Below are 57,671 nucleotides of genomic sequence, written 5' to 3'. Positions count from 1 at the left end.
CTAAAAGATTTAATGTTGCATAGAAGCGGGTTATATAAATTCAAGGCTTCTCCTAAAACTAAAAGCCTAAATGGGGCAGTCCACGATATTCAATACAAAGGTATTAATGAACAATACTATCATAAACACTTTTATAATGATGCTAATTATCTTGTACTTGCTCAAGTTATTGAAGTAGTGACACATAAGTCTTATACGCAAAACTATTATGAACGAATTGGACAGCCTTATAAATTAGAACATAGTGCCTTCTTTAATGAAAAAGCTTATAAACATAATATGGCTACAGGATATAAAGTAATCAAAAACAAAATTAAGCAAACAAAACCTAATGTTTTAGATCAATATTATGGGGCTGGAAATTTATACATGACTACACATGATATGGCGAAATTAATAAATCATTTGCAACATAACAATATTTTTAATAAAACTATTACCACACCATTGCTTCAAGTGTTTGGAAATACCACTTATCCAGAAGCTTATCGTTATGGATTTTACGTTACACCACAATATGATCGTATTAACGGAGTATTTTTTGGCCAATCTTTTACTGTATATTTTAATCAACAATACATCGTAGTAGTGGCATCAAACAAAGTCGATAAGGCTAAAAGTTCAAATGAAAAAGTCATTTCGTATATTTATCATCACTTGCTTGGTCAACACGCATATATCAATTATTAAATTAAAAGTCGAGATTGGGACATATTTATTAGCTTTTACAGAGCGTATACTTACATGTTCAAATCTCGACTTTATTTAATAGATTAATTTAGTTAACGTTCACTTAATGATTCTAAAAATATATTGTTATAGTTATCGTTTAAACTAGCCATCACTACATTACAGTTTGGTGAGGTAGACTTGAAATCAACTACCGAAGCACCACGTGTTAAGCTATCTTGTAATTCAATTTGAACTTCAGCTTCTTTGGTTTCATAACTATTAGGCTCTAAAAGATATAGCATTGTAAACACATCATATAATTTTAGCCCCTTGTCAAAATCTTCTTCCCGATAATGTTGGAAAATTTTAAATAACATTGCGCTTGTGGTATTCAGATTTTCAAAAGTTGCTAGAAAATCATGGGTTAATAATGATTAACGCGCTAAATCTAAGCCAATCATCGTAATAGATAGCCCAGAGGTAAATATAATATGAGCTGCTTCGGGATCGCAATAAAAGTTAAATTCTGCAAGTGGAGTAACATTTCCACGACCTGTACTGCCACCCATTAAAATAATTTCTTTAATATACTGCTTCGTTTCAGGATAGGTGTTTAATAGTAGAGCGATATTAGTTAACGGACCTAAAGCAATTAAAGTTATAGGTTTTTTAGCATTTATCAAGGTATTACGCATGGCTTCTATAGCATGGATGGAAGATAAATTGTCAGTAGAAATAGAGGGGAAGTCATAACCATCCATACCACTTTCTCCATGCACATGGCTAGCTTCTCTTATAGGAGAAAGTAATGGCTTAGAGGCGCCTTTATGCACAGGGACTTCGCTATTAAAGAAAGCCTTTAATTTCAATGCATTTGCTGTGGTTTTATCAATATCAACATTACCATTAACAGTTGATATCATATGCACATCAAAGTAGGGGTGGTTGAGAGCCACACTAATCGCGGCTGCATCATCAATGCCAGGATCAGTATCAATTATGATAGGTAAAGTCATGTAATGTCCTCCTTTAAGAGTAAAAGCTTTATTAAATTATAGTTTATATCATTATAATAGCAAAATGAATAAAATAAAAAACCTGCATGAAACTGAAATTAGTTTCAATGCAGGTTTTTTAATTAAGGTCTTTATTGAATTATAAGTGGTGAGAGTGTCCACCTTGCATAACCCAATAAGTACCGATAACAGTTATTAAAGTGATGATAATCGCGAAAATAACTTTGAATGATTGTAAGCGACCATCTTTACCTTCAGTTAAGTGCATGAACATTAATAATTGAACTGCAGCTTGAATGAATGCAAAACCAAAAATAATTGTTGTTTTAGCTTGGAATGTCATGTTTGTATATAGAGTTACGAAAACTGCTAATAGCGTCAAGACGATTGAGGCAATAAAGCCAACTGTATGTTTTACGATTGTATTCATCCGCTATACACCATCCCTATCATATATACGGCAGTAAAGATGAAGATCCAAACAACATCTAAGAAGTGCCAGTATAAGCTAACAATGAATAATTTTGGAGCATTAAATTTATTTAATCCACGTGTAGCAACTTGGATTAATAAACAAATAATCCATACAATACCTAATGATACGTGGGCACCGTGAGTACCTAATAGGATGAAGAAACTAGACCAATATGATCCAATTTTAGGTGTTACACCTTCAGAAGCATAGTGTGCGAATTCATAAATTTCGAATCCTACGAACACTAAACCTAAAAGAACTGTAAGAATCATCCAAATCATCATTAAATTTTGCTTTTCTTTACGCATGTAATAAATTGCAATACCACATGTGTAAGAACTAATTAATAAGGCAAATGTCATAATTAAAACAAGTGGTAACTCGAATAATTCTGTAGTCATTTTGCCTGAGTAATCGCCACCATGTTGCAACGTTAATAACGTTGCGAACAGGGTACCAAATAATGCAAATTCGGCTGTAAGGAAAATCCAAAAGCCAAGTTTGTTTAATTGACCTTCATGCGTACGTGAATCAATAGTATTTGTATCATGACTCATGACTTACAGCCTCCCTTTCTTTAATACGAGCTTCTCTTAAACGAGCTTCATTTTCTGCAACTTCAGAAGCAGGGATATGATAACCATGATCTTGAACGAAACTTTGATAGATTAATGATCCAAAGATGCCGGCTAGGCAAACTAAGAATGGAATAATTGATTCAAAGATTAAGAAGAAACCACCAAGTAACATGAATATACCCATGAAGACACCAGTATGTGTATTGTTAGGCATATGAATGTCTTTGTAATTGTGGTTATCTAAGAAGTGACGACCATGTTCTTTCATATCAACAAATGTGTCGTAGTCATTCCAATCTGGTGAAATAGCGAAGTTGTATTTAGGTGGAATTGCTGAAGCAGTTGACCACTCTAAAGTACGTCCTAAGCCATCCCAGTTATCTCCAGTAGCTTCACGTGGAGCTTTGATATGACTGTAAACAATGCTTGCTACTAAGAATAGGAAGCCAAGTCCCATTAATAATGCACCAATAGTTGAAATAACGTTTAGTAACCACCAACCGTCTGATGGCATGTAAGTGTATAAACGACGAGGCATACCGTCTAATCCAAGAACGAATTGTGGTAAGAAACATACGTTAAATCCAATCATGAATAACCAGAAAGCCCAAGCGTTTAATTTTTCATTTAATTTATAACCCATCATCTTAGGATACCAGAAGATTAAACCTGCTAGACAGGCAAATACTACACCAGTAACCAATGTATAGTGGAAGTGAGCTACTAAGAAATAAGTGTTGTGATATTGGTAGTCAGCTGATGCCATCGCTAACATTACACCTGTAACCCCACCTAATAGGAAGTTAGGGATAAAGGCTAATGAGAATAGCATAGGTGACTCGAAAGTAATACGTCCTTTGTACAATGTTAATAACCAGTTAAATAATTTAACTCCGGTAGGTACACCGATTAACATTGTTGAGATAGAGAAGAATGAGTTAATTAATGCACCATTACCCATTGTGAAGAAATGGTGAACCCAAACTAAGAAACTTAAGAATGCGATACCAGCAGTTGCCCATACCATACTTTGGTGTCCGAATAGACGTTTACGAGCAAATGTTGGAATAATTTCTGAATAAATACCAAATGCAGGCAAGATAACGATATATACTTCAGGGTGCCCCCATACCCAGAAGAAGTTTGCCCATAGCATTGGCATACCACCGTCTGCTACTGTAAAGAAATGAGTACCGAATACTCTATCAGCTGTCATTAATGCAAGAACAACTGTGAATACTGGGAATGCAAGAATTACAATTAAAGTAGTAATAAATGTTGTTACAGTAAACATTGGCATTTGCATAAATTTCATTGTCGGCGTTTTACATCTAAGTATTGTTACAAAGAAGTTGATACCAGTCATTAAGGTACCAATACCGGAAATCTGAATTGCGACTAAGTAATAGTTAACTCCTGGTCCAGGACTGAATTCACCAGCTAATGGTGCATAGTTTGTCCAACCAGCTGCTGGTGATCCACCAACGATGAATGATAGGTTGAATAAAACCATACCAACAAAGAATAACCAGAAGCTAATGTTATTCATTACTGGGAATGCCACATCTCGAGCCCCAATTTGTAATGGAACAACTACGTTCCACAAACCAAAAACGAAAGGCATAGCCATAAAGATAATCATGATAACGCCATGTGTACTAAATACTTCGTTGTAGTGGTTTGCTTCTAAGAATGTATTATCTGGAATAGATAATTGAGTACGAAGCATTAATGCATCGATACCACCACGAACAAACATTAGTACCGCACAAATTAAGTACATTAAACCGATTTTTTTATGGTCTACGGATGTGAACCATTCTTTATAAAGATATTTCCATAATTTGAAATAAGAAATTACTGCGATAAGTCCGATAACTAAGAATGGAGCAGCAATTTGAGATGCTGTTATCATCCAGTTACCCTTAACGAGCAATTGATCCCATGGAAAATTCATTAATGTCCACCTCCATGATCATTATTTGCTTTGCTTTGAAGCTTAGACGCATTTTCGTCTTTTGCTTCTTTACTGATTTTTTGCATTTCCTCAGAATTGTGTTTTTCTTCTTTCTTGAATTCACTGTTATAAGGGTCGTTGTTGCCTAAAATCATTGGCTTCATACCGTGACGCTCGTAGTTAGCGTTAGTAATGTGAACCTTACGAGCTGGTTTCTGAGGTTTATCAGTAACATCTTTGTATAAATCTTTTTCAGCTACAAAGTTAGGATCTTTTTGAACATAATTATAACGTTTGTAAGCGTAGAAGATATACTCTGGATCAGCTGCAGGGTCAACGAATGCCATGTGTGTACCACTAAATGTTAATTCTTTATTTGGTGTACTTGGTAAGAGTTGTTTATCAAACTCGTCTTGGCTAATAGTTTTTTTACTTTCAGCATCTTTAACCCAAGATTTGAAATCACTGTCACTTACAGAGTTAACTTTAAATGTTTGGCGAGCAAAACCTTCACCGTTAAAGTTAGAGTTACGTCCTCTGAAAGTACCTGTTTCATTGGCTTGTAATGTCCAATTCATTGTCATGCCAGTCATGGCATATTTTTGACCACCTAATTGTGGAATCCAGAAACTTGTCATCGTATCCATAGATTGTAATTTAAATACAACTGGACGATTTTTTGGAATAGTTAAAGTATTAACTGTTTCAATTTTTTCATCTGGATAAGCAAAGAACCATTTGTATCCAGCACTTACTGCATAGACAACTAGTGGATCTTCTTTACTTTCAGGTGGTTTCTCATAATCGTATAACGTTTTAACTGTTGGAATAGCTAAAGCGATTACGATGATGATAGGTACCACAAACCAAATAGTTTCTATTAAAGAATTGTGGTGCATCTTACCAGATTCGCTATTTTTATTATAGCTATATTTAAAAATAAAAACTGCGAACATAGTAAGTACAACAGCAACAATAACAAGCATGAAGATGATTGAATAGATAATCAAGAACTTCTGACTGCTTGCTACTGGCCCTTTTGCATTGAATACTTCTACGTTTGAACAGCCACTAAGTAAAATTAGCGTACCGAACATTAGAAGCAAAGACTTGAATTTTGACACTTTTTTGACCTCCTAATACTACAAATGTAGGGCTTACCACTAATTTTAGTTTATTACGCAATATTTACAAGTACTTATCGAAAAAAAATTATATTAATAAATAGGAAAAAACTAATAACAATAGGAATGACGGGGAGTGTAAGATTTGTTAAGATTATGTGTCTATTTTGTGAAAAATGACAAAATTAAAGGTAATAAGCATATAGTTGAGAAGCGTTATCATTTTCACTGTTTTCAAGGGTTTTAAATGCAAAAAAGACAAGATAATTATTATCTCGTCTTTTAAACATTTTATTTATTTGACTTCTATATATCGAGTAGAAGTTTCTTTAGCACCATCTGAATCAATGACATTATATTTAACTTTATATTTACCAACTTTAGATGTGTCGACATGACCGTCTATAGTAATTTTATGAGTTAAATCGCCATCTTCTTTATCATATGCACTAATTCCATTTAATAAATTGTATTTTTGACCTTTTTCTATCACAATATCATTTACACCTTTAAGTTCAGGAGTGTGGTTAGATGTAGCTTCTGCACTTAGATTAGGGGTAACAAGAGTTGCGGAGACTCCGAGCGCTGAAAGAGACTGTATTAGTTTATTCATTACGTTAACCTCCGAAAATTTAAATCATTGAATCATTTAATTAAACTATACGTTAATCTTTGAATTAATACATCATACTATAGTCCTAATATATCGCATAATTTCAGAAATTTAAATAATATAAAGTAAAATATATATTAAGATTATGTAAATTGAACTTTCTGTGAATTTTTTTACAAAATATATCTAGTTTTTTTAAGAGAGATTATAATGAAATAATAGTTAATTTGAAATTTATAACTAACGGGAGTGGTTCAAGTGTTAAATGAACAAGAAAAAGGCATTATTAAAGAAACGGTGCCAGTATTACAAGAAAAAGGGACTGAAATAACGTCTTATTTTTATAAAAGAATGTTTCAACAACATCCTGAGTTGAAAAATATGTTTAACCAAACAAACCAACAAAAAGGATTTCAATCAACTGCTTTAGCTCAAAGTGTTTTAGCGGCAGCAGTGAACATTGACAATCTTGGTAATATACTACCAGTAGTTAAAGAAATTGCTTATAAACACTGTGCATTACAAGTACCACCTGCAGGTTATGACATAGTGGGGGAAAATTTAATTGAAGCAATTAAAGCTGTAGTAGGTTTAGAAGACGATCATCCAATAATCCAAACTTGGAAAAAAGCATATCAAGAAATTGCTGATGTATTTATCCAAGTAGAAAAAGACATTTATAGCAATATGCTTTGGGATGGTTTCCAACCTTTTAAAATTGAAAAAATTGAAAAATTATCTTCAAATATTAAAGCATTTACCGTTATTTCAGATAAATATGATTTAAGTCAATTTACACCTGGGGAATATATTACTGTAGACGTTAGTAGTGAGAAAATGCCATATCGTGCTAAAAGACACTATTCAATCGTAAGTGGGGACACTACACACCTAACATTTGCAGTTAAAAGAGATGTAACAACGGATCATGAAGGAGAAGTATCTACTATCCTACATGATGAGTTAAATGAGGGTGATGATATTAACTTATCAGCTCCAGTTGGTCCATTCGCTGTGGCTAATCTTGAGCATCCACAATTATTCATCGGTGCCGGAATTGGCGTTACTCCGCTTATATCTATGTTTAATCAAGCAACAGAAAAAGGAAGCGCTGCACAATTTATTCAAGTAACTGGAGATGTGAATGACACGCCGTTTACTTCTTATTTGAAAGATATTAACCAAAAATCTAACAAAGTTGATTATAAATTATATGATAGAGCGGCTAATGGCTATTTAACTAAAGAATATCTTGCTGACTTTATTAAAAATGATACAGAAATATATGTATGTGGCGGAGCAAAATTCTTACAATCAGTTATCGAAGTACTTAAAGATATGGATATCGATCAAAGTCATATTCATTATGAAACATTTGTACCTAAATTAAGTGTAACAGTGTAAAATAATAGATTATAAATAATCTTTGCAGATAGGACGTTTAATGAGCCTATTACACGATAAAATAATTTTTAATTTATATGTTATAGAAAAAGCTTCAATGATTTCACATTTGTAATCATTGAAGCTTTATAAATTTAAATTCTAAAATTCTAATTATTATTGATAATTAATCAATTATTCGATTCCACGACGCATTTTTTCAGCTAATAACGTATTGTTTAAAACCATTGTAATAGTTAATGGACCAACGCCGCCTGGAACTGGTGTAATAGCACCCGCAACTTCTTTTACCTCTTCGTATTCAACATCGCCTTTTAATTTACCATTTTCATCTGGAGTATTACCAACGTCTACAATAACCGCGCCTTCTTTAACATCGTCTTTAGTTACAAGACCAGGTTGTCCTACTGCGCTTACGATAACGTCAGCATCTTTTAAATGACTGTGCATATCTTTAGTACGTGAGTGTAAAATTGTAACTGTAGCATTTGCTTGTAATAACAATTTAGATACTGGTTGACCGACAATATGACTACGTCCGATAACTACAGCATTTTTCCCTTCTAAATCGATATCAGCATGTTTTAAGATTTCCATGATGCCTAATGGTGTACATGGAACAAAAGTTTGTTCATCGATATATAATTTACCAATATTTGAAGGATGGAAACCATCGACATCTTTTTCAGGATTGATAGCTTCTAAGATTTTTTGTTCACTTACTTGTTTAGGAAGTGGTACTTGAACTAAAATACCGCTTACTGAATCGTCATTGTTTAAACGTTCTAATTCTTTAAGTACATCTTCTTCTGAAGTATCTTCGTCTAAATGAACAATTTCAGAAATCATACCGATTTTTTCAGCAGCTTTCTTTTTAGAATTAACGTAACTTTGGCTAGCGCCGTCGTTACCAACTAAAATAACTGATAATTTAGGTTTATACCCTTTTTCTTTTAAAGACTCAACTTGATCTTGCAATCCTTGTCTATAGTCCTTAGAAATTTGTTTCCCATCTAAAATTTTTGCAACCACAAAAAATTCCTCCTTGTTTGTTTAATCATAACTATAGCTTAACTTTAAACCTTTCAATGCGTCAATTATTTATCAAAAGACGTAAATTAGAACAAAAAATATAGATAAAGTTCGATTTTTAATTGAAAAAGCGTTTAAGGATTGTTATGCTATATCTGTAATATACAACTAATCGTATCTAAATTTCAAACTTTTGAAAGGGTGTACAAAGTGAAAGTAGCAGTCATTATGGGCAGTTCCTCAGACTGGAAGATAATGCAAGAGAGTTGCAAGATGTTAGAACAATTCGAAATTCCGTATGATAAGAAAGTTGTGTCAGCACATCGTACGCCAAAATTAATGTTCGACTTTGCAAGCGAAGCTCATGCAAATGGGTATGATCTAATTATTGCTGGAGCTGGTGGCGCAGCACATTTGCCTGGCATGGTAGCTTCATTGACAACTTTACCTGTGATTGGTGTTCCAATCGAATCTAAAAGTTTAAAAGGACTAGATTCATTATTATCAATTGTTCAAATGCCTGGCGGAATCCCGGTTGCAACAACTGCGATTGGTACTGCAGGAGCTAAAAATGCAGGCATTCTAGCAGCTAGAATTTTAAGCATAAGTAATGAATCAGTTCGTAAGAATTTAGAATATTATGAACAGTCACTTTCAGATAAAGTAGGTGAAATGCAAAATGAACTTCAATAAGCTAAAGTTCGGTGACACAGTAGGCATAATTGGTGGAGGTCAATTGGGTAAAATGATGGCACAATCCGCTCAGAAAATGGGATTTAAAGTAATATGTTTAGATCCAAACCCGGACAGCCCATGTAGACCGCTAGCAAATACCTTTATTGTTGCTAACTATGACGATGAACATGCGCTTCAAGAACTTGGCGAAAAATCAGATGTGATTACGTACGAATTTGAAAATATTTCGGCAACTCAATTGGAACATTTAACTCAACAATATAATATCCCTCAAGGTTATCAAGCAATTCAATTATTGCAAGACCGTCTTACTGAAAAACAAACTTTAGAACAAGCGGGTTCTAAAATCGTTCCTTTTTTGTCAGTACAACATGAAGACGATTTAAATCAAGCTATTCATCAGCTTGGCTATCCTTTTATTATTAAAACACGTTTTGGTGGTTATGATGGTAAAGGACAAATCTTAGTTAAAGATGAAACTTTTATTGAGGAAGCTAAAGAGCTTATCACACATCAAGAATGCGTTGCTGAACGCTATCTTGATATTGATAAAGAGGTTTCTTTAACAGTGACCATTGGTAACCATAATCAAATTACTTATTTCCCTCTACAAGAAAATGAACATCGTAACCAAATCTTATTTAAAACGATTGTTCCTGCTAGAAGTGACAAGGAAAGAGAAGCAAGAGAAGAAGTTAATAAAATTATTGAGAAGGTACACTTCGTAGGTACTTTCACAGTAGAATTCTTCATTGATAAAGCTAATCATTTATTTGTGAATGAAATTGCGCCGAGACCTCATAATTCAGGGCACTATTCAATAGAAGCTTGTGATTATTCTCAATTCGATACACATATTCTTGCGGTAACTGGTCAAGCATTGCCGCATTCAATTGAAATTTTAAAGCCTGCCGTTATGATGAATCTACTTGGACGAGATTTAGATTTATTAGAAGAAGAGTTTGGTAATCATCCCGAATGGCATGTTCATATTTATGGTAAACCTGAACGTAAGCCAGATCGCAAAATGGGGCATATGACGATTTTAACTAATGATGTTAACGCAACTGAAGACGAAATGCTAAAGCAATTTGAAGGGAGAGAATAATAAATGTCTCTATTATACGAAGGTAAAGCTAAAAGAATCTTTTCGACTGATACACCACATCAATTAAGAGTTGAATATAAAGATGAAGTTACTGCGGGAAACGGTGCTAAGAAAGATAAAATGGAAGGTAAGGGTCGATTAAATAATCAAATCACCTCCATTATATTTGATTACTTAGCTAAAAATGACATAGATAGTCATTTTGTTAAACAACTTTCTGATACAGAACAATTAGTTGAAAGAGTAAAGATAATTCCATTAGAGGTTGTAGTTAGAAATATTGCTACAGGTTCAATTACAAAACGCTTAGGTCTTGAAAAGGGCAAACAATTTGAAGCGCCACTAGTAGAATTCTTCTATAAAAATGATGATTTAAATGATCCATTAATTACTGACGATCATATAAAACTTTTGAATATCGCTAATGATAAAGAGATAGAAACATTAAAATCAATGGCTAAAGATATTAATCGAGTATTGATTCAATTAATGGATGAAATGGAATTACGATTAGTTGATTTCAAAGTTGAATTTGGTAAAACGCAAGATGGCAAAATCTTATTGGCAGATGAAATTTCACCTGATACATGTCGTATTTGGGATAAATATTCAGATACTAACTTTGATAAAGATGTCTACAGAAATGATACTGGTTCACTTATTGACACATATCAAACATTTTTAAATAAATTGGAGGATCTTAAATAATGAAAACGATTGAATTACACATCACTTTACAACCACAGGTGTTAGATACTCAAGGACAAGCATTAAACCGTGCTGTACATGACTTAGGCTATAAACAAGTGAATGACATTAGAGTTGGAAAGGTGCTATATATGACAGTAGACGAACCAACAGATGAAGCGGTTAATAACATTGTAACTACACTAAGTGAAAAATTATTCGCTAACACAGTGATTGAGGAATATAGTTATAAAATCGTTGATGAAAAGGAGAATGCATAAAATGAAATTTGCAGTTCTCGTATTTCCAGGTTCCAATTGCGATAGGGATATGTATAATGCAGCAATTAAATCAGGCGCTGATGCAGAATATGTAGATTATCGAGAAACATCTTTAGAAGGTTTCGATGGCGTGTTAATTCCAGGTGGTTTCTCGTTTGGAGATTACTTGCGTTCAGGTGCAATGGCAAGCGTCGCTCCAATTATTAACGAGGTAAAACGTCTTGCTAAGGAAGGTAAACCAGTACTAGGTGTATGTAATGGATTCCAAATTTTAACAGAAATAGGTTTGTTACCAGGGGCTTTACTTCATAATGATACGCATTTATTCATTAGCAGAAATGAAAGTCTAAAAATTGCCAATAATCAAACTCCTTTTACCAATTTATATGGGGAAAATGAAATTGTTATCTATCCAGTAGCACATGGCGAAGGGCATTACTATTGTACAGACGAAATTTATAATGAATTAGTTGAAAATAATCAAATTATTTTAACGTATGAAGATAACCCAAATGGCTCACATGAGCATATTGCCGGAATTGTAAACAAAGAAGGGAATGTGTGTGGCATGATGCCTCATCCAGAAAGAGCACTTGAAACAATTCTTGGCACAGATAGTGGCGTGAAATTATTCGAAGCAATGGTTAATAGTTGGAGGGAACAAAATGTCTAAGTTTATCGAACCTAGTATTGAAGAAATTAAACTTGAAAAATTATATCAAGATATGGGTTTAAGCGATGCAGAATATGAGAAAGTATGTACGATTTTAGGAAGAGAACCTAACTTTACAGAAGTAGGTATCTTCTCAGTAATGTGGAGTGAGCATTGTTCTTACAAACATTCTAAACCTTTCTTAAAACAATTCCCTACAACCGGCGAACACGTCTTAATGGGTCCAGGTGAAGGGGCTGGTGTAGTTGATATTGGCGATGAACAAGCCGTAGTATTCAAAGTAGAATCGCACAATCATCCTTCTGCAATCGAACCCTACCAAGGTGCTGCAACGGGTGTAGGTGGCATTATTAGAGATATCGTTTCAATCGGGGCAAGACCTATTAACTTATTAAATAGTCTTCGCTTTGGTGAATTATCGAAAAAACAAAATCAACGTTTACTTAGAGGTGTCGTACGTGGTATCGGTGGCTATGGTAATTGTATCGGTATTCCAACCACTGCGGGTGAAATTGAATTTGATGATCGTTATGACGGTAACCCATTAGTTAATGCGATGTGTGTAGGCGTTATTGATCACGATATGATTCAAAAAGGTACGGCGAAAGGTGAAGGCAACTCAGTTATTTACGTAGGATTAAAAACAGGCCGTGACGGTATCCATGGCGCAACCTTTGCTTCGGAAGAATTAACTGAAGAAAGTGAAAGTAAACGTCCATCAGTTCAAATTGGTGACCCGTTCGTTGGTAAGAAATTAATGGAAGCTACTTTAGAAGCAATTACGTTTGAAGAATTAGTTGGTATTCAAGATATGGGTGCTGCAGGTTTAACATCATCTTCATCAGAAATGGCAGCTAAAGGTGGTAGTGGACTTGTCTTACATTTAGATCAAGTTCCAACACGTGAACCAGGTATTTCTCCATATGAGATGATGCTATCAGAAACACAAGAAAGAATGTTGCTTGTCGTTGAAAAAGGTACTGAACAAAAATTCTTAGACTTATTTGAAAAACACGAATTAGATAGTGCCGTTATTGGTGAAGTTACGAATACTGACCGCTTCGTGCTTAAATATGAAGACGAAACCTTTGCGGATATACCAGTTCAATCTTTAGCAGATGAAGCACCTGTATATGTACTTGAAGGTGAAGATAAAGAATATAATACTTCTAAAAATGATTACTCATCCATTGATGTTCAAGATGTGTTTGAAAAATTATTAATACACCCAACAATAGCTTCTAAACACTATCTATATGAACAATATGATCAACAAGTAGGAGCTAATACAATCATTAAACCAGGTTTACAATCATCAGTCGTACGTGTCGAAGGTACAAACAAAGCGATTGCCTCTACGATTGATGGCGAAGCACGTTATGTTTATAACCAACCATACGAAGGTGGAAAAACGGTCGTTGCTGAAGCCTATCGCAATCTCATAGCAGTAGGTGCCACACCACTTGCGATGACTGACTGTTTAAATTATGGTTCTCCAGAGAAAAAAGAAATTTATCAACAGTTAATAGATTCGACTAAAGGAATGTCAGAAGCATGTGAAGTGCTTAAAACACCAGTAGTTTCAGGTAACGTTTCTTTGTATAACGAAACACGCGGCACATCAATATTTCCAACCCCAGTTGTCGGTATGGTAGGACTAATTGAAGATATTAATTATTTAAATGATTTCCATCCTAAAGCAGGGCATAAGTTATATTTAGTTGGCGAAACTAGAGATGACTTTGGAGGAAGTCAAATAGAGAAATTATTATATAACAATGTGAATCATGAGTTTGAAGCGATTGATTTAAGTGATGAAGTAGCCAAAGGTGAAGCGGTTAAAGCAGCTATTAGAAATGGCGTAGCCTCACATGTGCAAACAGTAGGTAAAGGCGGTTTATTAATTACATTAGCACGTATTAGTGCGCACTATAGCCTTGGCATAGAAGCACAATTAAACCTTTCAAATGCCCAACTATTCAGTGAGACTCAAGGACGTTATATTATTGCGGTAAAAGAAGGACAAACCTTAGATATCGATAACGCGATTGAAATTGGTCAGTTAACAGACGTAGATGAGTTTAAAGTTACCAATGCCCAAACTACTATTACGGAAAAAGTCTCAGACATTAAAGAACATTGGGAAGGAGCAATTGCGCAATGTTTGACTACAGTGGATTAAACGAAGAATGTGGCGTTTTTGGAATCTGGAATCACGCTGAAGCAGCCCAACTTACTTACATGGGACTTCATAGCTTACAACATCGTGGCCAAGAAGGCGCAGGTATTGTCGTGTCAGACGGGGAAAGATTAAAGGGAGAGCGCGGTCTTGGATTACTAACTGAAGCAATTAAAGAAGTCCAAATGGAACGACTTAAAATTGGTCATAACGCTATTGGACATGTTCGTTACGCAACTTCAGGTAATAAAGGTATCGAGAATATTCAACCTTTCCTATATCACTTTTACGATATGAGCGTTGCCATTTGTCATAACGGAAACTTAATTAATGCTAAATCATTACGCCAATATTTGGAAAAACATGGAGCCATTTTCCACTCATCTTCAGATACTGAAGTTATTATGCACTTAATTCGTCGTAGCAAAGCGCCAACATTTGAAGAAGCCTTAAAAGAAAGTTTGAGACAAATTAAAGGTGGCTTTACATTTGCTATATTAACTAAAGATGCTTTATATGGCGCGGTAGATCCTAATGCTATTCGTCCTTTAGTAGTCGGTAAAATGCAAGATGGCACTTACATCTTAGCAAGTGAAACATGTGCTATAGATGTATTAGGTGCTGAATATGTCCAAGATATTCATGCGGGCGAATACGTCGTTATTAATAACAATGGAATAGAAGTTAAATCATATACAAGTCAAACAAATACAGCTATATCAGCTATGGAATATATATACTTTGCACGACCTGACTCTACTATTGCTGGGAAAAATGTGCACGCCGTGCGTAAAGCTTCAGGTAAAAAGTTAGCGCAAGAAAGCCCAGCCAAAGCTGATATGGTTATTGGCGTACCTAATTCTTCTTTATCTGCCGCTAGTGGCTATGCAGAAGAAATTAAACTGCCTTATGAGATGGGATTAGTAAAAAACCAATATGTGGCGCGAACATTTATACAACCAACACAAGAATTACGTGAACAAGGAGTACGCGTGAAATTATCTGCTGTTAAAGATATCGTGGACGGAAAAAATATTATCTTAGTGGATGATTCAATTGTACGTGGAACTACAAGCAAGCGTATCGTTAGAATGTTAAAAGATTCTGGCGCCAAAGAAGTTCACGTACGTATCGCTTCCCCAGAATTCATGTTCCCAAGTTTTTATGGTATAGACGTTTCCACGACTGCAGAACTTATTTCTGCAAGTAAATCGCCAGAAGAAATTTGCGATTATATTGGGGCAGATTCATTAGCCTATTTAAGTGTGGAAGGATTAATCGAATCAATTGGTTTAGATTATGATTCGCCTTATAGCGGGTTATGTGTAGAAAGCTTTACTGGTGACTATCCAGCAGGCCTATTTGATTATGAAGAAAATTATTATAAAAATTTAAGTCAACGTCAAAAAGATTATATCGAGAATCACAAACACTACTTTGATAGAGAGGGTAATATCCATGTCTAAAGCTTATGAACAATCAGGTGTTGATATTCACGCAGGTTACGAAGCAGTTGAAAGAATGTCTAGTCACGTACAACGCACAATGCGCAAAGAAGTATTAGGTGGGTTAGGTGGCTTTGGTGCGACATTTGATTTGTCACAACTTAATATGACTGCGCCAGTCCTTGTTTCAGGCACAGATGGCGTAGGTACTAAATTAAAACTCGCTATCGATCATGATAAACACGATACAATTGGCATTGATGCCGTTGCAATGTGCGTTAACGATATACTTACTACTGGCGCTGAACCATTATATTTCTTAGATTACATTGCTACTAATAAAGTGGTTCCAGAAGTTATTGAACAGATTGTTAAAGGTATTAGTGATGGTTGTGAAGAAACTAACACAGCTCTTATTGGTGGAGAAACGGCTGAAATGGGCGAAATGTATCATGAAGGCGAATACGACTTAGCTGGATTTGCGGTAGGAGCCGTTGAGAAAGCAGATTATATTGATGGTTCAGCTATTGAAGAAGGTCAAGCTATCATTGGACTCGCTTCAAACGGTATTCATTCCAACGGTTACAGCCTAGTCCGTAAATTGATTAAAGAATCTGGTATTAATTTAAATGAAACTTTCGATGGTAGTACTTATTTAGAGACATTTTTAGCTCCAACCCAATTATATGTTAAGCCTATTCTTGCTTTGAAAAAGGCTGTCCAAATTAAAGGCATGAACCATATTACTGGAGGGGGATTCTACGAGAATATTCCACGTGGCTTACCTGAAGGTTTAACAGCGAAGATTAACATACAATCATTCCCAACACCAAAAGTCTTCGATTGGTTACAACAACAAGCTCGAATACAAATAGATGAAATGTATAACGTCTTTAATATGGGGATTGGCTATACAGTTATTGTAGAACAAAAAGATGTGGAACAAGCAATCGAAATCTTGAAGCAACAAGGCATCTCAGCTTATAAAATTGGTGACGTTATAGCTAACCAAGACAAACCTATTATCTTAGAGGGGGTAGAATAGTGGCTAAAGTAGCTATCTTCGCTTCTGGTTCGGGCAGTAATTTTGAAAATATTGTACAACGTGCCGATAAAGGTGAACTTAATAATATTGAGATTACTGCATTATATACAGACCATCATGATGCATATTGTATTGAGCGTGCTAAAAAATTAAAGGTTGCGGTTCATATAAATGAGCCAAAAGACTTCGCCTCTAAAGCTGAATACGAACGTCGCTTAATTCAATTGTTAGAGCTTGATGAGGTTGAGTGGATTATATTAGCTGGTTATATGAGATTAATTGGACCTGACTTACTTGATGCTTACGAAGGTAAAATTTTAAATATCCACCCATCATTATTGCCAAAATATAAGGGGAAAGATGCGATTGGACAAGCATTTAATAGTGGCGATAATATAACTGGGTCAACTGTTCATTATGTTGATAGTGGGATGGATACGGGAGAAATAATTGAACAACGACAATGTGAAATTAAAGAGGACGATACTAAAGAAGATTTGGAAGACCGTGTAAAACATTTAGAATACGAACTTTATCCTAGTGTGGTAGCTAAGATTATTAAATAAGGAGTTAAGTTAATCATGAAAAAAGCAATTTTAAGTGTCTCAAACAAAAGTGGAATAGTAGAATTTGCTAAGTCATTAAGCAACTTAAACTATGAATTATATTCAACTGGCGGAACGAAACGTGCTTTAGAAGAAGCGGCTGTACCTGTCAAATCTGTTTCTGATTTAACTCAATTTCCTGAAATCATGGACGGACGCGTAAAAACGTTACATCCTGCTGTACATGGTGGTATCTTGGCTGATCGTAGTAAACCTGAACATCTTGAGCAGTTATCAGAACATCATATTGATTTAATCGATATGGTCGTCGTAAACTTATATCCTTTTCAAAAAACAGTGGCTAATCCAGATGTTACAGAAGAAGATGCTATTGAAAATATTGATATCGGTGGGCCTACTATGTTACGTGCAGCAGCTAAAAACTTCAAACACGTCACTACAGTAGTACATCCGGCTGATTATAATGAAGTAATTGAACGTATTAAAGAAGACAGTTTAGATGAAGACTATCGCAAGGAATTAATGATTAAAGTCTTTGAGCATACAAAAGAATATGATCATGCGATTGTTAGCTTCTTTAAAGGAGATAGTGAACAATTAAGATATGGGGAGAATCCTCAACAATCAGCTCGTTTTGTGCGTACATCTAAAAGTAAGCATACGATTGCTGGAGCAAAACAATTACATGGTAAAGCACTAAGTTATAACAATATTAAGGATGCCGACTCGGCGCTTACTTTAGTGAAGAAGTTTGATGAAGCGGCTGCTGTAGCAGTTAAGCACATGAATCCATGTGGTGTTGGTATAGGTAAAAATATTGAAATTGCCTTTAAAAATGCTTATGACGCTGATAATCAGTCTATTTTTGGAGGCATCATTGCTGTAAACAGAACTGTCACTCGTGAATTAGCTGAAACGTTACATTCAATCTTTTTAGAAGTAGTTATTGCCCCAAGATTTACTGATGAAGCATTAGACATTTTAACGAAAAAGAAAAATATCCGTTTATTAGAAATTGATATGACTGTTGATAAACGTGAAGAAGAATTTGTATCTGTCTCAGGTGGTTATTTAGTCCAAGATAAAGATAATTATGAAGTTGCTAAAGAAGAGATGCAGGTAGTGACTGAAGTTGAACCAACTGATGACCAATGGGAAGCTATGCTGTTAGGGTGGAAAGTAATTCCCTCTGTGAAAAGTAATGCGGTCATCTTGAGTAATCATAAACAAACGGTGGGAATTGGTGCAGGACAAATGAACCGTGTAGGCGCTGCAAAAATTGCATTAGAAAGAGCAATTGAAATCAATGATAATGTCGCATTAATCTCAGATGGATTTTTCCCAATGGGGGATACTGTCGAATTAGCTGCAGAACATGGTATTAAAGCCATTATTCAACCTGGTGGTTCTATTAAAGATCAAGAATCTATAGATATGGCAAATAAGTATGGCATCGCTATGGTAACGACAGGTATGCGTCACTTTAAACACTAACTATTAAAGCTATTGATAATGAAAGGGGTATTTTGAATGAAAGTATTAGTTATTGGCGCTGGTGGTCGAGAGCATGCATTAGTTTCTAAATTGAGTCAATCGCCTTTAGTTAAGCAATTATATGCTATTCCTGGCAATGACGCGATGGTAACCTTGGCGGAAGTGCATTCAGACATCGCTGAAAATGATCATGAAAAGATATTGGACTTTGTAGCTCAACAGCATATTGATTGGGTTATCGTAGGACCAGAGCAACCATTAATCGATGGCCTACCTGATAAATTACGTCAAGCTGGTGTAAAAGTCTTTGGTCCGAATAAAGATGCTGCTCAAATTGAAGGGTCTAAACTATTCGCTAAACAGCTTATGGCTAAATATCATATCCCAACTGCGGATTATAAAGAAACTAAAAATAAAACAGAGGCGTTAGATTTCGTTAATATATGTGAGTTACCTATTGTCGTGAAGAAAGACGGACTCGCAGCTGGTAAGGGAGTCATCATCGCCCATACTCGTGAAGAAGCGATTGAAGCGGTCGAAGAAGTGTATCCTGAAGAACAGGGGAAAGTCGTTTTCGAACAGTTCTTAGAAGGTGAAGAATTCTCTTTAATGACGTTTGTTAATGAAGAATACGCAGTGCCGTTCGATTGTATTGCACAAGATCATAAGCGTGCTTACGACAATGATGAAGGGCCTAATACCGGTGGGATGGGTGCATATTGTCCAGTGCCACATATTAATAAAGACGTGTTGACTCGCACAAATCAAGAGATTGCGCAACCTATTGCTAAAGCGCTAAAAGCTGAAGGTTATAATTATTTTGGCTTATTGTATATTGGCGCGATTTTAACGTCAGAAGGACCAAAAGTTATTGAATTTAATGCCCGTTTTGGTGATCCAGAAGCGCAAGTGTTATTAAGTCGTCTTGAAAGTGATTTAATGGCTCAAATCGTTGCTTTAGATCGTAAAGAGCCTATACGCTTCCAATGGCATAATGATTTCGTTGTGGGCGTAATGTTAGCTTCTAAAGGCTATCCTGGTTCATATAGTAAAGGCGCTAAAGTCTCTGGCTTTAAGTTGAACGAGGAGTATTTTGTGAGCGGGTTACGTAAAGAGAATGATGACTTCGTAACTTCAGGAGGAAGAGTACTTCTTGCTATTGGAAAAGGTCGAACTATTGAAGCTGCACAAAAAGCCGCATACCAAAATGTTGAACGTGTAAAAAGCGATAATTTATTCTATCGTAAGGACATAGGTAATAAAGCATTGAAAAAATAAAAGTGAAAGATAATGCATGTGATAGATTAGGTTACTTCTCTCTATATATAAAATTAGCTCTGAAAAAGTCTGCTAACAGATTTTTCAGAGCTAGTTTTTCTATATTCACTTTTAACTTAGCCTACTTTTCCAGAAACACGGGCATCGGTAATGCCAGTAATTGGGAAAGTTTGTGAGAGATAGAAAGCTAAAGCTAAAATGCCAATTAAACAGATTACGAATAGTATATCTTTATATGAGAATGGTGCTTTATAATAATACGTTCTTGGTCCATCTTTGAATCCTTTAGATTCCATGGCTACTGATAATTGATGGGCACGACGTATATTCTGACTTAAAATCGGAATGATTAAGTGTTTAAAGCGTTTTAATCCTCGGTAATTTGAGGAATCAATCATCTGATAGCGCATCTTTAAAGAACGTCTAAGTTGAATCAGTGACGTGAAGATTAAAGGTACCATTCTGATTGCTGCCATAAAGGCATAAGCAATTTTAGGTTTAATTTTTAAATGTTGCATTAAACTATAAAATATCATGACGATTTGTGAAGTTAATGCAATTAAGATACCAAACATTGAAACTGTAATTGTACGTAAGGATAAATGTATACCACGAACGATACTTTCTATACTAATTTGGATAATTCCCCAAGTGAATAGCATGTGTGTACCATCACCATACAGAATCATAAATAATGATGATAGTAGGGCAAAGAATACGGTAACTAGGAGGAAAGAGCCAGTTATCTTAAGTTCAGTGCCATTAAATAACAATAAGAATATAAACATTAATAGTGTAATGTAAATCATGTAATCAAAGTTATGGACGAAAATGATGAAAAAGAATAAAGCGACGCCAAGCAATAACTTAGTTATGATATTTACATCATCAACGAATGTGAATCGTTTTTTCCAACGTTCAAACATGTGCGTCACCCTCCATTTCCACAAGTTGTCCATTCTCTACGTTTAAGCGACGTGTAGGGTAACGGTATATGATTTCTGGATCGTGCGTAACCATGACAATCGTTTGCCCTTTAGCAACACGTTCTTGGAAAAGTTCAATTAATTGAAATGTATTATGACTATCTAGACCAAAAGTTGGTTCATCTAATAAAATAATTTCAGCCTTTGAACTTAATGCGGTAGCTACACTCAAGCGCCGTTTTTGACCCATTGATAATTCAAATGGGTGTTGGTTTTTTACTGTTTCCAAATGCAATAAATTCAAAAGGCGTTGCGTTTGTGCTTCGGCTTTTTCTGGTTCTTGATGGTTGTAATGAATATGTATTTCTTCATATACAGAGTTTGTGATAAATTGTAACTCTGGATTTTGATAAACGAGATACATATGTTGCGCCGCATCTTTGATTTTTTTCAATAAAGTATCTTCATAGTACATTTGACCTTTATGTTTTATTAACTGCATTATAGATTCGAGAAGTGTGGTCTTCCCAGTACCATTCTTCCCAGTAATTGTAATCCATTCACCAGGATGAATAGATAGTTCTGGTACGTGGAATAAGTCTTTTTTACCACGAGTAACACGGCCATCTTTATATGAAAATAGTGTTTTAGTGTAATCGGGAGAAAGAGCAAAGCGTTCTGGCGCATGATTCCATGCGTGAGGATGCCAAACACCGAATTCAGTTAGTAAGTCTTCACAATTTTTCAAGATGTACTCTGGGGTGTTATCAGCAATAATCTCTCCTTCATAGTTCATTAAGATAACGCGATCAACGTGTTGCCAAATATGTTCAACCTTATGTTCAACAATAAGCACTGTTTGATCTGCCCATAAATGAATTAATTGTTGCCACAAATCCGCTGTAGCCTCTACATCTAACATTGCAGTAGGTTCGTCTAAAAAGAGTGTATCAGCTTCTTGTAAAATAGTTTCCACAATAGCTAATTTCTGTTTCATCCCTCCACTCAAGTGATTAACATAAGTAGTATCAGTTACATTTAAGTTAACAGAAGTAAGGGCTTGTTTAATTTGTTCGTCCATTTCGTTACGTGGAACTTTCTTATTTTCTAATACGAAAGCTAATTCTTCATAAACTTTTGGCATACAAAATTGCGTATCTGGATTTTGAAAGATAACACCTGATTGCGGATTAATTTCTAATTCATCATATTTCATTGGCAGTTCTATTAAATTAGGAACAATACCACTTAACACATTAAGCAATGTGCTTTTACCAGATCCAGAAGGACCTAGTAAAAGCACTTTTTCTTTATCTTTAATTTCAATATTTAAATTATCGAAAATTTTTCTTTCGCCATTTGGATATTTAAGACGTAAATTTTTTACTTTTAACACAATAATTTCCCCTTATAGGTTGTCGTAGTCTTTTTGAGAAGCTGGACGGAATAATTTAGTTACGCCAGTTTGATCCAACGCTTTGACAATATAATAAGATAGTAATCCAGCAACTACAATACCACTAATCGCACGGAAAACAATGAATAATAGTAAGTTCCAGCCTGCTACTTCATTTAAATAACCGTAGAAGTAATCCACTGGAAATGAAATAAGCGCTGTAGCTAATCCAGCTAATGCTGCTACCATCAAAGATCTTGATTTATATTTAAAAATAGCGAAAATAATTTCACATGCTAAACCTTGTAAAATAGCATAAATGATTGTTGGAATATCAAATTTTCCCATTACGATTGTTTCACCAGCGCCAGCAGCAAATTCTGCAATTAATGCGATACCTGGTTTAGGAATAATTAGATATGCGACGATAGCTGCCATAAACCAAACACCATAAGTGACTTGCTCAATATGAAGACCTGCAACTTGCGCTACATTGTAGGCAAACCACCATAAGTTATAAATAATTGCAAATACTACAGCAATCAGTACAGTTACTAATATTTCTGAAAGCTTTAAACCTTTTGACATAAAGTTTCCTCCTAAAAAAACGCACAACCCTCCGTAGAAAGTTGTGCGACTCAAATAAAATACTTTATAAAAAGTTGGAATTATTTATGTTAGCAACACTTTCCTACGCTAGTCTTAGCTAGTTCAGGTTCGAAGGGTTTGAGGCAACACCTCATCTCAGTATACACACCCCTAGTGCGTTGTTATTTAATTTAGTTTAAATGTATGACTTTTCCTAATTAATGTCAAGGTTATTCAAGGATTTTGATTAAAACTGATAGGAATTCATAGATTTTATGTATATTTATTTTAGGACCTAAAAATAGAGACTAAGCCATTAATATAGAAATGGCTTAGTCTCTATTATATTTGGCAGTAGCTAACTGAAATTAAGAGGCGCTCGAACTTCACTTTCTTAATTTCTAGTCAACTTTGCTGGGTTGGGACTACTAAATCTTTGAAATTAGGCAGTAGTTGTCTGAGATGAAAATGCGTCCGACTTGGACTTTCTTCATCTCTAGTCAACCTTGCCGGGGTGAAACAATAAAATCTTTGAAATTTCATTAGATTTCTGTTTCTCTCCCTATATTTCTGTCCTGCTCCCTATCTAAATTAGTCTAAAGTATCTTGAACATCTTTTTTAGTTTGTTCAGTGTCATTAGTTTTTTCTTCGTTTTGGTCTTTTAGTTTTTCTTCTACTTCTTTAGCTTTTTCAGCTGATAATTTTTTATTATCTTCGTTTGTCATAATGCAACACTCCTTACACGAATAATTATTACATTTATGTTCTACCCATTAGAATTAAAGATAAACTTTTATAGGTCTCAAGTTGTATTTTACTCTTTAATAAAGACAAGAGTAAAAACTTCATATATAATGAATTTTGAGGTGAACAGTATGTCTTTTCTTAAGAAACACACCGAGATAATTTATAGTTATCTTATCGGTCTCGTTTCACTCTTCACGGGTCTCATTATTTTAGTTAATTTACCTTTAATTAATGAATTAAAGGATAAAAATAAAGCTGAATTAAAAATTCATAATTTATGGGACTTCCTTAATGCATTCTTCAGTGAAATTATTAGAGTGATGAGTAGATTCATAGGCAACTTTCCTATTGTAAGTGCAGTCATAATTATTTTATTTGGTATTATTGTAATGTTTATTGGATATACATTATATCGTACTACTAAATACGATTACGACATCTCAGTATTCTTTTTAATTATTGGTGTTTTATACTTCCTTATTACAATTACCTTAATGACCCAAGTATATGGCTTTTGGGCAGTGATTTTTATTATTCCATTTATCATTCATACTGGATACATCGTTTATAAAGATGAACTTTATGAAGAAAATAGAAAGAGTCATTATCTATGGATAATTATTTCATACGGAATAAGTTATTTAATCACCCAAATTTCGTTATATGGTAAAATCGATGCAAATGAAATTGAGCCAATCGATATTTTAAGCGTAAATACATTCTTTTTAGTTATGTGGTTATTAGCACAAGCTTCTATTTGGAATTTCTTATTCTTAAGACGCGCACTACCATTAACTAAAGAAGAACTTGGTGAAGAAGAACCTGAATTATCAAGAGCAAGTAAAGGAAATGTTTCGAATCAATCTAAAGTTCATTTTAAACAACTACAAGATAAAACATCCGAATATGCACATAAGACGAGAAGAAGTGTAGATTTAGATAAAATCAGATCTAAACGTGATAAGTTTAAAAACAAATTTAAAAATATCTTTAATCTTGAAAAAGATGATATTCCAAGTTGGATGAGACGTCCTAAATGGATTAAACCTGCTTATGTAGAAATCTTCTGTGGTTTCATTTTATTCTTATTTACTTTTATAGAGTTTAATAATAGAAATGCTTTATTTGTGTCTGGTGAATGGGAGTTATCGCAAACTCAATATGTCATCGAATGGATAACGTTATTATTGCTAATGTTCATCATTATCATTTATGTTGCTACCACATTGACACATTTCTTGAGAGGTAAGTTTTATTATTTACAACTCTTTATGATAAGCATTTTATTCTTTAAATTGCTAACAGAGTTTATTAATATTATGATTCATGGTTTGCTTTTATCTGTATTTATTACGCCAACTTTAATTTTAATGTTAATTGCAGTCATCGTCGCATTTGCATTGCAATTAAGAGAACGACCATAATTGAATACGTTTCGCTAGGAGGCTAGGGCATTTAGTTAAAAATGTCTTAGCCTTTAGTTTTGACGTTTTCGGCGTTTATGTGTGTAATCAAAATTTTAAATTTGTTAAAATGATAACGAGCCTAAATAAGAAAAATTTTCAAAAAGTAAAAGTAAGTATAAATATGATTTAAATAGGAGAATTCGATAATGAAAATAGCAACGTTAAATAAAGGAAAAGAAACAAAATATTTAAATCAATATCCGTTGGTAAATGAAGATGATATTTATCAACATGATCATTTAAAAGAAGGCGATTTATTTCATTTAGTCACGGAGGATAACCGATATATTGCGACAGCTTATGTAGGTCGTCAACATAAAGGATTAGGGTGGGTATTAAGTTATGATCAAAATGAAGACATTAATACGCCGTTTTTCGTAAAATTATTTAAGCAAGCGTTAGAAGAACGAGAATATTATCGTAACATTGAAGGTACTAACGCTTATAGATTATTTAATGCTGAAGGTGACGGTGTCGGTGGCTTAACCATTGATAATTATAACGGCCATTTACTGATTCAATGGTACTCAAGAGGCATGTATAAATTCCGCTACAATGTTATTGAAGCGATTCAACAAGTATTTGATTTTAGCTCTATTTATGAGAAAATGCGCTTTAAAGATTCCGAGTACACTGGCGGTCATGTGCTAGGTGATACACCTGAATTCCCAATTGTAATTGAAGAGAATTTCACATTTTATAATGTATATTTAGATGATGGGTTAATGACTGGCATATTCTTAGATCAAAAAGAGGTACGTAAAAAATTACGAGACCAATTTTCAGAAGGAAGAAAAATACTGAACTTGTTCAGTTATACAGGTGCTTTCTCAGTAGTAGCTGCTAAACATGCTAAGCATACTACAAGTGTCGACTTAGCAAATCGATCACGTGCTTTAACAGAAGAGAATTTCGGTTTGAACGCCATCGATCCTAAAAGTCAATATATCTATGTAATGGATACATTTGATTTTTATAATTACGCAGCACGACACGGTAAAGAGTACGACACAATCGTAATCGATCCACCTAGTTTTGCGCGTAACAAGAAAAAAACATTTTCGGTTCAAAAGAATTATGATGATTTAATTAACGGTGCGTTAGAAGTTTTAGCACCTAATGGTTCCTTATTATTATGTACCAATTCTAGTGTATTCCCATTGAAATCATTTAAAAATGTTATAAAAAGTACATTAGAAAATGCTGGCGTGGAATATGAAATTAAAGAAGTAATGGGACTGCCGAAAGATTTTAAAACACATCCTCACTATAAACCGTCTAAGTATTTGAAAGCTGTTTTCATAAATATTAAGCATTAAAACAATAAAATTGGGTATAACTGTTTAATAAATGATTAAAGGAAGGTGTGTCTAAGCATGAGTATAATGAATAGACTAACAAGCGGCGTTACGAATAAAGTAGGTAACAGAGTTTTAAATATTGAAGAAATTAAAGAAAAAAGTGTATTACCAACTACTAAGGAAGAAATAGCAGAACGTAGAGCGAAAGCTGAATCAATTGTTAAGAAGAAATCCTTACTATCTTCAAGTATGACTGTAGTTCCTATCCCTGGGTTAGATTTTGGTGTAGATATCAAATTAATTAGAGACATAATAGAAGATATTAATAAAATTTATGGACTTGACCATAAGCAAGTTAACACGTTAGGCGATGATGCTAAAGAGCGAATTTTAGCTGCTGCAGCAATTCAAGGTAGTTCATTTATAGGTAGAAAAGTGACAAGTGCGATGCTAAAAGTGATTATTAGAGATATGGCAAAACGTACGGCTGCAAAACAAACTAGATGGTTCCCAGTAGTAGGTCAAGCCGTTTCAGCTTCAATTAGCTATTATTTTATGAATAAATTAGGACGAGATCATATCGAAAAATGCGAAAAAGTTCTTAATGATATTATTTAAAAGCAAAATGTTGTAGTATAATTGAAGTGAGCTTAATGTTAAAGCTATATTAAGATGGTTTTAAAGTTTGTCATTCTAAATATATTTTAAACTTAAATTACTTAAACAGTTTCAATAGAAATAAAGGTAAGTATAAATATTGAAGAATAGAAATATAGCATAGTAATTCAGAACACTTTTCCATTAATATAATTAATGATTATGATAGTATTTCAATAGTATTAGAATTGAATTAGTTATTATAATTTGGTAGTGTTATGGTATAAAATTATGTTAGATTATGACAAATTTGAATATTCTAACTTTGCGAAGGAGAAATCGATTATGGAACAAAAATCTTATGTAATTATCGACGAAACAGGTATTCATGCACGTCCTGCAACTATGTTAGTTCAAACTGCATCAAAATTTGATTCAGATATTCAATTAGAATATAACGGTAAAAAAGTTAATTTAAAATCAATCATGGGTGTTATGAGTTTAGGTGTAGGTAAAGATGCTGAAATCACTATCTATGCTGACGGAAGCGATGAAGCAGACGCAATTCAAGCAATCAGTGATGTCTTATCTAAAGAAGGTTTAACTGAATAATTATGTCTAAATTAATTAATGGTATTGCTGCATCAGACGGTGTAGCAATTGCTAAAGCTTATTTATTAGTAGAACCAGATTTATCATTTACTAATGAAAAAGTGACAGATACTGATGCTGAAATTCAAAAATTTAGAAATGCGTTAGAAGCTTCTAAAATTGAATTAACTAAAATTAGAAATAATGCGGAAAAACAATTAGGTCCTGATAAAGCTGCTATCTTTGATGCACATCTATTAGTACTTGACGATCCTGAGTTAATTCAACCTATCGAAGAGAAGATTAAAAATGAACAAGTAAGTGCTCCAGAAGCTTTAAATGAAGTTACTACTCAATTCATTACTATCTTTGAATCTATGGATAATGAATACATGAGAGAGCGTGCAGCAGACATTAGAGACGTTTCTAAACGTGTGTTAGCACATCTTATCGGTGTGGATTTACCAAACCCAAGTATGATTGATGAAAGTGTAGTTGTAGTAGGCAATGATTTAACGCCTTCTGATACTGCACAATTAAATAAAGAATTCGTTCAAGGTTTTGTAACTAATATTGGTGGTCGTACGAGTCACTCAGCAATAATGAGCCGTTCATTAGAAATTGCTGCAGTAGTAGGTACTAAATCAATTACAAAAGAAGTTAAACAAGGTGATATGATTATTGTTGATGGTACGACTGGAGACGTAATTATTGATCCTACTGAAGACGAATTAATTGCTTACCAAAATAAACGTGAAAGATTCTTTGAAGATAAAAAAGAATTACAAAAATTACGTGATGCCGAAACAGTTACAATTGATGGAGAACATGCTGAATTAGCAGCAAATATTGGTACTCCAGACGATTTATATGGTGTTATGGAAAATGGCGCTGAAGGTATTGGTTTATATAGAACTGAATTCCTTTATATGGGAAGAGACCAAATGCCAACTGAAGAAGAGCAATTTGAGGCGTATAAAAAAGTACTTGAAACGATGAAAGATAAACGCGTTGTAGTACGTACACTTGATATTGGTGGCGATAAAGAGTTACCATATCTAAATCTACCTAAAGAAATGAATCCATTCTTAGGATATAGAGCAATTCGTTTATGTTTAGATCAACAAGACATTTTTAGAACGCAATTGCGTGCTTTATTACGTGCTTCAGCATATGGTAAATTGAATATCATGTTCCCTATGGTAGCTACAATCAATGAATTCCGTGATGCGAAAGCAATTCTTCTAGAAGAAAAAGAAAAGCTTGTGAATGATGGTCATGATGTAGCAGATGATATCGAGTTAGGTATCATGGTTGAAATTCCATCAACTGCAGCTTTAGCTGATATCTTTGCTAAAGAAGTTGATTTCTTCAGTATTGGTACAAATGATCTAATTCAATATACTATGGCGGCTGATCGTATGTCAGAACGCGTGTCATACTTATACCAACCATATAATCCTGCTATTTTACGCTTAGTAAAACAAGTGATTGAAGCTTCTCATAAAGAAGGTAAATGGACTGGTATGTGTGGTGAAATGGCTGGAGACGAAACAGCTATTCCATTATTATTAGGTTTAGGATTAGATGAATTCTCAATGAGTGCTACATCTATCTTAAAAGCTAGAAGACAGATTAATGGTTTAAGTAAAAATGAAATGGCAGAATTAGCTCATCGTGCAGTTAACTGTGCTACTCAAGACGAAGTTAAAGATTTAGTTAATAATATTGCTAAATAAAACTTTGAATGCTTAAAATATTTAAGTTAAATAATAGCCCTAAGATGATTTCAGATGAAATTATCTTAGGGCTATTTTGAATTTTGTTCATTAAGATTTAATGTTAAATGCGTTATTAATTTTATCCATATCTACTTGGTACATTGGCTCATTATTTAGAAGAATGAATGGTGTGGCAAACGCATCGTATTCTAACATTTCATTACGATATGTATCATTCACGATGTTTTTCTCTTCGTATTCAACGTTATGCTCGCTTAAATAATTTTTTACAAATGTACACGGAGGACAGTCATTCTGTGTATATATAATAATGTGAGACATCTTATTTCGCTCCTTATTTTAATTATCCTGAAAACACTATAAATAAATTTTGACAGAATTGCAAACTGTGATAAATATGTGAATTTTATTTAATTTTTTTCGAAAAAAATAAGCAAAAGAATTTAGTTAGTATGTAGAAAGTAATATAATTTAAGTCAATTGATTTTTAATCTAAAGATAAAGAAAAGGAGATTAAGATATGGATTCTGTTGAAATTAGCCGGTTCCTAACCGGTATGACATTAGCAGTGCACATCATTTTTGCGACTATCGGTGTCGGGATGCCTTTAATGTTTGCCATCGCAGAATTTTTAGGGATTAAAAATAAGGATCCTAAATATATAGCTTTAGCAAAACGTTGGTCGAAAGGTTATACAATTACTGTAGCAGTCGGTGTAGTAACTGGTACAATCATCGGGTTACAACTATCATTAATATGGCCAACATTTATGAAAATGGGTGGCCACGTTATTGCTTTACCATTATTTATGGAAACATTTGCGTTCTTCTTTGAAGCAATCTTCTTAAGTATTTATTTATATACTTGGGAACGTTTTAAGAATAAATGGATTCACTTTATAATCAGCATACCTGTGATTATTGGTGGCTCCTTCTCAGCATTCTTTATTACATCGGTTAATTCATTTATGAATACGCCAGCTGGTTTTGAAATGAAAAATGGGAAAATGGTGAATGTACAACCATTTGAAGCAATGTTCAATCCTTCATTTTTAGTCAGAGCATTTCATGTTATTGCGACAGCAGGTATGACTATGGCATTTATTTTAGCGTCAATTGCAGCTTTTAAACTATTAAAAAATAAATTTAGCAAAGATAAAGAGTACCATAAAAAAGCATTGAAAATGACAATGGTTGTTGGCTTTCTATCGACATTATTATCTATGTTGGCAGGGGATCTATCAGCGAAGTTTCTTCATCAAGTTCAACCTGAAAAATTAGCAGCTTATGAATGGCACTTTAACTCAGGTTCAAAAGCTGATTTAGTGTTCTTCGGTGTGTTAAATGAAAAAACACAAGAAATTACTGGTGCAATTAAAATACCAGGCATGCTTAGTTTCCTAGCTGATAACAATGTAAATACAAAAGTTGAAGGTCTAAATGATTTTCCTAAAGACACACTTCCACCAATGATCGTTCACTACTTCTTTGATCTAATGGTTTCTATGGGAGTATTGTGTTTCATTATTTCAGGTGCATTTGTATTAACAATGCTAATTAAGAAATTACGTAAATTCATAACTCACAAAGGTTTACTTTATGCGATTCTACTCACTGGACCAGCCTCAATGTTAGCAATTGAATTTGGATGGTTCTTAACTGAAATGGGTCGTCAACCATGGATTATCAGAGGATATATGCGTGTAAGCCAAGCTGCTACACAGGCTGGAGGTATCACGCTCGTTACAATCTTATTTGGATTATTATACTTTGTATTATTAGTTACTTCAGCTTATGTACTATTACGTATGTTTAAAAACAAACCTGCACAAGAAGATGTAGATAAAGTCATCAGTAAGGGAGGTCATGAATAATGGATTATACTAGTATTGGTATTACAGTATTATGGACATTCCTATTTCTCTATATCATTGTTGCTTCGATTGATTTTGGGGCTGGTTTCTTTACATTACATTCTAAGCTCACAGGTGAAGAGAAGAAAATTAATCACTTAGTTGAACGATATCTTAATCCAGTCTGGGAAGTAACAAATGTCTTTTTTGTATTTTTCTTCGTAGGATTTGTAGGTTTCTTCCCAGATTCAGCACTTTATTTAGGTACAGTATTATTAGTGCCTGGATCGATTGCGCTAATATTGATTTCGGTTAGAGGTAGTTTTTATGCCTTTGAACATTACGGACAAGATACAAAATTACCATGGATATTTTTATATGGCTTGACTGGGTTATTGATTCCAGCATCTTTAGCTACAGTATTAACTATTTCTGAAGGGGGCTATATCACTGAACGTGGCTCTCATCTAGATTTAGATTGGCTTCAACTCTTATTAAGTCCTTATGCATGGGCAGTGGTTTTCTTAGCCATCATTAGTGTCCTCTACATTTCATCTGGCTTTTTAACTTACTACGCTTCAAAAGCTAAAGATAAAGTTGCTTATCAATTTATGCGTCATTGGTTCATGTTTTGGGGACCACCGATGATTATTATTTCATTATTTGTTTTCTTATCATTAAGAATTCAAAACTCAGATCATTTCTATAATGCAGTAACTAATTATTGGTGGATGTTCGTCATTAGTTTTATCTTTTTCTTAATGGCAGGCATATTGAATTTAATAAAAAAATATCATGGATTAGCTTTTATAATGGTTATTTTACAAATGGGCTTTGCCTTTTACGGTTATGGCTTAAGTAAATTACCTTATCTGTTGTATCCTTATATTAAATTATCTGATTCGAGTGTTAATGCCTCTATGGGCTTAGCTTTAGTTATCGTATTTGTTTTAGGTTTACTTTTATTAATTCCATCGTTAATATTATTATTAAGATTGTTTGTCTTCGATAAAGATTACGTTAAAGGAAAGAAATGATTAACATATAAAAAGGGTCGAAATAGTCATCATCGCATTGTTAGAATTGGTAAACAGTTTTACAATATAAAGGTGAACATTTCGACTTTTAATTTGTTAATGACTTGAGACAGGGGTATCTGATAAATGGAGAAAGAATACGTTGTAATAGGATTAGGACGCTTTGGTGGTAGCATTGTAAGAGAGCTCAATGCCTTAGACATGGATGTTATGGCTATTGATAGAGATGAAGCTAGAGTGAATGAGTATAATGATATAGCAACTCATGCAGTCGTTGCTGATACTACTGATGAAGCGGTTATGAAGAGTTTAGGTATACGTAACTTTGATCACGTTATAGTGGCGATTGGGGAAAATATCCAATCGAGTACGTTAACTACTTTAATTTTAAAAGAATTAGGGGTTAAAAAGGTTACGGCTAAAGCTCAAAATGATTATCATGCTAAGATTTTAAACAAAATCGGTGCCGATACAGTAGTGCATCCTGAAAGAGATATGGGGCGAAGAATTGCACATAATGTTGCTAGTGCGAGTGTGTTGGATTATCTCGAATTAGCAGATGAACATTCATTAGTTGAGTTAAAAGCAAGTGAAAAAATGACTGGACAGTCTATTATCGATTTAGACATTCGTGCACAGTTTGGCATCAATATTATTGCAATTAAGCGTGGCAAGGAGATTATTGTGTCGCCAGATCCAAGTATTAATATTGAGTTTGGGGATATCTTAATTATGATTGGTCACGACAACGATTTAAACCGTTTCGAAAAGAAAATAGTACGCTAAACGTTTAAAGTATAAATGAAAGAAGCGCTATGTATGACTCAATGAGAGAAATCATACATAGCGCTTTTAATTTAATTAATTATCTTCATTAACCTTCATAATCACTGGTAAAATCATTGGACGACGGGCAGTTTTATCGAAAAGATAAGGCTGTAATGTCTCAATAATTGAAGATTTAATTTGATGCCATTGAATATCTTTATTGGAATTCAATTTTGAAATAACATCCGTTTTAATTCTTCGTTGGGCATCATAGATAAGTTGACCTGATTCACGCATATAGACGAAACCACGTGAGATAATATCTGGACCAGAAAGTAGTTTATTTGTACTAAAGTCGATACTAACAACGACTATAACTAAACCTTCTTCAGATAATAGCTTACGGTCACGGATAACTACATTACCTATATCACCAATACCACTACCATCAACTAGAACATTACCTGATGGTATACGTCCAGCTTTTCGAGCGGAATCATGAGTTAAAGCCAATACATCTCCGATATCAAAGATAAAGACGTTATCTTCATCAACACCGCAATCAACACCAGTTTGTCCATGTGCTTTTAACATGCGATATTCACCATGGATTGGTAAGAAGTATTTCGGTTGAATTAAACGTAACATTAATTGTTGATCACCTTGTGACCCGTGACCAGATGTATGAATATTTGAAATCTTACTATGAATAACGTCTGCACCAGCTTTATATAAAGCATTAATAGTGCGGTTAATACTCTTAGTATTACCTGGAATAGGGGATGAACTGAAGACTACAGTGTCATCTGGAATGATTTTGATTTGTTTATGAGTACCATTGGCGATACGTGATAGAGCTGCCATTGGTTCACCTTGAGAGCCGGTACATAAAATTAATAATTCATGTTTAGGGATATTATTAATTTTGTTAGGTTCTACAAATGTTTCAGGTGGTGCTTTAATATAGCCTAACTCCATTCCGATTTTAATATTATTTTCCATTGAGCGACCGAATGTTACAATTTTACGGTTATATTTGATAGCCGCTTCAACTGCTTGTTGTACACGATAAATATTTGACGCAAATGTTGCGAATATAATACGGCCTTTACAGTTTCGGAAAATTTTATCAACATTCTGGCCTACTTCACGTTCACTTAACGTAAAATCAGGTACTAATGCATTTGTAGAGTCAGAAAGTAAACATAATACGCCTTCTTTTCCTAGTTCAGCCATTTTAGCGATGTTCGCAGGCTCACCGACAGGCGTGAAGTCGAATTTAAAATCGCCTGTATGGACTATTTTACCTTCAGGCGTATCAACTACTACACCATATGCTTCTGGAATACTGTGAGTTGTTAAATAGAACGAAATTTCAAAGTGTTTAGATTTAATAACACTATCTTCTGTTATTTCATTTAAAGTTGCATTACGTAGTAAATTATGTTCATCTAGTTTGTTACGAATTAAACCTAAAGCTAATGGACCACCATAAATAGGTACATTAATTTGCTTTAATAGGTAGGGCACACCACCTATATGGTCTTCGTGTCCATGAGTTATAAACAGACCGACAATTTTATCTTGATTCTGTTCGAGATAAGTGTAATCAGGAATGACATAGTCAATTCCAAGTAAATTATCATCAGGGAATTTAATACCTGCATCAATAATTACTATTTCATTTTTATACTCTATAGCGTATGTGTTTTTACCTACTTCGCCTAAACCGCCTAGAGCATATACACCTACTTCGTTTGAATGTAGTTGTTTCATTATTGTGCATTCTCCACATTAAAGTGATTAGAATGTTCTTTTTCATATTCTAAATGTGCGCCCTCTAATTTAGTAATAAATTCGATATTATAATTGCGATCTTTTAAATAACGTCTTACTTGTTCCTCGGTTTCACCTTCAACATAAATTGAATTTGTATTTTCACGTACGATAACTTCATTTTTATTATGTTGGAAAAATACTTTAAATACTGCCATAGTGGATAGTTCCTCCTAATATTAAACATTTAATTTGAATATATTAATCTCAGTCCCTAATAAAAAACTTGCTATAACGTAGCTTTAATCTAACTGTAGAGCTCATAGTTAAAGAGCTTAACCTCGTTTATAGGTTGTTGCTAGAACACGAAATATTAACGGTCCATCTTGTTGTTCTTAAGTTAATTTTAGGGCAGTCATTAATGTCGTTCATTATTTGAAATTAGTATAGTACTAAGATTTCAGTTATTATTCATTTTACATTATGTATTTGAATAAATAAAGCAGTTTATATCTGTAGTAACTTTCATTAAATAGAAGTTGAAAAAATTGAATAAAAGTGGAAGCAAATATTAAAGCGTAATAAATAATTATTTGATGAATTAAGAAGAAGAAAATTTGTATATAAATAGAGTAGAACAGAAAATTACATGTTCATTTTCCGTTCTACTCTTCTAAAATCTTTTTTAAACCTCAACTGAATCGGGCAATGGCATTAATGGATTGTCTTTATCAATGTAATCATAAAACATTATTCCATTTAAATGATCGATTTCATGTTGAAAGACGATAGCTGGATAACCTTTTAAACGTAACTTGAGTTCTTTTCCATCAATATCATAGGCTTTGATAGTCACTCTATAATGCCGATGAACTAAGCCAGGAATATTTTCATCTACACTTAAACAACCTTCACCAGTAGGTAAATAAGCATGTTGTACGCTGTGGCTCATTACTTTAGGGTTAACTAGCATATAGTCATATGATTTACCTTCGCCATCATCTGGTAGGTATACAGCAATCATTCTTTTTGAAACATTAATTTGTGGCGCAGCTAAACCTACACCTGATCTTAAACCATATTTTTTAGCCGTTTCTTCGTCTTGGCTATTAATTAGAAATTCACGCATTTCACGTAAAGTGTTTTTATCTTCATCAGATAGAGGGACATTTACATCTTCGGCCTTCGCACGTAATGTAGGATGACCGTCTCTGATGATGTCTTTCATTGTTAACATGTCATACACCTTCCTTATAATAAAATATAACAGATAATCTATCGTTAAGTACATTATCTAATTTCATTTGATTTATAATACACCTTTCTATAATATTACAAACAAAAGACTACGAGGAGGATAATTTTAAATGAAAATACGTAAATCAATTGTTATCGTAGCTGCTTCAAGTATCTTATTAGCTGGATGTACGACAGATAAAAAAGAAGTAAGTGCATATAATGACAACGTGCAAAAAGCTTTCGATAAAGAGCAACCTATAAATAGCATTGCTAAAAAATTAAATTCACTTGAAGAAAAGAAACAAGGCTTATATAAAAAAGCAAACAGTGACAATGAAGATACACGTAAAAAAGCTGCTAACGATATTTTAGATAATATTAAACAACGTGAACAAACATTTGATAAAGAAGTGTCTACGTTAAACGATTCTGAAAAGCAATTTAAAAAAGGCGACTCACATATAGAAGACATTAAAAGCGATGATAAGCAAAAAGAAGTAAAACAACTAAATGATGCGATTAAAGATAAATATAAAACACATGATGCGTATGCTAAAGCTTATAGAAACGTATTAAGTAAAGAAAAAGATTTGTTTGAGTTAATCAAACAAGATGGTATAACACAATCACAAGTTGATGAAAAAAATGATGCATTAAATAAAGCACAAAAGAATTTTCAAAGTAAATTCAAAGATTATTCTAAGGCGATGAATGCAGTTAATAAAGAAAAGCAAGACGTGGATAATCTCACTTAAGCAAACTATTGATACAGTAGGGTGCTATAGACTGGTACAGTTATTAAAACTGTATCTTTTTTTAGTAATACAGAACTTTATCAAAATGTTTAACAGTACAAAAAAATTGTGGTACACTATGGGAGGATAAAATGAATTTCTATTATATGGGAAAGGTATGGTGAATTGAATGGCTCCTAAGTTACAAGCCCAATTCGATGCAGTAAAAGTTTTAAACGAGACGCAGTCGAAATTTGAAATGGTTCAAATTTTGGACGAAGATGGTAATGTCGTAAATGAAGACTTAGTACCTGATTTAACTGATGAACAACTAGTAGAATTAATGGAAAGAATGGTATGGACACGTATTCTTGACCAACGTTCAATCTCATTAAACAGACAAGGACGTTTAGGTTTCTACGCTCCTACGGCAGGACAAGAAGCTTCACAATTAGCTTCACAATACGCTTTAGAAAAAGAAGACTTTATCTTACCTGGTTACCGTGATGTACCACAAATTATTTGGCACGGTTTACCTTTAACTGACGCTTTCTTATTCTCAAGAGGTCACTTCAAAGGTAACCAATTCCCTGAAGGCGTTAACGCATTCAGTCCACAAATCATTATCGGTGCACAATACATCCAAACTGCTGGTGTAGCATTCGGTATTAAAAAACGTGGTAAAAAAGCGGTTGCTATTACTTATACTGGTGACGGCGGTTCTTCACAAGGTGACTTCTATGAAGGTATTAACTTTGCTTCAGCTTATAAAGCGCCAGCAATCTTTGTAATTCAAAATAATAACTATGCTATTTCAACTCCACGTAGTAAACAAACAGCTGCAACTACTTTAGCTCAAAAAGCTATTGCAGTAGGTATCCCTGGTATCCAAGTTGATGGTATGGATGCATTAGCTGTATATCAAGCTACAAAAGAAGCTCGTGATCGTGCTGTTAATGGTGAAGGTCCAACATTAATCGAAACTATGACATATCGTTATGGTCCACATACAATGGCTGGAGATGACCCAACTCGTTACAGAACTTCTGATGAAGATGCTGATTGGGAGAAAAAAGACCCATTAGTTCGTTTCAGAAAATTCTTAGAAAACAAAGGATTATGGAGCGAAGATAAAGAAAACGAAGTTATCGAACGTGCAAAAGACGACATCAAGAAAGCTATTAAAGAGGCTGACAGTACTCCTAAACAAACAGTTACTGACTTAATGGAAATCATGTATGAAGAAATGCCTCAAAACTTAGCTGAACAATATGAAATTTACAAAGAGAAGGAGTCGAAATAAGCCATGGCACAAATGACAATGGTTCAAGCGATTAACAATGCGCTTAAAACTGAATTGCAAAATGACGAAAACGTATTAGTTTTCGGTGAAGACGTTGGTGTTAACGGCGGTGTATTCCGTGTTACTGAAGGTTTACAAAAAGAATTCGGTGAAGACCGTGTATTCGATACTCCATTAGCTGAATCAGGAATCGGCGGTTTAGCTCTTGGTTTAACAGTTGAAGGATTCCGTCCAGTAATGGAAATCCAATTCCTTGGTTTCGTATTCGAAGTATTTGACGAAGTTGCTGGTCAAATCGCTCGTACACGTTTCCGTTCAGGTGGTTCTAAAGTAGCACCTGTAACTATTCGTACACCATTTGGTGGTGGGGTTCATACTCCTGAATTACACGCAGATAACTTAGAAGGTATCTTAGCTCAATCACCAGGTATCAAAGTAGTTATCCCTTCTGGCCCTTATGATGCTAAAGGTTTATTACTTTCTTCAATTAGATCAAATGATCCAGTTGTATTCTTAGAACATATGAAATTATATCGTTCATTCCGTGAAGAAGTTCCGGAAGAAGAATACACAATTGAAATTGGTAAAGCTAAAGTGACTAAAGAAGGTAATGACATTACTTTAATCGCTTATGGTGCAATGGTTCAAGAATCTGAAAAAGCTGCAGAAGAATTAGAAAAAGAAGGTTATTCAGTAGAAGTTATCGACTTACGTACTGTTCAACCAATCGATATCGATACTTTAGTAGCTTCAGTTGAAAAAACTGGCCGTGCTGTAGTAGTTCAAGAAGCACAACGTCAAGCTGGCGTTGGCGCTAACGTAGCTTCTGAATTAGCTGAACGTGCTATTCTTTCATTAGAAGCTCCAATTGCACGTGTAGCTGCTTCTGATACTGTGTATCCATTCACTCAAGCTGAAAACGTTTGGTTACCAAATAAAAATGACATCATTGAACAAGCTAAAGCTACTTTAGAATTCTAATAGTAGAAATAGAAAGAACTCAGCTTGATAAAAGCTGACATATGTAGGGTTAAAAGATATCATACTAGATGTTTACTTTTTACTCTACGTGTGAATAAGTAAGTGTAAACAAAGGGCATAGGACTTAATAATTGAATGTTTTATCGACATTGCACATTATTTTGTCCTTGCTCTATGTTATAAATTTTTATTTTAAATAGATTAATATGAAAATCTTAGGAGGACAAGAACGTGGCATTTGAATTTAGATTACCCGACATTGGTGAAGGTATCCACGAAGGTGAAATTGTAAAGTGGTTTGTTAAAGCCGGAGATACAATTGAAGAAGACGATGTATTAGCAGAGGTTCAAAATGATAAATCTGTAGTAGAAATCCCATCTCCTGTTAGTGGTACAGTAGAAGAAGTTGTAGTTGACGAAGGTACTGTAGCAGTTGTAGGTGACGTAATCGTTAAAATCGATGCACCTGATGCAGAAGAAATGGAATTTAAAGGTAGTCACGGTGATGATTCTTCTTCTAAAGAAGAACCAGCTCAAGAAGAAGCTAAAGCTGAAGAAACTCCTGCAGCATCAACTTCTCAAGACGAAGAAGTAGATGAAAATAGACAAATTAAAGCTATGCCATCTGTTCGTAAATATGCTCGTGAAAAAGGCATCAACATTAAAGCAGTTGCTGGTTCAGGTAAAAATGGACGTATTACTAAAGAAGATATTGACAACCATATCAATGGTGGCGGTGCTCAAGTAGCATCAACTTCAGAAGAAAGTGCGTCAACTTCAACAACTGAAGAAGCAGCACCACAAACTCAATCAGTTCCAGAAGGCGACTACCCTGAAACAACTGAAAAAATCCCAGCAATGCGTAGAGCAATTGCGAAAGCAATGGTTAACTCTAAACACACTGCTCCACACGTAACATTAATGGATGAAATTGATGTTCAACAATTATGGGATCACCGTAAGAAATTCAAAGAAGTTGCAGCTGAACAAGGTACTAAATTAACATTCTTACCATATGTTGTTAAAGCACTTGTTTCTGCACTTAAAAAATACCCAGCACTTAATACTTCATTTAATGAAGAAGCTGGCGAAATCGTACACAAACACTATTGGAACATTGGTATCGCTGCTGATACTGATAGAGGTTTATTAGTACCTGTAGTTAAAAATGCAGATCGTAAATCTATCTTCCAAATTTCAGATGAAATTAACGAATTAGCTGTTAAAGCTCGTGACGGTAAATTAACATCTGATGAAATGAAAGGTGCTACATGCACAATCAGTAATATCGGTTCAGCTGGTGGACAATGGTTCACTCCAGTTATCAACCACCCAGAAGTAGCTATCTTAGGTATTGGCCGTATTGCTCAAAAACCTATCGTTAAAGACGGTGAAATTGTAGCAGCTCCAGTATTAGCATTATCATTAAGCTTTGACCACAGACAAATCGATGGAGCTACTGGTCAAAACGCTATGAATCACATTAAACGCTTATTAAATAATCCAGAATTATTATTAATGGAGGGGTAAAACATGGTAGTTGGAGATTTCCCAATTGAAACAGATACTATTGTTATCGGAGCAGGTCCTGGCGGATACGTTGCAGCAATTCGTGCAGCACAATTAGGACAAAAAGTTACAATCGTAGAGAAAGGTAACTTAGGTGGTGTATGCTTAAACGTTGGTTGTATTCCATCAAAAGCATTATTACACGCTTCACATCGTTTCGTAGAAGCTCAACACTCTGAAAATTTAGGTGTTATCGCTGAAAGCGTATCTCTTAAATTTGACAAAGTTCAAGAATTCAAACAATCAGTTGTTAACAAATTAACTGGTGGTGTTGAAGGCTTATTAAAAGGTAATAAAGTTGAAATCGTTAAAGGTGAAGCATACTTCGTAGATAATAACAGCTTACGCGTTATGGACGAAAAAAGTGCTCAAACTTATAACTTCAAAAACGCTATTATCGCAACTGGTTCTAGACCAATTGAAATTCCTAACTTCGAATTTGGTAAACGTGTTATCGATTCAACTGGCGCGTTAAACTTACAAGAAGTTCCAGGTAAATTAGTCGTTGTAGGTGGCGGTTATATTGGTTCTGAACTTGGTACTGCTTTTGCTAACTTCGGTTCAGAAGTTACAATTTTAGAAGGCGCTAAAGAAATTCTTGGCGGTTTCGAAAAACAAATGGTTCAACCAGTTAAAAAAGGCATGAAAGATAAAGGCGTTAACATTATTACTGAAGCTATGGCTAAAAATGCTGAAGAAACTGAAAATGGTGTTAAAGTTACTTACGAAGCAAAAGGTGAAGAACAAACTATCGATGCTGATTACGTATTAGTAACTGTTGGTCGTCGTCCAAATACAGACGAATTAGGTTTAGAAGAATTAGGCCTTAAATTCGCTGATCGTGGATTATTAGAAGTAGACAAACAAAGCCGTACTTCTGTTAACAACATCTATGCAATTGGTGATATCGTTCCTGGCTTACCACTTGCTCACAAAGCAAGCTATGAAGCTAAAGTTGCTGCTGAAGCAATTGCAGGACAAGCTTCTGAAGTTGATTATATTGGTATGCCTGCTGTATGTTTCACTGAACCAGAATTAGCTCAAGTTGGTTACACTGAAGCACAAGCGAAAGAAGAAGGTTTAGAATATAAAGCTTCTAAATTCCCTTATGCAGCTAATGGTCGTGCGTTATCATTAGACGATACTACTGGTTTCGTTAAACTTATCACATTAAAAGAAGACAACACACTTATCGGTGCTCAAGTAGCTGGTAATGGTGCATCTGATATTATTTCTGAATTAGGTTTAGCTATTGAATCAGGTATGAATGCTGAAGATATCGCATTAACTGTACATGCTCACCCAACTTTAGGTGAAATGTCTATGGAAGCTGCTGAAAAAGCAATCGGCTTACCAATTCACACTATGTAATAAATAGTCATTTAGACTACTAATTATATTGTTAGCTGTACTTAAAGTTATTAAGCTATAAGTACAACTAAATATCCATCAAGGGTGGGACTATACGTTCATTTTGAACTTAGTTCCACTCTTTTTTTAGTTTTATTTTGTGAAATAGGGCAATTATAAGAGAGATAAATTTCAACTTAATGGAGGTCAAAAAATGGAATATCAATATCCACTTGATTTAGATTGGACAAATGAAGAAATGGTCGATGTGATAGCTTTTTTTAATACAATCGAAAATTATTATGAAAAGTCTGTAAAGGGTTCTCAAGTCATGACTAAATACAAACGATTTAAAGAGATTGTCCCAGGAAAAGCGGAAGAAAAACAATTGTTTAAAGAATTCGAAAATACAAGTGGTTACAATAGCTATAAAGTTGTTCAGGAAGTTAAGAAAAATCCTGAAAGAGAAACTTTTAGTATGAATTAAGTAAGATTTCAAACACTAAAAATATATTTATTTTAAATAATTTGTTAATACCTATTGAAGTTATAGCTGTATTTTGTTATTTTTATTAAGCATTAAACAAAATGTTTAATATTACTAAACAATATACAGCTTTTTTAGGTGGTTAATTATGCAAATAGGTAATAAATTACGTAACTTAAGACGTCAGAAGAATTTAACGCAAGAAGAGTTAGCCGAACGCACAGATTTATCAAAAGGGTATATTTCGCAAATTGAAAGCCAACATGCCTCACCTAGTATGGAAACATTTTTAAATATTTTAAAAGTGCTAGGAACTTCACCAAGTGACTTTTTCAAGGAGAAATCTAAAGAGAAAGTGTTATATACAAAGGAAGATAGAACTATATATGATGAGTATGACAGAGGATACATATTAAATTGGTTAGTGATTAATTCAAATGAATTTGAAATGGAACCACTTATTCTTTCATTAAAACCAGGGGCATCATACAAACATTTTGAACCCTCGGAATCAGATACTTTCATATATTGTTTAGAAGGTTGTGTAACGTTAACACTTGGTAAAGATCAGTATCAAGCAAAAGAAGAAGATGTTTTATACTTTAGAGCTAATGAAATTCATCAATTACATAATGAAACATCTAATGAAGTCAAAATATTAATTGTTGCTACAGCATCTTATTTATAAAGGAGTAAATGTAATGGAACCATTGTTATCATTTAAAAGTGTGACTAAAGGTTATGATGATGTAACTATTTTAGATCATATGGACTTAGAAATAGAATCAGGCCACTTTTATACATTACTTGGACCTTCAGGTTGCGGTAAAACAACTATTTTAAAGTTAATTGCTGGATTTGAACAACCCGATGATGGGGAAATCATTTACTTGAATAAAGCAATTGGTGATTTACCACCCAACAAACGCAAAGTAAACACGGTCTTTCAAGATTATGCGCTTTTCCCTCATTTAAATGTGTATGATAATATTGCTTTTGGTTTGAAATTGAAAAAGCAATCTAAAGCTGAAGTAGAGCGAAAGGTAAAAGAGGCGTTAAGATTAGTAAAGCTTTCAGGATATGAACAACGACATATTAGTGAAATGAGTGGAGGTCAAAAACAACGTGTGGCTATCGCTCGAGCTATCGTCAACGAACCTGAAATTCTTCTTCTAGATGAATCATTATCAGCATTAGATTTGAAACTCCGTACCGAAATGCAGTATGAATTACGTGAATTACAAAAAAGATTGGGTATTACGTTTATATTTGTTACCCACGATCAAGAAGAAGCTTTAGCCTTGAGCGACTATATCTTTGTAATGAAAGACGGTAAAATTCAACAATTTGGTACACCAACAGATATTTATGACGAACCAGTTAACCGTTTTGTAGCAGACTTTATAGGAGAATCAAATATTGTTGAAGGTAAAATGGTTGAAGATTTTATAGTAAATATTTATGGACAAAATTTTGAATGTGTAGATGCTGGCATTCCTTCAGGTAAAAGTGTCGAGGTTGTTATTAGACCAGAAGATATTTCATTAGTTGAAGCTAAAAAAGGACTATTCAAAGCTACTGTTGATTCAATGTTATTTAGAGGCGTACATTATGAAATCTGTTGTATAGATAGAAAAGGTTATGAGTGGGTCATTCAAAGTACTAAAAAAGCCGAAGTAGGTAGTGAAGTTGGATTATTTTTTGATCCAGAAGCCATACATATTATGGTTCCTGGAGAAACGGAAGAAGAGTTCGATAAACGTATTGAAAGTTATGAGGAATTAGAAAATGCGTAATATAAATAAAATTTTATTACTCCCATATATTTTATGGATGGTTTTGTTTATTATTATCCCAGTTATTTTACTTATCTATTTCTCCTTTACTGATTTAAATGGCCATTTTAGTTTCACTAATTATGAACAAGTCTTATCACTTAAGTATTTAAAGATGATGTGGGATTCTATTTTTTATGCTGCGTTAATTACAATATTAACATTGGCAATTAGTTATCCAGCTGCATATTTTATTCGTTCGTCGAAAAATCAAAATATGTGGTTACTTATTCTTATTATTCCAACGTGGATTAATTTGCTATTAAAAACATATGCATTTATAGGTATTTTAAGTCATGAAGGTATGATTAATAAGGTTCTTAATTTCTTACATCTGCCTTCTGCCAATATGTTATTTACTTCTGGGGCATTTTTAGTGGTAGCAAGTTATATTTATATTCCATTTATGATTCTTCCAATATTTAACAGCATGAAGGCGATTCCTAATAATTTACTGCAAGCGTCAAGTGATTTAGGAGCTAGTCCGCTTACTACTTTTATAAAAGTCATTATACCTTTGACGAAAGAAGGCGTAATGACAGGGATTCAGGTAACTTTCATTCCAGCACTCTCACTCTTTATGATTACTCGATTAATTGCCGGAAATAAAATTATTAATATTGGTACATCAATTGAAGAACAATTTTTAGTTATCCAAAACTATGGAATGGGTTCAACAATTGCCATTTTCTTAATTGTATTTATGGCATTTATTTTAATTATTACTAAATCTAAATCAACAGACGAAAGAAGGTGAATTAAGTGAAGTGGTATGGAAAGCTCTATATTGGAATACTGTTAATGATTCTATATGTTCCAATATTCTTCCTCATGTTTTATTCATTTAATTCAGCGGGAAATATGATTCATTTTGAACATTTCACTTTAGAACATTATCAAAGTTTATTTCAAAATGATCGTTTGATGTCTGTCATTTTTAATACTATCGCGTTAGCGTTATTAGCAGCAGCCATTTCAACAATTATTGGCACATTTGGTGCTATATCTATTTATTATTTAAGAAATAAAAAATTTAAATTAACCTTGTTAACACTAAATAATGTACTTATTGTGTCTTCAGATGTCGTTATTGGGGCATCATTCTTGATTATGTTTACTGCCTTAGGACATATTACAGGCATGGGGCTAGGATTCGGGACAGTTTTAGCTTCCCATATTGCTTTCTGTATTCCTATTGTAGTTATTGTAGTACTACCACAGTTATATGAGATGAATCATAATATTTTAAATGCTGCACGTGATTTGGGAGCAACAGAATCTCAATTATTAGGACATGTACTCATTCCTAATCTAATGCCAGCTATTATTGGCGGATTCTTTATGGCATTAACATATTCGTTAGATGATTTTACAGTTAGTTTCTTTGTGACTGGTAATGGTTTTAGTGTGTTATCAGTTGAAGTTTACGCTATGGCACGTAAAGGAATAAGTATGGAAATCAATGCTATTTCGACGATTTTATTTGGTGTCATTGTAATAGGAATTATTGGATATTATGCCATACTACGCATGGTTAAACGTCGCCAGATTTCTAAGAGAGGTGTGCAACAATGAAGCAATTTTTACAATTAATTATTGGCGCCATTGTTGTAGGCGTATTATGTTTAGGTATTAGTCAATGGTTTAAATCTCAAGACAATACTCAAACTGGAGAAAAGATTTATGTATATAATTGGGGAGAATATATCGATCCAGATTTAATTAAACAATTTGAACAAGAAACTGGCATCCAAGTTGTATACGAAACATTTGATTCAAACGAAGCGATGGAAGCTAAAATCAAGAATGGTGGCACCCATTATGATGTCGCTTTTCCAAGTGAATATACGGTACAAAAATTAAAAAGAGAAGATTTATTAGAACCATTAGACCATAGTAAAATTCCAAATATAAAAAATTTAGATAAAGATTATATGAATATGGCATATGACCCTCATAACAACTATTCTTTACCTTACTTTTTTGGAACAGTTGGTATATTGTATAACCAAAAAGCCTATCCGAATGAAAAGTTTGATAGTTGGAGCGACTTATATCAATCTAAATTTAAAAATGATGTCCTACTTGTAGATGGAGCACGTGAAGTCATAGGACTAGCGCTAAATAAATTAGGGTATAGTTTAAATGATAAGCATTCTGCTCATATAAAAGAAGCGGAAAAAGATTTACATCACCTTACGCCCCAAGTTAGGGGAGTCGTGGGTGACGAAGTAACGATGATGCTTGAACAGAATGAAGGCAATATTGCGGTCGTATGGAGTGGCGTTGCGGCACCATTAGTACAAGGTAGTGATAAGTATAATTATGTTATCCCTAAAGAAGGTTCTAATTTATGGTTCGATAACATGGTTATTCCTAAGACTGCGCAAAACAAAGAAGGTGCATACGAATTTATGAACTTCTTATTAGATGCTAAAAATAATAAACAAAATACTGAATGGGTAGGCTACGCTACACCGAATAAGGCCGCACGTCAGTTATTGCCTAAGGAAGTTAAAGATGATCATCGTTTCTATCCAACTAAGAAAGAACAAAATCGTCTAGAAGTTTATAAGGATTTAGGACAGAAAACATTAGGAGAATATAACGAAAGTTTCTTAAACTTTAAGATGTCTTTAAAATAGACTATAAATGGTAGTTATTTTATAATGGATTAGATATAATAATTTGACAGTTAATTAAGGAGTTGTAATAAATGTCAGGAGAACGGTACACGCAAATCAAACGGCCTGTGAGCCGTCTGACTGAAAAGCTTTTGGGTTGGTTTAGTTGGATTTTCTTATTATTATTGACGATTATTACAATGTTTATTGCACTTGTATCATTTAGTAATGATACTTCAATTCAAAATCTTGAAAATTCAATGAATAACAATGAACTCATTCAACAAATTTTAACGAATAATAGTTTGAATACTACACAATTTGTTATTTGGCTACAAAATGGCGTATGGGCAATTATTGTTTACTTTATAGTATGTCTATTAATTTCATTTTTAGCTCTTATTTCTATGAATATGAGAATCTTATCAGGAATTTTATTTTTAGTTGCATCGGTTATTACATTACCGCTAGTATTATTATTTGTGACATTAATTATTCCGATTTTCTTCTTCATTATTGCGATTATGATGCTTGTCAGAAAGAGTAAAGTTGAGACGGTTCCAGCATACGGCTACCAACAGCCTTACTATCCGAGAGACGATTACGATCGTGATCATCGTTATTATGATGAGGATAGATATTATCATGATGGCTATGATGACGATAATGAATATGAAGCAGATTACGAAGAACCACCTCGAAAAACTAAAAAATCTGAACGACGAACTCGTCGTAAACATCCTTATTATAATGATGAGATAGATTACGATACACGTGATATTAATCACGAAGAAGAACACAATCATTTTAATGAGGAAGAGAGCGCACCTGAAACTGAGGAGGATAGATATAATCAATATCCTAAACGAGCAGTAACAGGTGAATATCAGTCTCAAACTTCAAATGAGGATTCTAATGAAATACTGTCTAGACAAGCTAAATATAAGCAGAAAACTAACAGAAAACCTCAATACGAAGATAACTATGATGAATCAGGTAATTTTGCAGACGAGGTAGTTGAACCTGAGACTAAAGTTGATAAAAAAGAAGAAAAAGCACAACGTAAAAGAGAAAAAGCTGAAATTAAAGCTAAAAAGAAAGAAAAACGTAAAGCGTATAATCAACGAATGAAAGAACGTCGTAAAAATCAACCTAGTGCAGTAAGTCAAAGACGTATGAATTATGAAGAACGTAAACAAATCTTAAACAAAGATGAAGAACAATCAGAAGTAAACACAGAACATGAGGATGACAAAAATTAATAGTAAGTAAGCAACAGGATATAGATGAGAATATTCACACTCATCATCTATATCCTGTTTTTTATTACCAACTATTGTACGTTGAGCATGATGGATTATACTTGGTCGAAATTAATTTACTTTTTTAGTATGATTTAAGTAAGAAAAAATTGGAGGGTACATAAATGAATAGGAAGGTAGAGTTGATATTAGCATGGATTGCTAACGGTTTAAGTCTCATCTATTTAGCGATGTCATTGATATCTTTCTTAATAGTTAAAAATGAAAATAACACGGAACAGTATAACCAATTGATGAAACAATTTGGCAATCAAGATGTAAATGTGACGCCTGAAATGATTAATTTTGCAATGATGTTTTCAATTGGAACATTAGTATTTTCAACTATTTTAGGTATTATAGGAACATTAGTTATTAAAGGTAGACCTATTCTAGCAGGTTGTTTATTAATTGTTGCCGCATTAGTAGGTATATTTAATATGAGTTTAATAGCTGGCGTATTATGGTTTGTTGCAGCTATCATGCTTTTTGTGAAAAAAAGACCTGGTAGAAAGCAACCAATTTCTAAAAGAAATAGTGACCAGACTGAATGGCGTCCTGAGAAAGAATATAATGATCGCAAAAAAGATGACCCTTATATTTATTAATATGAAATAAGAGCATTTTCAAAATAATTAAAGCACATCTAAATGTTAGACATTCATAGCTATCTAACATTTGGATGTGCTTTTCTTTAGTAAAAGTTTTAAGCAAAGAATTCTTCAAAAGTCTCCACGATTAAATAAATATTTAATAAGCTTAATATCACAATTAAACTCCATGAACAAACATTAATCCAAGTCTTGTTATAAAAAGGACCCATAATATGTTTATTACTTGTAGCCAATTGTAGTGGAATTAAAGAAAATGGTAATGCAATACTTAAAAATACTTGAGAAAATACGAGTAATTGTTCGATTTTAGCTTCATTACCATGGAAAATTACAAGACAAACTAACACTGGAATGACTGCTAATCCACGTGTGATAAGACGACGCATCCAATTAGGGATGGATAGTTTTAAAAAGCCCTCCATTACTATTTGACCGGCCAATGTACCGGTAATAGTTGAGTTTTGACCTGAGGCTAATAAGGCGACTGCAAATAATGTACTCATAATACTACCCAATACGACACCTAATATCGGTTGTGTTTTCAATGCATGATATAAATCATAGAATCCACCTAGACTATCTGCATTTGCTCCATAGAATAATGCTGCTCCAAGCACTAATAATAAGCAATTGACCACAAAAGCTACACTCAATTGGATATTTGAATCGATAGTCGCATATTTAATTGCTTGTGCTTTATCTTTATTACTCTGACGATTATATTTACGTGATTGTACAATCGAAGAATGTAAATATAAATTATGAGGCATGATAGTTGCACCAATAATTCCTAATGCAATATATAATATACTTTGATTTGTCACAATTTCTTTATGGGGCACAAAGCCATTTAAAATATCAATAACGTGCGGTGAAGCGATAAAAACTTCAAAAATAAAAATAAGCAGTACTGTGAAAATCAGTGTACCTACGATAGCTTCAATTTTTCGGAAACCAAATTTCATAATGAAAAGCAATAAGAAAACGTCAAATACTGTAATTAACGCACCGACTATAAGTGGAATATTAAATAATAAATCTAACGCGATAGCACTACCAATAACTTCTGCAATATCAGTAGCAATGATTGCTAATTCGGCGATAATCCAAAATGCAATGGCAACTGGTTTGTTCAGATAGTAACGAGTCATTTGAGCTAAATCATTACCTGAAGCGATACCTAACCGAACGGTCATACTTTGGAGTAACATAGCTGCTAAACTTGAAACTAAAATTACAAATAATAATGTGTAACCAAATTGGGCCCCACCTTGCATTGAGGTAATCCAGTTACCTGGATCCATATAACCGACTGCAACGAGTAACCCTGGGCCTAAAAAAGATAAAAATTTTTGACTTGCACTGTTGTCCCCGCTGAAATCAATAGTGTTGTTAATTTCGTCTAAACTAAGATGTGTTTGATTCTCTTTTAAATTCATGAAGGACCTCCTAAATTCTGATAATTTTATATTAACCAAATATAATATTTAGATCAACCTAATTTTTTAAGAGATAAAAAAATATCGAGGGTAGAGAAGAAACGGAAGACTAGAAAGAATGAGGTTGAGACACTGTTTATCGGTTCCCCAGAGCACAAATTATTAATGTCTCGTTCTCACAAAATATTAATGTCTCACCAGGTTCTCATCATTTTACCCTCGAGATAGAAGGGGATATCTAGAATTTAATAGAATTTCAAGAACTCATCAAATGTTTCTTTAACAAAAGCAAGAAAATCTTTGTCGGTTTTAAGACGCTCGTCAGTCGGTTCGATGGCACGTGCCACAAAGAATTCTCCTTTTTTAACCTTTTTAACACGATCAATTGCTTGATGTAGCTCTTCATCACTGAAATCTTTAATAAATGGTTTTTTAGCTTTCATATGGTCTAAGTTTACGCGATAATCTTCAGGTAAATTTCTAAGTACATCAAAATGTTTATCAAATGTTTTAACACGTTCAGCTTTATCTTTGCCTTCATGCATTACTCCGTACATTAAAAATAATTGATTTCTAAATAATCCAATTTGAAAATGAGGTAACATCTTATATCCACGTTTGTTTGGCGCAAATGCTACCCAAGTATCAATTGGTGGATTAACGCTTCTACGCGCATGTTTCGCGACATGAGCATAAAATGTTTCACCAGTTTGAGAAGTAAAATATTCACTAAAATATTCCCCTAACTGGTTTAATTGAGGTCGTACATATTCATTTAAAGCTTCCATTCGAGCGTCTAGCCCTTCAACGTCAAATGCTTCAAAATCCTTAGGACTAAATGTATATTGCGTCATCTATGGCACTCCTTTTTGAAAAATAAGTTAAGCTTATTTTAGCATAAATTAAATTCCACAAGCGAAGAACTGAATTTAATACAATAAGAGTTTAAATAAAACGTATTAAGGTATACAAAAATGTATAGATATCAATAAGTTCTGTATAATAGGAAGCAACAGGAGATGATGATATGTCATTATATGATTTTGCTAAAGGATTAGTATTAGAAGCAGGAAATAAAGTTAGAACGATGATGAAAGATGAGTTAAATATTGAAACTAAATCTAATCCTAATGATTTAGTGACCAATGTAGATAAAGCTACTGAGAATTATATTTACGAGGCGATATTACGTAATTATCCAGACCATCAAGTCATCGGTGAAGAAGGTCATGGTCATCATATTGAGAATATTGAAGGCGTAGTATGGGTAGTTGATCCTATCGATGGTACGTTGAATTTTGTTCACCAAAAAGAAAACTTTGCTATCTCAATTGGGATATATCGCGATGGTCAACCTTATGCTGGATTTGTTTATGACGTTATGAAAGATGTACTGTATCACGCTAGGGCAGGAGAAGGCGCCTTTGAAAACAAGCATCCATTACCACCTATTGAAGATACAGTATTAAACCAAAGTCTCATAGGAATTAACCCTAACTGGGTAACTAAACCTAAAATTGGCCCTATTTTTTCAGAAATAGTTAATCAATCTAGAAGTTGTAGAGCATATGGTAGTGCTGCGTTAGAAATTATTAGCGTCGCCAAAGGCCAGCTAGCCACATACATGACGTCCCGTTTGCAACCGTGGGATTTTGCTGGTGGTCTAATTATTTTAGACGAAGTAGGAGGTATCAGCAGTAACTTGTTAGGCGAAAAGTTAACAATTGCGAGAGCCAACTCAGTAATTATCGGTAATAAACAAGTCCATCAAGAAATACTTCAAAACTATCTTGAGCCTCATAGCGATGTATTAACCGAGTTACACGAACGTTTCAAAAAATAAAAAAAACGTCTCAGTAAGTCGCCAATTTCTTGAAGATTTATTTCAAGAAAAGGATTACTGAGACTCTTATTAATTATATTTATTAAAGCCAGTTGTTCTCACGATACTTCTTTTTAAGCGTGAATCCAGCGCCAAATGTTGCAATGAAAAGTATAAATGTTAAAATCATCATTGGAATACTACCAGCTCCAACGCTGAAACTAAATAAAACTAAGAGTATAACTGCTATGATTGATAGCACCCAAAATATGCCTTTAGACTTTTGTTTTTCCATCCCAAACCCCACCTTTTTATTATCTTTACTTAATAATATGATATAATAAAAAAGTTGTAATTAAAAGTGGGAGTTTATTCGAGAAAGGATATTATAAAATGACTAATATAAGAGAAGATGTACGTAATATTGCAATTATTGCTCACGTCGACCATGGTAAAACTACGCTAGTAGATGAATTACTTAAACAATCTGGTATTTTTAGAGAAAATGAACATGTTGATGAGAGAGCAATGGACTCTAACGATTTAGAAAGAGAACGTGGTATTACGATTCTTGCAAAAAATACTGCGATTAACTATAAAGGTACAAGAATTAACATCTTGGATACACCAGGACATGCTGATTTTGGTGGCGAAGTAGAACGTATCATGAAAATGGTAGACGGTGTTGTTCTTGTAGTTGATGCCTATGAAGGTACGATGCCACAAACACGTTTTGTTCTTAAAAAAGCACTAGAACAAAATTTAAAACCTGTTGTAGTCGTAAATAAAATTGATAAACCAGCTGCTAGACCAGAAGGTGTAGTAGATGAAGTATTAGATTTATTCATCGAATTAGAAGCAAATGATGAACAATTAGACTTCCCAGTGGTTTACGCATCAGCAGTTAACGGTACAGCTAGTCTTGATGCTGACAAACAAGATGAAAACATGCAATCATTATATGAAACAATTATTGATTACGTACCAGCACCAATTGATAACCATGATGAACCACTACAATTCCAAGTAGCGTTGTTAGACTATAATGACTATGTTGGACGTATTGGTATTGGCCGTGTATTCAGAGGTAAAATGCGCGTAGGAGATAATGTGTCCCTTATTAAATTAGACGGCACAGTTAAAAATTTCCGTGTAACTAAAATCTTCGGTTACTTTGGTTTAAAAAGAGAAGAAATTGAAGAAGCACAAGCTGGCGACTTAATTGCAGTATCAGGAATGGAAGATATCAACGTTGGTGAAACAGTTACACCTACAGATAATCAAGAAGCATTACCTGTATTACGTATTGACGAACCAACACTTGAAATGACATTTAAAGTAAACAATTCACCATTTGCTGGCCGTGAAGGTGACTATGTTACTGCGCGTCAAATTCAAGAACGTTTAGACCAACAACTTGAAACAGATGTGTCATTAAAAGTTACACCAACTGATTCTCCAGATACATGGATCGTAGCAGGCCGTGGAGAACTACATTTATCTATTTTAATTGAAAATATGAGACGTGAAGGCTTCGAACTTCAAGTATCTAAACCTCAAGTTATATTACGTGAAATCGACGGCGTCTTAAGTGAGCCATTTGAACGTGTACAATGTGAAGTACCATCTGAAAATGCTGGTGCAGTTATTGAATCATTAGGCGCACGTAAAGGCGAAATGTTAGACATGATTACAACTGATAATGGTTTGACTCGTTTAATCTTTATGGTTCCTGCACGTGGTATGATTGGTTACACTACTGAATTTATGTCTATGACACGTGGTTATGGTATTATCAACCATACATTTGAAGAGTTTAGACCTCGCGTAAAAGCGCAAATTGGTGGTCGTCGTAATGGTGCCTTAATTTCTATGGACCAAGGCCAAGCAACAGCATACGCTATCATTAACTTAGAAGACCGTGGCGTTAACTTCATGGAACCAGGTACTGAAGTTTATGAAGGTATGATTGTTGGTGAGCATAATCGTGAAAATGATTTAACAGTTAACATCACAAAAGCGAAACATCAAACAAACGTGCGTTCAGCAACTAAAGATCAAACACAAACTATGAACCGTCCTAGAATTCTTACTTTAGAAGAAGCACTAGAGTATGTAAATGATGATGAATTAATAGAGGTAACGCCTCAAAGCATTCGTTTAAGAAAGAAAATTTTAAACAAATCTGCACGTGAAAAAGAAGCAAAACGTGTTAAACAAATGATGCAAGACGAATAATATCGTTTAGCATAAATCAAAAGGCCTTTAATGATTTACTACTAAAATCATTAAAGGCCTTTTGGCTATATAAAAATATATTTTGTAATAACTATTAGTTATTATAATAAGAGTTATCAGAAGATGGCTCTTGGTAGTTACGTTGTTTTGGAGTATCTAAACGACTTTTACAATCATCACACATAAAGGTCTTAATAGGATTATTGCGAAGACGTTTAGCTTCAACAGTGTTTTCATCGATTAACACCTTTGTATCGCAAATAATACATTGCACTTCACGCAAACTAAATCACCTCTATATGGGTTACATACTTAAACTCGTGACTATAGCTTTGAGACTCAGGATTATAAATAAAGCTATCTACTGAGTTATCATCGTATAATCGTTTACCATCTTTTGCGAATTGGAAGAATAAGTACGGTAATAATTCAATTGGGATCTCAATTGAGTCATTATCGTTAAATAATCTAATTGTAGTTGCAGTCTCATAGGGTTCAGCATTTTTAAAGAAAGGCGTCATATTAATTGCAAATGAATCTTCTAATACTGAACGTTTACGATATTTAATTTCTGAATTTAATGTAGGTGGAGTAGTTTGTCCTTCTAAAATTGCTCTATTCCACTCACGGTTATCTTCAAAATTGACCGGTTTTGTACCGTCGAATACACCACTCTCAATGTCTTCAATTTTTACTTTTCTATCGTCGAAAATCCAAGTTGTGCTATCTAAAGTGATAGGAAACTTAACGGCTCCTTTAATTTGAATCATTATGTCCCACTCCCTAATTTCGTTCTATTCATTATTTTATCATATTTAAAATATGCTATTCACTGAATAAACTTGCTTTTTAAAAGGTAGTAAGATAAACTTTTGATATGCAGATATTTAATGATAGGGGGAGTATGTGATGCCGAAGCAATCGAATATTAATAATGTGGCTTATGAACAATTAAATCAAGATGCTGATAGAATCTTACATTTAATTAAAGTTCAAATGGATAATTTAACGATGCCATCTTGCCCATTATATGAAGAAGTTCTCGACACACAAATGTTTGGTTTACAAAAAGAAGTAGATTTTGCGGTGAAGCTTGGTTTAGTAAATAAAGAAGATGGAAAAAACTTAATGCTCCGTTTAGAAAAAGAACTTTCTAAATTGCATGAAGCATTTACGAATGTGTAATTCATTTTAATTAAATATATTAGCAATAATTTGCTATTTAAGTTTATATAATATTAAAACTTGTGTGTAATTACATACAATATAACACGCTAAAGTCAGTCTGGAACATAGAAAGAATGTTCTGGACTGTTTTAAATTTGGCAGTAGTTGTTTGCTATATTGGTTAGGTACCATTTGTTCAATTTTATCTAACCGTAGCGAACATTATTGAATTAGCATGACAGAAATTTATAGAATTGATTTTGTCATTTATGTATTTCATAATTTTAAAAAGTATTAATCTTAAAAAGTGGTTGTAAATGAATAGAGTTACGTTTATATTTGTGAAACAATAAGTGCAAAGTATATAATAGTTTAGACAGAATCTTAATATAAAAAGTAATTTCAATAAACATAGTTTTCTTAAAATTTTAGAATTGGATGATCATTTTTATGAATAACTTAAAAAATATATTTCGATACATAGGTAGAGCTTCTAAGTTCATCGATTATCCATTATTAATTACGTATGTGATTTTATGTCTAATTGGTTTAGTCATGGTATATAGCGCAAGTATGGTTGCAGCCACGAAAGGGACTTTAACAGGTGGATTAGAAGTGGCAGGTACACATTTCTATAATAGACAACTTATGTACGTGATTATGAGTTTTATTGTAGTATTCTTTATTGCTTTTATGATGAATATAAAGATACTCAAACAAGTAAAAGTACAAATGTGGATTATGAGTATTACGTTTATAGTTCTTTGTTTAACGTTAGTAGTTGGTAAAAATATTAACGGTTCAAAGAGTTGGATTAGTTTAGGTTTCATGAATTTACAGGCTTCAGAGTTATTGAAAATTGCATTTATATTATACATATCTTATGTATTAAGTAAAAAATTACCTCAAGTAAGAACGGATTTAAAGCTAATCGCCATGCCATTAACTTTAGTGGGAATTTGCTTGGGCTTAGTACTCTTACAAGGTGATATCGGACAAACATTGCTTATTACTATAATAATAGTATCAATGTTTATTTATGCCGGAATCGGTGTCCAAAAGTTAGTAAAAGGGCCTGTACTTTTCGTAATAATAGCTTTATTACTGGTTGTAGGATTCTTCATTATAAGTGGTATGATGCCACATTATTTGAAAGCACGTTTTAGTACACTTATGAATCCATTTAGCTCAGAAGCGGGGACGGGCTACCATTTATCTAACTCACTAATTGCAATTGGTAATGGCGGATTATTTGGACGTGGTTTAGGTAATGGAATAATGAAACTTGGTTATTTACCGGAAGCCCATACGGACTTTATTTTTGCAGTAATATGCGAAGAACTCGGTCTTATAGGTGGCTTGTTCGTTATTTCTTTACTATTTTTCATCGTTTATCGCGCATTTGTGCTAGCGACAAAAACACCTTCTTATTTTTACAAATTAATATGTATTGGTGTAGCCAGTTATATCGGTAGTCAAACGTTCGTTAATTTAGGTGGTATTTCAGCCACGATTCCGTTAACAGGGGTGCCGTTACCGTTTATTAGTTTCGGTGGTTCCTCAATGTTAAGTTTGAGTATCGCTATGGGGTTATTGCTTTTAGTTGGTAAACAAATTAAAATGGACGAACGAAAAATGAAAAAAGCTAAAAATCAGAAAGTTGATATTCCTCGACGATTTAATTAAGTATAGAACTTAAACCTTTATAAGAATTAGTTAACATCTCCTAATTCTTGTAAAGGTTTTTTATCATTTTTGTGAAATTTGAAGAAAATCTTCTATTTAAGTAGCGCTACTTTATCACAAGTGATAATATAAAGTTATTATTATCAATAACATTTAGTAATAGTTATAATA

56 protein-coding genes, 2 pseudogenes and 1 riboswitch (1 of these 59 running past the window's edge) are annotated in these 57,671 nt (G+C 33.7%); of the genes and pseudogenes, 38 read left to right on the top strand and 20 right to left on the bottom strand.

The features are described 5' to 3' along the window. A pseudogene (locus tag CD147_RS07335) lies at positions 1-690 on the top strand (serine hydrolase domain-containing protein) (it extends 485 nt beyond the left edge of the window). Positions 691-782: 92 nt separating this feature from the next. On the opposite strand, the pseudogene rihC reads toward CD147_RS07335, so the two are convergent. From rihC to CD147_RS07305, 6 genes and pseudogenes are all read right to left on the bottom strand, one after another. After that, positions 783-1,688, bottom strand: a pseudogene (gene rihC / locus CD147_RS07330) (ribonucleoside hydrolase RihC). Positions 1,689-1,827: 139 nt separating this feature from the next. Then, positions 1,828-2,118 (bottom strand): cytochrome aa3 quinol oxidase subunit IV, encoded by a 291-nt coding sequence (gene qoxD / locus CD147_RS07325; RefSeq protein WP_103166768.1) that lies wholly within the window; start codon positions 2,116-2,118, stop codon positions 1,828-1,830. Further along, on the bottom strand, positions 2,115-2,720 hold the full coding sequence (gene qoxC / locus CD147_RS07320) for a cytochrome aa3 quinol oxidase subunit III (RefSeq protein WP_103166767.1): 606 nt from the start codon (positions 2,718-2,720) through the stop codon (positions 2,115-2,117). The genes qoxD and qoxC overlap by 4 nt, the downstream gene beginning before the upstream one ends. Further along, positions 2,710-4,698, bottom strand: coding sequence for a cytochrome aa3 quinol oxidase subunit I (gene qoxB / locus CD147_RS07315; protein WP_103166766.1), 1,989 nt, complete (start codon positions 4,696-4,698; stop codon positions 2,710-2,712). The genes qoxC and qoxB overlap by 11 nt, the downstream gene beginning before the upstream one ends. Beyond that, positions 4,698-5,822, bottom strand: a complete 1,125-nt coding sequence (gene qoxA / locus CD147_RS07310) for a cytochrome aa3 quinol oxidase subunit II (protein WP_103166765.1) — start codon at positions 5,820-5,822, stop codon at positions 4,698-4,700. The genes qoxB and qoxA overlap by 1 nt, the downstream gene beginning before the upstream one ends. A gap of 295 nt (positions 5,823-6,117) precedes the next feature. Then, positions 6,118-6,435, bottom strand: coding sequence for a DUF5011 domain-containing protein (locus tag CD147_RS07305; RefSeq protein ID WP_103166764.1), 318 nt, complete (start codon positions 6,433-6,435; stop codon positions 6,118-6,120). 258 nt (positions 6,436-6,693) lie between these two features. Between CD147_RS07305 and CD147_RS07300 the strand changes: the two genes are divergently transcribed. Next, positions 6,694-7,839: a globin domain-containing protein gene (locus CD147_RS07300; protein ID WP_103166763.1), complete on the top strand. Its 1,146-nt coding sequence runs from the start codon at positions 6,694-6,696 to the stop codon at positions 7,837-7,839. A gap of 174 nt (positions 7,840-8,013) precedes the next feature. On the opposite strand, the gene folD is transcribed toward CD147_RS07300, so the two are convergent. After that, entirely contained in the window at positions 8,014-8,871 is an 858-nt protein-coding gene (folD, locus tag CD147_RS07295) for a bifunctional methylenetetrahydrofolate dehydrogenase/methenyltetrahydrofolate cyclohydrolase FolD (RefSeq protein WP_103166762.1), read from the bottom strand. Between the two features lie 210 nt (positions 8,872-9,081). Between folD and purE the strand changes: the two genes are divergently transcribed. The 11 genes from purE to purD are packed head-to-tail and all read left to right on the top strand — an operon-like array spanning position 9,082 to position 20,323. Then, complete coding sequence (gene purE, locus CD147_RS07290; RefSeq protein WP_103166761.1) at positions 9,082-9,564, top strand: 5-(carboxyamino)imidazole ribonucleotide mutase; 483 nt, start codon at positions 9,082-9,084, stop codon at positions 9,562-9,564. Beyond that, the gene (gene purK, locus CD147_RS07285; protein ID WP_103166760.1) at positions 9,551-10,675 is read left to right on the top strand and encodes a 5-(carboxyamino)imidazole ribonucleotide synthase; all 1,125 of its coding nucleotides are present in this window, start codon (positions 9,551-9,553) and stop codon (positions 10,673-10,675) included. Before purE ends, purK begins: the two co-directional genes overlap by 14 nt. Positions 10,676-10,678: 3 nt before the next feature. Beyond that, positions 10,679-11,383, top strand: a complete 705-nt coding sequence (purC, locus tag CD147_RS07280; protein ID WP_103166759.1) for a phosphoribosylaminoimidazolesuccinocarboxamide synthase — start codon at positions 10,679-10,681, stop codon at positions 11,381-11,383. Further along, on the top strand, positions 11,383-11,643 hold the full coding sequence (gene purS / locus CD147_RS07275) for a phosphoribosylformylglycinamidine synthase subunit PurS (protein WP_103166758.1): 261 nt from the start codon (positions 11,383-11,385) through the stop codon (positions 11,641-11,643). The genes purC and purS overlap by 1 nt, the downstream gene beginning before the upstream one ends. A gap of 1 nt (position 11,644) precedes the next feature. Next, positions 11,645-12,316: a phosphoribosylformylglycinamidine synthase subunit PurQ gene (gene purQ, locus CD147_RS07270; RefSeq protein ID WP_103166757.1), complete on the top strand. Its 672-nt coding sequence runs from the start codon at positions 11,645-11,647 to the stop codon at positions 12,314-12,316. Continuing rightward, entirely contained in the window at positions 12,309-14,498 is a 2,190-nt protein-coding gene (gene purL, locus CD147_RS07265) for a phosphoribosylformylglycinamidine synthase subunit PurL (RefSeq protein WP_103166756.1), read from the top strand. Before purQ ends, purL begins: the two co-directional genes overlap by 8 nt. After that, entirely contained in the window at positions 14,477-15,961 is a 1,485-nt protein-coding gene (gene purF / locus CD147_RS07260; protein WP_103166755.1) for an amidophosphoribosyltransferase, read from the top strand. Before purL ends, purF begins: the two co-directional genes overlap by 22 nt. Next, the gene (purM, locus tag CD147_RS07255) at positions 15,954-16,985 is read left to right on the top strand and encodes a phosphoribosylformylglycinamidine cyclo-ligase (RefSeq protein WP_103166754.1); all 1,032 of its coding nucleotides are present in this window, start codon (positions 15,954-15,956) and stop codon (positions 16,983-16,985) included. The genes purF and purM overlap by 8 nt, the downstream gene beginning before the upstream one ends. Beyond that, a complete protein-coding gene (purN, locus tag CD147_RS07250) occupies positions 16,985-17,551 on the top strand; it encodes a phosphoribosylglycinamide formyltransferase (protein ID WP_103166753.1) in 567 nt (188 codons plus the stop codon). The genes purM and purN overlap by 1 nt, the downstream gene beginning before the upstream one ends. Before the next feature lie 15 nt (positions 17,552-17,566). Next, positions 17,567-19,045, top strand: coding sequence for a bifunctional phosphoribosylaminoimidazolecarboxamide formyltransferase/IMP cyclohydrolase (gene purH, locus CD147_RS07245; RefSeq protein ID WP_103166752.1), 1,479 nt, complete (start codon positions 17,567-17,569; stop codon positions 19,043-19,045). A gap of 36 nt (positions 19,046-19,081) precedes the next feature. After that, positions 19,082-20,323: a phosphoribosylamine--glycine ligase gene (purD, locus tag CD147_RS07240; RefSeq protein WP_103166751.1), complete on the top strand. Its 1,242-nt coding sequence runs from the start codon at positions 19,082-19,084 to the stop codon at positions 20,321-20,323. Between the two features lie 116 nt (positions 20,324-20,439). On the opposite strand, the gene CD147_RS07235 is transcribed toward purD, so the two are convergent. From CD147_RS07235 to graF, 4 genes are all read right to left on the bottom strand, one after another. Next, the gene (locus CD147_RS07235; RefSeq protein WP_103166750.1) at positions 20,440-21,249 is read right to left on the bottom strand and encodes an energy-coupling factor transporter transmembrane component T family protein; all 810 of its coding nucleotides are present in this window, start codon (positions 21,247-21,249) and stop codon (positions 20,440-20,442) included. After that, a complete protein-coding gene (locus CD147_RS07230) occupies positions 21,242-22,645 on the bottom strand; it encodes an ABC transporter ATP-binding protein (RefSeq protein WP_103166749.1) in 1,404 nt (467 codons plus the stop codon). Before CD147_RS07230 ends, CD147_RS07235 begins: the two co-directional genes overlap by 8 nt. A 12-nt stretch (positions 22,646-22,657) precedes the next feature. Then, positions 22,658-23,233 carry an ECF transporter S component gene (locus CD147_RS07225; protein WP_103166748.1) on the bottom strand — a complete coding sequence of 192 codons (576 nt, stop codon included), beginning with the start codon at positions 23,231-23,233 and terminating at the stop codon, positions 22,658-22,660. Between the two features lie 83 nt (positions 23,234-23,316). Continuing rightward, a riboswitch (TPP riboswitch) is annotated at positions 23,317-23,416 on the bottom strand. A gap of 408 nt (positions 23,417-23,824) precedes the next feature. Next, a complete protein-coding gene (gene graF, locus CD147_RS12220; protein WP_103166747.1) occupies positions 23,825-23,959 on the bottom strand; it encodes a glycopeptide resistance-associated protein GraF in 135 nt (44 codons plus the stop codon). Between the two features lie 150 nt (positions 23,960-24,109). Here graF and auxA point away from each other — a divergent pair, with 150 nt between their 5' ends. From auxA to ptsP, 5 genes are all read left to right on the top strand, one after another. Beyond that, positions 24,110-25,405 carry a lipoteichoic acid stability factor AuxA gene (auxA, locus tag CD147_RS07215; protein WP_103166746.1) on the top strand — a complete coding sequence of 432 codons (1,296 nt, stop codon included), beginning with the start codon at positions 24,110-24,112 and terminating at the stop codon, positions 25,403-25,405. Positions 25,406-25,593: 188 nt separating this feature from the next. Next, positions 25,594-26,766, top strand: coding sequence for a class I SAM-dependent rRNA methyltransferase (locus CD147_RS07210; RefSeq protein WP_103166745.1), 1,173 nt, complete (start codon positions 25,594-25,596; stop codon positions 26,764-26,766). 57 nt (positions 26,767-26,823) lie between these two features. Then, the gene (locus CD147_RS07205) at positions 26,824-27,366 is read left to right on the top strand and encodes a DUF697 domain-containing protein (RefSeq protein ID WP_103166744.1); all 543 of its coding nucleotides are present in this window, start codon (positions 26,824-26,826) and stop codon (positions 27,364-27,366) included. A gap of 324 nt (positions 27,367-27,690) precedes the next feature. Further along, positions 27,691-27,957, top strand: a complete 267-nt coding sequence (locus tag CD147_RS07200; RefSeq protein ID WP_011276148.1) for a phosphocarrier protein HPr — start codon at positions 27,691-27,693, stop codon at positions 27,955-27,957. A 2-nt stretch (positions 27,958-27,959) separates the two neighbouring features. Continuing rightward, entirely contained in the window at positions 27,960-29,675 is a 1,716-nt protein-coding gene (ptsP, locus tag CD147_RS07195; protein ID WP_103166743.1) for a phosphoenolpyruvate--protein phosphotransferase, read from the top strand. 90 nt (positions 29,676-29,765) lie between these two features. Here ptsP and CD147_RS07190 read toward each other — a convergent pair whose 3' ends face one another. Next, a complete protein-coding gene (locus CD147_RS07190; RefSeq protein ID WP_103166742.1) occupies positions 29,766-29,999 on the bottom strand; it encodes a glutaredoxin family protein in 234 nt (77 codons plus the stop codon). A gap of 199 nt (positions 30,000-30,198) precedes the next feature. On the opposite strand from CD147_RS07190, the gene CD147_RS07185 reads away from it, so the two are divergent. From CD147_RS07185 to CD147_RS07175, 3 genes are all read left to right on the top strand, one after another. Next, complete coding sequence (locus CD147_RS07185; protein WP_103166741.1) at positions 30,199-31,551, top strand: cytochrome ubiquinol oxidase subunit I; 1,353 nt, start codon at positions 30,199-30,201, stop codon at positions 31,549-31,551. Beyond that, positions 31,551-32,567 (top strand): cytochrome d ubiquinol oxidase subunit II, encoded by a 1,017-nt coding sequence (locus tag CD147_RS07180; RefSeq protein ID WP_103166740.1) that lies wholly within the window; start codon positions 31,551-31,553, stop codon positions 32,565-32,567. Before CD147_RS07185 ends, CD147_RS07180 begins: the two co-directional genes overlap by 1 nt. A gap of 126 nt (positions 32,568-32,693) precedes the next feature. After that, entirely contained in the window at positions 32,694-33,353 is a 660-nt protein-coding gene (locus CD147_RS07175; RefSeq protein ID WP_103166739.1) for a potassium channel family protein, read from the top strand. A 75-nt stretch (positions 33,354-33,428) separates the two neighbouring features. Here the strand turns inward: CD147_RS07175 and rnjA are convergent, their stop codons facing one another. The 3 genes from rnjA to def all read right to left on the bottom strand — a co-directional run bounded on the left by rnjA (position 33,429) and on the right by def (position 36,348). Continuing rightward, the gene (rnjA, locus tag CD147_RS07170; protein WP_103166738.1) at positions 33,429-35,111 is read right to left on the bottom strand and encodes a ribonuclease J1; all 1,683 of its coding nucleotides are present in this window, start codon (positions 35,109-35,111) and stop codon (positions 33,429-33,431) included. Then, positions 35,111-35,329, bottom strand: a complete 219-nt coding sequence (locus CD147_RS07165; RefSeq protein WP_103166737.1) for a DNA-dependent RNA polymerase subunit epsilon — start codon at positions 35,327-35,329, stop codon at positions 35,111-35,113. Before CD147_RS07165 ends, rnjA begins: the two co-directional genes overlap by 1 nt. Before the next feature lie 467 nt (positions 35,330-35,796). Then, positions 35,797-36,348 (bottom strand): peptide deformylase, encoded by a 552-nt coding sequence (gene def / locus CD147_RS07160; protein WP_103166736.1) that lies wholly within the window; start codon positions 36,346-36,348, stop codon positions 35,797-35,799. 130 nt (positions 36,349-36,478) lie between these two features. Between def and CD147_RS07155 the strand changes: the two genes are divergently transcribed. The 13 genes from CD147_RS07155 to CD147_RS07095 all read left to right on the top strand — a co-directional run bounded on the left by CD147_RS07155 (position 36,479) and on the right by CD147_RS07095 (position 49,142). After that, positions 36,479-37,105 (top strand): YkyA family protein, encoded by a 627-nt coding sequence (locus CD147_RS07155; RefSeq protein WP_103166735.1) that lies wholly within the window; start codon positions 36,479-36,481, stop codon positions 37,103-37,105. Between the two features lie 169 nt (positions 37,106-37,274). Continuing rightward, positions 37,275-38,387, top strand: a complete 1,113-nt coding sequence (pdhA, locus tag CD147_RS07150; protein ID WP_103166734.1) for a pyruvate dehydrogenase (acetyl-transferring) E1 component subunit alpha — start codon at positions 37,275-37,277, stop codon at positions 38,385-38,387. Positions 38,388-38,390: 3 nt separating this feature from the next. Then, entirely contained in the window at positions 38,391-39,368 is a 978-nt protein-coding gene (locus tag CD147_RS07145) for an alpha-ketoacid dehydrogenase subunit beta (protein ID WP_103166733.1), read from the top strand. A gap of 231 nt (positions 39,369-39,599) precedes the next feature. Then, entirely contained in the window at positions 39,600-40,898 is a 1,299-nt protein-coding gene (locus CD147_RS07140) for a dihydrolipoamide acetyltransferase family protein (RefSeq protein ID WP_103166732.1), read from the top strand. A 3-nt stretch (positions 40,899-40,901) separates the two neighbouring features. Beyond that, on the top strand, positions 40,902-42,308 hold the full coding sequence (lpdA, locus tag CD147_RS07135) for a dihydrolipoyl dehydrogenase (RefSeq protein ID WP_103166731.1): 1,407 nt from the start codon (positions 40,902-40,904) through the stop codon (positions 42,306-42,308). A 193-nt stretch (positions 42,309-42,501) separates the two neighbouring features. After that, a complete protein-coding gene (locus CD147_RS07130) occupies positions 42,502-42,774 on the top strand; it encodes a UPF0223 family protein (RefSeq protein ID WP_103166730.1) in 273 nt (90 codons plus the stop codon). Positions 42,775-42,922: 148 nt separating this feature from the next. Next, positions 42,923-43,462, top strand: coding sequence for a helix-turn-helix domain-containing protein (locus CD147_RS07125; RefSeq protein ID WP_103166729.1), 540 nt, complete (start codon positions 42,923-42,925; stop codon positions 43,460-43,462). 13 nt (positions 43,463-43,475) lie between these two features. Beyond that, the gene (locus CD147_RS07120) at positions 43,476-44,570 is read left to right on the top strand and encodes an ABC transporter ATP-binding protein (protein WP_103166728.1); all 1,095 of its coding nucleotides are present in this window, start codon (positions 43,476-43,478) and stop codon (positions 44,568-44,570) included. Next, complete coding sequence (locus CD147_RS07115) at positions 44,563-45,366, top strand: ABC transporter permease (protein ID WP_103166727.1); 804 nt, start codon at positions 44,563-44,565, stop codon at positions 45,364-45,366. Before CD147_RS07120 ends, CD147_RS07115 begins: the two co-directional genes overlap by 8 nt. A gap of 5 nt (positions 45,367-45,371) precedes the next feature. Next, positions 45,372-46,184: an ABC transporter permease gene (locus tag CD147_RS07110; RefSeq protein ID WP_103166726.1), complete on the top strand. Its 813-nt coding sequence runs from the start codon at positions 45,372-45,374 to the stop codon at positions 46,182-46,184. Then, a complete protein-coding gene (locus CD147_RS07105; protein WP_103166725.1) occupies positions 46,181-47,254 on the top strand; it encodes an ABC transporter substrate-binding protein in 1,074 nt (357 codons plus the stop codon). Before CD147_RS07110 ends, CD147_RS07105 begins: the two co-directional genes overlap by 4 nt. A gap of 71 nt (positions 47,255-47,325) precedes the next feature. Next, entirely contained in the window at positions 47,326-48,495 is a 1,170-nt protein-coding gene (gene auxB / locus CD147_RS07100; RefSeq protein WP_103166724.1) for a lipoteichoic acid stability factor AuxB, read from the top strand. A 164-nt stretch (positions 48,496-48,659) separates the two neighbouring features. Beyond that, the gene (locus CD147_RS07095; protein ID WP_103166723.1) at positions 48,660-49,142 is read left to right on the top strand and encodes a DUF4064 domain-containing protein; all 483 of its coding nucleotides are present in this window, start codon (positions 48,660-48,662) and stop codon (positions 49,140-49,142) included. 98 nt (positions 49,143-49,240) lie between these two features. Here CD147_RS07095 and CD147_RS07090 read toward each other — a convergent pair whose 3' ends face one another. After that, positions 49,241-50,587 (bottom strand): Nramp family divalent metal transporter, encoded by a 1,347-nt coding sequence (locus tag CD147_RS07090; RefSeq protein WP_103166722.1) that lies wholly within the window; start codon positions 50,585-50,587, stop codon positions 49,241-49,243. Between the two features lie 245 nt (positions 50,588-50,832). Beyond that, a complete protein-coding gene (locus tag CD147_RS07085; protein WP_103166721.1) occupies positions 50,833-51,441 on the bottom strand; it encodes a YktB family protein in 609 nt (202 codons plus the stop codon). Between the two features lie 173 nt (positions 51,442-51,614). On the opposite strand from CD147_RS07085, the gene CD147_RS07080 reads away from it, so the two are divergent. After that, entirely contained in the window at positions 51,615-52,430 is an 816-nt protein-coding gene (locus CD147_RS07080) for an inositol monophosphatase family protein (RefSeq protein ID WP_103166720.1), read from the top strand. 82 nt (positions 52,431-52,512) lie between these two features. Here CD147_RS07080 and CD147_RS07075 read toward each other — a convergent pair whose 3' ends face one another. Beyond that, entirely contained in the window at positions 52,513-52,704 is a 192-nt protein-coding gene (locus CD147_RS07075; protein WP_103166719.1) for a DUF5325 family protein, read from the bottom strand. Positions 52,705-52,802: 98 nt separating this feature from the next. On the opposite strand from CD147_RS07075, the gene typA reads away from it, so the two are divergent. Continuing rightward, positions 52,803-54,647 (top strand): translational GTPase TypA, encoded by a 1,845-nt coding sequence (typA, locus tag CD147_RS07070; RefSeq protein ID WP_103166718.1) that lies wholly within the window; start codon positions 52,803-52,805, stop codon positions 54,645-54,647. Between the two features lie 94 nt (positions 54,648-54,741). On the opposite strand, the gene CD147_RS07065 is transcribed toward typA, so the two are convergent. Both CD147_RS07065 and CD147_RS07060 read right to left on the bottom strand, forming a co-directional pair. After that, positions 54,742-54,930, bottom strand: coding sequence for a DUF2197 domain-containing protein (locus tag CD147_RS07065; RefSeq protein ID WP_103166717.1), 189 nt, complete (start codon positions 54,928-54,930; stop codon positions 54,742-54,744). A 1-nt stretch (position 54,931) separates the two neighbouring features. Further along, positions 54,932-55,417, bottom strand: coding sequence for a hypothetical protein (locus CD147_RS07060; RefSeq protein ID WP_103166716.1), 486 nt, complete (start codon positions 55,415-55,417; stop codon positions 54,932-54,934). A gap of 139 nt (positions 55,418-55,556) precedes the next feature. On the opposite strand from CD147_RS07060, the gene CD147_RS07055 reads away from it, so the two are divergent. Then, complete coding sequence (locus CD147_RS07055; protein ID WP_103166715.1) at positions 55,557-55,832, top strand: Fpa/YlaN family protein; 276 nt, start codon at positions 55,557-55,559, stop codon at positions 55,830-55,832. A gap of 432 nt (positions 55,833-56,264) precedes the next feature. Further along, positions 56,265-57,500: a cell division peptidoglycan polymerase FtsW gene (gene ftsW / locus CD147_RS07050; protein WP_103166714.1), complete on the top strand. Its 1,236-nt coding sequence runs from the start codon at positions 56,265-56,267 to the stop codon at positions 57,498-57,500. The last annotated feature ends 171 nt before the right edge of the window (positions 57,501-57,671 follow it).

This window comes from Staphylococcus devriesei, assembly GCF_002902625.1.
GTDB classification, from domain to species: domain Bacteria; phylum Bacillota; class Bacilli; order Staphylococcales; family Staphylococcaceae; genus Staphylococcus; species Staphylococcus devriesei.
This window is presented reverse-complemented; position numbering and strand designations above follow the sequence as displayed.

Coding starts and splice junctions, on each gene's coding strand:
- CD147_RS07165 (WP_103166737.1), bottom strand. CDS start 35,329: ATGGCAGTATTTAAAGTATTTTTCCAACATAATAAAAATGAAGTTATC.
- CD147_RS07180 (WP_103166740.1), top strand. CDS start 31,551: ATGGATTATACTAGTATTGGTATTACAGTATTATGGACATTCCTATTT.
- CD147_RS07200 (WP_011276148.1), top strand. CDS start 27,691: ATGGAACAAAAATCTTATGTAATTATCGACGAAACAGGTATTCATGCA.
- CD147_RS07080 (WP_103166720.1), top strand. CDS start 51,615: ATGTCATTATATGATTTTGCTAAAGGATTAGTATTAGAAGCAGGAAAT.
- purS (WP_103166758.1), top strand. CDS start 11,383: ATGAAAACGATTGAATTACACATCACTTTACAACCACAGGTGTTAGAT.
- CD147_RS07190 (WP_103166742.1), bottom strand. CDS start 29,999: ATGTCTCACATTATTATATATACACAGAATGACTGTCCTCCGTGTACA.
- purC (WP_103166759.1), top strand. CDS start 10,679: ATGTCTCTATTATACGAAGGTAAAGCTAAAAGAATCTTTTCGACTGAT.
- CD147_RS07075 (WP_103166719.1), bottom strand. CDS start 52,704: ATGGAAAAACAAAAGTCTAAAGGCATATTTTGGGTGCTATCAATCATA.
- auxA (WP_103166746.1), top strand. CDS start 24,110: ATGTCTTTTCTTAAGAAACACACCGAGATAATTTATAGTTATCTTATC.
- qoxC (WP_103166767.1), bottom strand. CDS start 2,720: ATGAGTCATGATACAAATACTATTGATTCACGTACGCATGAAGGTCAA.
- purM (WP_103166754.1), top strand. CDS start 15,954: ATGTCTAAAGCTTATGAACAATCAGGTGTTGATATTCACGCAGGTTAC.
- purH (WP_103166752.1), top strand. CDS start 17,567: ATGAAAAAAGCAATTTTAAGTGTCTCAAACAAAAGTGGAATAGTAGAA.
- CD147_RS07235 (WP_103166750.1), bottom strand. CDS start 21,249: ATGTTTGAACGTTGGAAAAAACGATTCACATTCGTTGATGATGTAAAT.
- graF (WP_103166747.1), bottom strand. CDS start 23,959: ATGACAAACGAAGATAATAAAAAATTATCAGCTGAAAAAGCTAAAGAA.
- CD147_RS07120 (WP_103166728.1), top strand. CDS start 43,476: ATGGAACCATTGTTATCATTTAAAAGTGTGACTAAAGGTTATGATGAT.
- CD147_RS07205 (WP_103166744.1), top strand. CDS start 26,824: ATGAGTATAATGAATAGACTAACAAGCGGCGTTACGAATAAAGTAGGT.
- typA (WP_103166718.1), top strand. CDS start 52,803: ATGACTAATATAAGAGAAGATGTACGTAATATTGCAATTATTGCTCAC.
- CD147_RS07185 (WP_103166741.1), top strand. CDS start 30,199: ATGGATTCTGTTGAAATTAGCCGGTTCCTAACCGGTATGACATTAGCA.
- auxB (WP_103166724.1), top strand. CDS start 47,326: ATGTCAGGAGAACGGTACACGCAAATCAAACGGCCTGTGAGCCGTCTG.
- CD147_RS07115 (WP_103166727.1), top strand. CDS start 44,563: ATGCGTAATATAAATAAAATTTTATTACTCCCATATATTTTATGGATG.
- ptsP (WP_103166743.1), top strand. CDS start 27,960: ATGTCTAAATTAATTAATGGTATTGCTGCATCAGACGGTGTAGCAATT.
- purF (WP_103166755.1), top strand. CDS start 14,477: ATGTTTGACTACAGTGGATTAAACGAAGAATGTGGCGTTTTTGGAATC.
- purD (WP_103166751.1), top strand. CDS start 19,082: ATGAAAGTATTAGTTATTGGCGCTGGTGGTCGAGAGCATGCATTAGTT.
- CD147_RS07095 (WP_103166723.1), top strand. CDS start 48,660: ATGAATAGGAAGGTAGAGTTGATATTAGCATGGATTGCTAACGGTTTA.
- purQ (WP_103166757.1), top strand. CDS start 11,645: ATGAAATTTGCAGTTCTCGTATTTCCAGGTTCCAATTGCGATAGGGAT.
- CD147_RS07105 (WP_103166725.1), top strand. CDS start 46,181: ATGAAGCAATTTTTACAATTAATTATTGGCGCCATTGTTGTAGGCGTA.
- CD147_RS07155 (WP_103166735.1), top strand. CDS start 36,479: ATGAAAATACGTAAATCAATTGTTATCGTAGCTGCTTCAAGTATCTTA.
- def (WP_103166736.1), bottom strand. CDS start 36,348: ATGTTAACAATGAAAGACATCATCAGAGACGGTCATCCTACATTACGT.
- lpdA (WP_103166731.1), top strand. CDS start 40,902: ATGGTAGTTGGAGATTTCCCAATTGAAACAGATACTATTGTTATCGGA.
- ftsW (WP_103166714.1), top strand. CDS start 56,265: ATGAATAACTTAAAAAATATATTTCGATACATAGGTAGAGCTTCTAAG.
- qoxD (WP_103166768.1), bottom strand. CDS start 2,118: ATGAATACAATCGTAAAACATACAGTTGGCTTTATTGCCTCAATCGTC.
- CD147_RS07090 (WP_103166722.1), bottom strand. CDS start 50,587: ATGAATTTAAAAGAGAATCAAACACATCTTAGTTTAGACGAAATTAAC.
- CD147_RS07060 (WP_103166716.1), bottom strand. CDS start 55,417: ATGATTCAAATTAAAGGAGCCGTTAAGTTTCCTATCACTTTAGATAGC.
- CD147_RS07085 (WP_103166721.1), bottom strand. CDS start 51,441: ATGACGCAATATACATTTAGTCCTAAGGATTTTGAAGCATTTGACGTT.
- purL (WP_103166756.1), top strand. CDS start 12,309: ATGTCTAAGTTTATCGAACCTAGTATTGAAGAAATTAAACTTGAAAAA.
- CD147_RS07175 (WP_103166739.1), top strand. CDS start 32,694: ATGGAGAAAGAATACGTTGTAATAGGATTAGGACGCTTTGGTGGTAGC.
- pdhA (WP_103166734.1), top strand. CDS start 37,275: ATGGCTCCTAAGTTACAAGCCCAATTCGATGCAGTAAAAGTTTTAAAC.
- qoxB (WP_103166766.1), bottom strand. CDS start 4,698: ATGAATTTTCCATGGGATCAATTGCTCGTTAAGGGTAACTGGATGATA.
- CD147_RS07210 (WP_103166745.1), top strand. CDS start 25,594: ATGAAAATAGCAACGTTAAATAAAGGAAAAGAAACAAAATATTTAAAT.
- CD147_RS07125 (WP_103166729.1), top strand. CDS start 42,923: ATGCAAATAGGTAATAAATTACGTAACTTAAGACGTCAGAAGAATTTA.
- CD147_RS07225 (WP_103166748.1), bottom strand. CDS start 23,233: ATGTCAAAAGGTTTAAAGCTTTCAGAAATATTAGTAACTGTACTGATT.
- CD147_RS07130 (WP_103166730.1), top strand. CDS start 42,502: ATGGAATATCAATATCCACTTGATTTAGATTGGACAAATGAAGAAATG.
- purK (WP_103166760.1), top strand. CDS start 9,551: ATGAACTTCAATAAGCTAAAGTTCGGTGACACAGTAGGCATAATTGGT.
- CD147_RS07305 (WP_103166764.1), bottom strand. CDS start 6,435: ATGAATAAACTAATACAGTCTCTTTCAGCGCTCGGAGTCTCCGCAACT.
- CD147_RS07145 (WP_103166733.1), top strand. CDS start 38,391: ATGGCACAAATGACAATGGTTCAAGCGATTAACAATGCGCTTAAAACT.
- CD147_RS07055 (WP_103166715.1), top strand. CDS start 55,557: ATGCCGAAGCAATCGAATATTAATAATGTGGCTTATGAACAATTAAAT.
- rnjA (WP_103166738.1), bottom strand. CDS start 35,111: ATGAAACAACTACATTCAAACGAAGTAGGTGTATATGCTCTAGGCGGT.